Origin of the sequence: Nitrosovibrio sp. Nv17, assembly GCF_900119085.1 — a bacterium.
In the GTDB taxonomy this organism is placed as follows: Bacteria; Pseudomonadota; Gammaproteobacteria; order Burkholderiales; family Nitrosomonadaceae; genus Nitrosospira.
In genome coordinates this window covers 1-45,202 of record NZ_FPIQ01000024.1, presented here as the reverse complement: position 1 = coordinate 45,202, position 45,202 = coordinate 1, and the positions used below count along the sequence as shown (strand labels likewise).

47 protein-coding genes and 1 tRNA gene are annotated in these 45,202 nt (G+C 62.2%); 30 read left to right on the top strand and 18 right to left on the bottom strand.

Features of this window, described 5'->3' with window-relative positions; translation table 11 throughout:
* Positions 1–414 (top strand): response regulator transcription factor (locus BT108_RS11895; RefSeq protein WP_143142448.1); only part of this gene is annotated, 414 nt, incomplete at its 5' end.
* Positions 415–600: 186 nt separating this feature from the next.
* Here the strand turns inward: BT108_RS11895 and BT108_RS11890 are convergent.
* Complete coding sequence (locus BT108_RS11890; RefSeq protein WP_072294789.1) at positions 601–1,299, bottom strand: pirin family protein; 699 nt, start codon at positions 1,297–1,299, stop codon at positions 601–603.
* A 361-nt stretch (positions 1,300–1,660) separates the two neighbouring features.
* Here BT108_RS11890 and BT108_RS11885 point away from each other — a divergent pair, with 361 nt between their 5' ends.
* A complete protein-coding gene (locus BT108_RS11885) occupies positions 1,661–2,935 on the top strand; it encodes a lamin tail domain-containing protein (protein ID WP_072294788.1) in 1,275 nt (424 codons plus the stop codon).
* A 485-nt stretch (positions 2,936–3,420) separates the two neighbouring features.
* Here BT108_RS11885 and BT108_RS11880 read toward each other — a convergent pair whose 3' ends face one another.
* From BT108_RS11880 to BT108_RS11870, 3 genes are all read right to left on the bottom strand, one after another.
* Entirely contained in the window at positions 3,421–5,031 is a 1,611-nt protein-coding gene (locus tag BT108_RS11880; RefSeq protein WP_072294787.1) for an MFS transporter, read from the bottom strand.
* Positions 5,032–5,033: 2 nt separating this feature from the next.
* On the bottom strand, positions 5,034–5,450 hold the full coding sequence (locus BT108_RS11875; protein ID WP_072294786.1) for a hypothetical protein: 417 nt from the start codon (positions 5,448–5,450) through the stop codon (positions 5,034–5,036).
* A 123-nt stretch (positions 5,451–5,573) separates the two neighbouring features.
* Entirely contained in the window at positions 5,574–6,302 is a 729-nt protein-coding gene (locus tag BT108_RS11870; protein WP_083566420.1) for an amidohydrolase family protein, read from the bottom strand.
* A 428-nt stretch (positions 6,303–6,730) separates the two neighbouring features.
* Here BT108_RS11870 and BT108_RS11860 point away from each other — a divergent pair, with 428 nt between their 5' ends.
* Both BT108_RS11860 and BT108_RS11855 read left to right on the top strand, forming a co-directional pair.
* Positions 6,731–7,018 (top strand): type II toxin-antitoxin system Phd/YefM family antitoxin, encoded by a 288-nt coding sequence (locus BT108_RS11860; protein WP_072294784.1) that lies wholly within the window; start codon positions 6,731–6,733, stop codon positions 7,016–7,018.
* Positions 7,015–7,446, top strand: a complete 432-nt coding sequence (locus BT108_RS11855; protein WP_072294783.1) for a type II toxin-antitoxin system VapC family toxin — start codon at positions 7,015–7,017, stop codon at positions 7,444–7,446. The genes BT108_RS11860 and BT108_RS11855 overlap by 4 nt, the downstream gene beginning before the upstream one ends.
* 451 nt (positions 7,447–7,897) lie before the next feature.
* Here the strand turns inward: BT108_RS11855 and BT108_RS14005 are convergent, their stop codons facing one another.
* Entirely contained in the window at positions 7,898–8,272 is a 375-nt protein-coding gene (locus BT108_RS14005) for a hypothetical protein (protein WP_218184863.1), read from the bottom strand.
* Between the two features lie 65 nt (positions 8,273–8,337).
* Between BT108_RS14005 and BT108_RS14000 the strand changes: the two genes are divergently transcribed.
* The 6 genes from BT108_RS14000 to BT108_RS11825 all read left to right on the top strand — a co-directional run bounded on the left by BT108_RS14000 (position 8,338) and on the right by BT108_RS11825 (position 10,559).
* The gene (locus BT108_RS14000) at positions 8,338–8,940 is read left to right on the top strand and encodes a hypothetical protein (protein ID WP_218184862.1); all 603 of its coding nucleotides are present in this window, start codon (positions 8,338–8,340) and stop codon (positions 8,938–8,940) included.
* A gap of 137 nt (positions 8,941–9,077) precedes the next feature.
* Complete coding sequence (locus BT108_RS11845) at positions 9,078–9,305, top strand: helix-turn-helix transcriptional regulator (protein ID WP_072294782.1); 228 nt, start codon at positions 9,078–9,080, stop codon at positions 9,303–9,305.
* A complete protein-coding gene (locus BT108_RS11840) occupies positions 9,295–9,612 on the top strand; it encodes a hypothetical protein (RefSeq protein ID WP_072294781.1) in 318 nt (105 codons plus the stop codon). The genes BT108_RS11845 and BT108_RS11840 overlap by 11 nt, the downstream gene beginning before the upstream one ends.
* A gap of 13 nt (positions 9,613–9,625) precedes the next feature.
* Positions 9,626–9,880 carry a type II toxin-antitoxin system HicA family toxin gene (locus BT108_RS11835; RefSeq protein ID WP_072294780.1) on the top strand — a complete coding sequence of 85 codons (255 nt, stop codon included), beginning with the start codon at positions 9,626–9,628 and terminating at the stop codon, positions 9,878–9,880.
* Positions 9,850–10,209 (top strand): type II toxin-antitoxin system HicB family antitoxin, encoded by a 360-nt coding sequence (locus BT108_RS11830; RefSeq protein WP_255369713.1) that lies wholly within the window; start codon positions 9,850–9,852, stop codon positions 10,207–10,209. Before BT108_RS11835 ends, BT108_RS11830 begins: the two co-directional genes overlap by 31 nt.
* A gap of 41 nt (positions 10,210–10,250) precedes the next feature.
* Positions 10,251–10,559 carry a hypothetical protein gene (locus BT108_RS11825; protein WP_072294779.1) on the top strand — a complete coding sequence of 103 codons (309 nt, stop codon included), beginning with the start codon at positions 10,251–10,253 and terminating at the stop codon, positions 10,557–10,559.
* A 280-nt stretch (positions 10,560–10,839) separates the two neighbouring features.
* Here the strand turns inward: BT108_RS11825 and BT108_RS11820 are convergent.
* Positions 10,840–10,932 (bottom strand) — tRNA-Ser (locus tag BT108_RS11820).
* Between the two features lie 102 nt (positions 10,933–11,034).
* On the opposite strand from BT108_RS11820, the gene mltF reads away from it, so the two are divergent.
* Both mltF and BT108_RS11810 read left to right on the top strand, forming a co-directional pair.
* Complete coding sequence (mltF, locus tag BT108_RS11815) at positions 11,035–12,441, top strand: membrane-bound lytic murein transglycosylase MltF (RefSeq protein ID WP_072294778.1); 1,407 nt, start codon at positions 11,035–11,037, stop codon at positions 12,439–12,441.
* Positions 12,442–12,567: 126 nt separating this feature from the next.
* Positions 12,568–13,206, top strand: coding sequence for a peroxiredoxin (locus BT108_RS11810; RefSeq protein ID WP_072294777.1), 639 nt, complete (start codon positions 12,568–12,570; stop codon positions 13,204–13,206).
* Between the two features lie 35 nt (positions 13,207–13,241).
* Here BT108_RS11810 and cysG read toward each other — a convergent pair whose 3' ends face one another.
* Positions 13,242–14,666 carry a siroheme synthase CysG gene (gene cysG, locus BT108_RS11805; protein WP_072294776.1) on the bottom strand — a complete coding sequence of 475 codons (1,425 nt, stop codon included), beginning with the start codon at positions 14,664–14,666 and terminating at the stop codon, positions 13,242–13,244.
* Between the two features lie 263 nt (positions 14,667–14,929).
* On the opposite strand from cysG, the gene BT108_RS11800 reads away from it, so the two are divergent.
* The 7 genes from BT108_RS11800 to BT108_RS11770 all read left to right on the top strand — a co-directional run bounded on the left by BT108_RS11800 (position 14,930) and on the right by BT108_RS11770 (position 20,554).
* Positions 14,930–15,775, top strand: a complete 846-nt coding sequence (locus BT108_RS11800) for a 3',5'-nucleoside bisphosphate phosphatase (RefSeq protein WP_072294775.1) — start codon at positions 14,930–14,932, stop codon at positions 15,773–15,775.
* Positions 15,776–15,828: 53 nt separating this feature from the next.
* A complete protein-coding gene (locus tag BT108_RS11795; RefSeq protein ID WP_072294774.1) occupies positions 15,829–16,461 on the top strand; it encodes an L-threonylcarbamoyladenylate synthase in 633 nt (210 codons plus the stop codon).
* Positions 16,454–17,101: a site-2 protease family protein gene (locus BT108_RS11790; protein WP_072294773.1), complete on the top strand. Its 648-nt coding sequence runs from the start codon at positions 16,454–16,456 to the stop codon at positions 17,099–17,101. Before BT108_RS11795 ends, BT108_RS11790 begins: the two co-directional genes overlap by 8 nt.
* A gap of 41 nt (positions 17,102–17,142) precedes the next feature.
* Positions 17,143–18,345 carry a tryptophan--tRNA ligase gene (locus tag BT108_RS11785; protein ID WP_072294772.1) on the top strand — a complete coding sequence of 401 codons (1,203 nt, stop codon included), beginning with the start codon at positions 17,143–17,145 and terminating at the stop codon, positions 18,343–18,345.
* Positions 18,346–18,402: 57 nt separating this feature from the next.
* Positions 18,403–19,215 carry a segregation and condensation protein A gene (locus BT108_RS11780; RefSeq protein WP_072294771.1) on the top strand — a complete coding sequence of 271 codons (813 nt, stop codon included), beginning with the start codon at positions 18,403–18,405 and terminating at the stop codon, positions 19,213–19,215.
* Positions 19,181–19,798, top strand: coding sequence for an SMC-Scp complex subunit ScpB (gene scpB / locus BT108_RS11775; RefSeq protein ID WP_072294770.1), 618 nt, complete (start codon positions 19,181–19,183; stop codon positions 19,796–19,798). The genes BT108_RS11780 and scpB overlap by 35 nt, the downstream gene beginning before the upstream one ends.
* A 129-nt stretch (positions 19,799–19,927) precedes the next feature.
* Complete coding sequence (locus BT108_RS11770) at positions 19,928–20,554, top strand: ParA family protein (protein ID WP_072294769.1); 627 nt, start codon at positions 19,928–19,930, stop codon at positions 20,552–20,554.
* Positions 20,555–20,651: 97 nt separating this feature from the next.
* Here the strand turns inward: BT108_RS11770 and BT108_RS11765 are convergent, their stop codons facing one another.
* The 4 genes from BT108_RS11765 to BT108_RS11750 all read right to left on the bottom strand — a co-directional run bounded on the left by BT108_RS11765 (position 20,652) and on the right by BT108_RS11750 (position 25,842).
* Positions 20,652–21,479 (bottom strand): methane monooxygenase/ammonia monooxygenase subunit C, encoded by an 828-nt coding sequence (locus BT108_RS11765; RefSeq protein ID WP_072294768.1) that lies wholly within the window; start codon positions 21,477–21,479, stop codon positions 20,652–20,654.
* Between the two features lie 557 nt (positions 21,480–22,036).
* A complete protein-coding gene (rho, locus tag BT108_RS11760; protein WP_072294767.1) occupies positions 22,037–23,296 on the bottom strand; it encodes a transcription termination factor Rho in 1,260 nt (419 codons plus the stop codon).
* Between the two features lie 171 nt (positions 23,297–23,467).
* Positions 23,468–23,794 (bottom strand): thioredoxin TrxA, encoded by a 327-nt coding sequence (gene trxA / locus BT108_RS11755; RefSeq protein ID WP_072294766.1) that lies wholly within the window; start codon positions 23,792–23,794, stop codon positions 23,468–23,470.
* 338 nt (positions 23,795–24,132) lie between these two features.
* Positions 24,133–25,842: a glutamine--tRNA ligase/YqeY domain fusion protein gene (locus BT108_RS11750; RefSeq protein ID WP_218184861.1), complete on the bottom strand. Its 1,710-nt coding sequence runs from the start codon at positions 25,840–25,842 to the stop codon at positions 24,133–24,135.
* Positions 25,843–26,077: 235 nt separating this feature from the next.
* Here BT108_RS11750 and BT108_RS11745 point away from each other — a divergent pair, with 235 nt between their 5' ends.
* The 4 genes from BT108_RS11745 (at position 26,078) to hemB (ending at position 29,705) form a co-directional block, all read left to right on the top strand.
* The gene (locus BT108_RS11745; protein ID WP_177257314.1) at positions 26,078–27,067 is read left to right on the top strand and encodes a biotin--[acetyl-CoA-carboxylase] ligase; all 990 of its coding nucleotides are present in this window, start codon (positions 26,078–26,080) and stop codon (positions 27,065–27,067) included.
* Positions 27,064–27,855 (top strand): type III pantothenate kinase, encoded by a 792-nt coding sequence (locus BT108_RS13860; RefSeq protein ID WP_072294764.1) that lies wholly within the window; start codon positions 27,064–27,066, stop codon positions 27,853–27,855. The genes BT108_RS11745 and BT108_RS13860 overlap by 4 nt, the downstream gene beginning before the upstream one ends.
* Positions 27,856–27,858: 3 nt before the next feature.
* Positions 27,859–28,554: a ribosome biogenesis GTP-binding protein YihA/YsxC gene (yihA, locus tag BT108_RS13855; RefSeq protein WP_072294763.1), complete on the top strand. Its 696-nt coding sequence runs from the start codon at positions 27,859–27,861 to the stop codon at positions 28,552–28,554.
* Positions 28,555–28,688: 134 nt separating this feature from the next.
* Entirely contained in the window at positions 28,689–29,705 is a 1,017-nt protein-coding gene (gene hemB, locus BT108_RS11730) for a porphobilinogen synthase (RefSeq protein ID WP_072294762.1), read from the top strand.
* Between the two features lie 37 nt (positions 29,706–29,742).
* Here the strand turns inward: hemB and BT108_RS11725 are convergent, their stop codons facing one another.
* From BT108_RS11725 to cysK, 7 genes are all read right to left on the bottom strand, one after another.
* A complete protein-coding gene (locus BT108_RS11725) occupies positions 29,743–32,076 on the bottom strand; it encodes a penicillin-binding protein 1A (RefSeq protein ID WP_072294761.1) in 2,334 nt (777 codons plus the stop codon).
* A 235-nt stretch (positions 32,077–32,311) separates the two neighbouring features.
* Entirely contained in the window at positions 32,312–32,692 is a 381-nt protein-coding gene (locus BT108_RS11720) for a SirB2 family protein (RefSeq protein WP_072294760.1), read from the bottom strand.
* A 46-nt stretch (positions 32,693–32,738) separates the two neighbouring features.
* On the bottom strand, positions 32,739–33,212 hold the full coding sequence (locus tag BT108_RS11715; protein WP_072294759.1) for a DUF2269 family protein: 474 nt from the start codon (positions 33,210–33,212) through the stop codon (positions 32,739–32,741).
* Between the two features lie 81 nt (positions 33,213–33,293).
* Positions 33,294–34,709, bottom strand: a complete 1,416-nt coding sequence (locus BT108_RS11710; protein WP_072294758.1) for a dihydrolipoyl dehydrogenase — start codon at positions 34,707–34,709, stop codon at positions 33,294–33,296.
* A gap of 17 nt (positions 34,710–34,726) precedes the next feature.
* The gene (locus BT108_RS11705) at positions 34,727–35,527 is read right to left on the bottom strand and encodes a tetratricopeptide repeat protein (RefSeq protein ID WP_072294757.1); all 801 of its coding nucleotides are present in this window, start codon (positions 35,525–35,527) and stop codon (positions 34,727–34,729) included.
* A 223-nt stretch (positions 35,528–35,750) separates the two neighbouring features.
* Positions 35,751–36,701: a serine O-acetyltransferase EpsC gene (gene epsC, locus BT108_RS11700; protein WP_072294756.1), complete on the bottom strand. Its 951-nt coding sequence runs from the start codon at positions 36,699–36,701 to the stop codon at positions 35,751–35,753.
* A gap of 5 nt (positions 36,702–36,706) precedes the next feature.
* Positions 36,707–37,675 carry a cysteine synthase A gene (cysK, locus tag BT108_RS11695; protein ID WP_072294755.1) on the bottom strand — a complete coding sequence of 323 codons (969 nt, stop codon included), beginning with the start codon at positions 37,673–37,675 and terminating at the stop codon, positions 36,707–36,709.
* Between the two features lie 415 nt (positions 37,676–38,090).
* Between cysK and aroA the strand changes: the two genes are divergently transcribed.
* From aroA to BT108_RS11660, 7 genes are all read left to right on the top strand, one after another.
* Entirely contained in the window at positions 38,091–39,404 is a 1,314-nt protein-coding gene (aroA, locus tag BT108_RS13850; RefSeq protein WP_072294791.1) for a 3-phosphoshikimate 1-carboxyvinyltransferase, read from the top strand.
* A 40-nt stretch (positions 39,405–39,444) separates the two neighbouring features.
* On the top strand, positions 39,445–40,137 hold the full coding sequence (cmk, locus tag BT108_RS13845; protein WP_072294754.1) for a (d)CMP kinase: 693 nt from the start codon (positions 39,445–39,447) through the stop codon (positions 40,135–40,137).
* Between the two features lie 246 nt (positions 40,138–40,383).
* The gene (gene rpsA, locus BT108_RS11680; protein WP_072294753.1) at positions 40,384–42,099 is read left to right on the top strand and encodes a 30S ribosomal protein S1; all 1,716 of its coding nucleotides are present in this window, start codon (positions 40,384–40,386) and stop codon (positions 42,097–42,099) included.
* A gap of 7 nt (positions 42,100–42,106) precedes the next feature.
* On the top strand, positions 42,107–42,391 hold the full coding sequence (locus tag BT108_RS11675; RefSeq protein WP_072294752.1) for an integration host factor subunit beta: 285 nt from the start codon (positions 42,107–42,109) through the stop codon (positions 42,389–42,391).
* Between the two features lie 240 nt (positions 42,392–42,631).
* A complete protein-coding gene (gene pyrF, locus BT108_RS11670; RefSeq protein ID WP_177257312.1) occupies positions 42,632–43,369 on the top strand; it encodes an orotidine-5'-phosphate decarboxylase in 738 nt (245 codons plus the stop codon).
* Positions 43,370–43,878: 509 nt separating this feature from the next.
* Positions 43,879–44,697, top strand: a complete 819-nt coding sequence (locus BT108_RS11665) for a methane monooxygenase/ammonia monooxygenase subunit C (protein ID WP_072294750.1) — start codon at positions 43,879–43,881, stop codon at positions 44,695–44,697.
* Positions 44,698–44,885: 188 nt separating this feature from the next.
* Positions 44,886–45,202 (top strand): methane monooxygenase/ammonia monooxygenase subunit A (locus BT108_RS11660; RefSeq protein ID WP_304528469.1); only part of this gene is annotated, 317 nt, incomplete at its 3' end.

Sequence of the window (45,202 nt, the reverse complement as noted above, 5' to 3'; positions counted from 1 at the left end):
GTCTTCCATGGGGCGCGGGGCGTGGTGTACAAGGAGCAGCCGACAGCGACCATTCTCAAGGCGATCCAGAAGGTTCACGAGGGCGAGCTGTGGCTGCCGCGCAAGACGATGGGACGCGTCGTGACCAGCTTCGTGCAGGCGGAGCCGGCGTTTGCCGATCCCGTCACCGAGCGGATCGTTGCGCTGACGCGCAAGGAAGGCGCGATCGTGGCGGCGTTCGCGAGCGAGGCGGGCGCCTCGAACAAGAGGATTGCGCACACGCTGGGGATCAGCGAGCAGACGCTGCGCAACCACCTGACCTCGATTTTCGGCAAGCTTGGCATCCGCAACCGCTTCGACCTCTTCATGTTCGCCCAGCTCCACCATCACCGGCTCGACATCGCGCCTGCCCGTTCCCGCCCCGTCCATCCGTAACAGCCGATCCGGGGTTGAGGGGCAGGATTCCGGCCCGGTAAGGCATCTCTTTACCCTTTCGCTCACGCTGTGCCGGGACGCCGTCGGCGGAGGCTTGTCGCCGTGCTGGCCTTCCGCTCGAGGGGGTTGCTTCCCGAGCATTTCACCCCGCCGTTGCGCATCCCCGATGGCCTGGCCTTCTCGGGCTCACCACAGCTCGAACACGAGCACCTCGGCCTTGCGGCCCCGTTCGAGCACCAGGCGGTCCTCATCGATCAGCTTCGCCGCGTCTCCCGTCACGAGATCGCGGCCGTTGACCGAGAGGCCGCCCTGCGCCACGTGCACGTAGACGAAGCGATCGCTCGCCACCGCCTGTTCGATGCGCTCCTCTCCGTCCAGCAGCGCGGCGAACATGCGCGCGTCCGCCTGTATCCTCACCGAGCCGTCGGCGCCGTCGGGCGAAGCGACCAGGCGCAGCTTCCCGCGCTTTTCGGCTTCGTCGAAGTGCTTTTCCTCATAGCCCGGCGGGGTGCCGGTCCTGTTGGGCAGGAACCAGATTTGGAGGAAATGAACCCTTTCACTCTGGGAAGCGTTGAATTCGCTGTGCCGCACGCCCGTGCCCGCGCTCATGCGCTGCACGCTGCCAGGACGGATCACCGAGCCGCCGCCCGAACTGTCCTGGTGAGCCAGGGCGCCTTCGAGGACGTAGCTGACGATCTCCATGTCGCTGTGGCCGTGCGTGCCGAAGCCCTGTCCCGGCTGGACGGTATCGTCGTTGATGACCCGCAGCGCGCGAAACTGCGTATGCTCGGGGTCGCGGTAGTCCGCGAAGGAAAAGCTGTGCCAGGAATCCAGCCAGCCGTGGTCGGCATGGCCACGCTCATGGGCTCGACGCAGTTCGATCATGGGGGCTCTCCTTTCAGGGTAGTGGGAAAAGGCGTGCCGACACCGTGCTGTCATCGCTGCCGCGCTTCTTCCCATTTTACCGGATATATACTGGGTAACAGTCGGGAGGTGCCCGTGGCAACTCACTCAACCCGTTGCGCAGGATGGATTGATGCAGGGGCCGGCCAGGAAGTACCCGGGAGCAGGGTGGCCGCACGCCACATGGAGTGGGCGCTATCCGAAATCTCGTCGCGGAAGATTTTATTCTCGTCATCGGCGCTTGCATTCGCTATTTTTGCCGCATCCGCCCAATTGACATATTTCTGACACGAAATCCGGCTACCTTTCAAAAAATCGTCATTTGTCATGCGAGGGAACGGAAATGGCCAATCGCTATACACTCATCAGAGGCATCTTTCCGATCCTGGGCACCGAGCCGGACGGGGATACCATCCGCTTTCAGCCCGACAATCCATCTTTCGTGGAGCAGTTGGGCCCGGAAGGTCAGCGGCCGGCTTGGACACGCGGCGGCACCCAGATCAACGTCCGCTTCGAGGCAATCGATGCGCTGGAAACACATTTCCAGGGCACCCGCCAGCAGGTGGCACTGGGCGATCTTGCTGCCCGGCACATGCTGTCGGCCATGGGGTTCGATTCGTTCGACACCAGCGGCACCAAGGTCACCGCCGCCGAGCCGGAAAGCGTTCGTGGCTACGTACTCGCCAATTCACTCGATTCCTACGGGCGGATGATCGCCTTCGTCTATGCTGGCGAAACCGCGGGCGGCGACGGCTCGCCATTCTTCCTGGACGCGCCGACCCTGGGCCAGAGCGTGAACGCCCAGTTGCTGGTTGCGGGCATGGCCTACCCCGCCTTCTACACGACGCTGCCGGTCGACCTGAAGGATCACTTGGCCGCGCAAGCCCGGGTCGTGCGCGAACAGGCGCTCGGCCTGTGGCCCGAGGATGCGCCCAGCGTCGACGAGTCAGCCGAGATTGCCGATCTGACCGCTGCTCAGGCATTGATCATGTGGCCCAAGTTGTTCCGCCGGCTGGTCAGTTATTTTCAGGGCGGCAACACCGGTCTTGCGAAGTTCGACGCCTGGCTGCGGGAGGATAGGTACAGCCGCGACGACTATCTGCAACTGTCGAATGGAGAGCTCGGTAATATGCACGATCTCGTGGAGATCACGGGTAATGCGATGCGGCTACGCTACCGGCCGGAAGATCTGGTTGTTCTGCCCGATACCTTTGTCTTGCCGCCGCAGACCCCTTCACCGGTCCCGCCCGCGCCACCCGTCACCGTTCCTGCCGCCGCGCTGCGCATCATCGCCGCCCTGCCGAACCCGGCTGGCGAGGATGTCGATCACGAGACGGTGACCTTGATCAACACCGCAGCCACTACCGTCGATCTGGCCGGCTGGCAGTTGCGTGACCGTCAGCTTCAAGCCGCGGGCCATGCCGGTTTGGCGCTTGCGGGTACCATCGGCCCCGGTGAAGCCTTGCGTGTGCCACTCAAGGCACCGGTGCAACTTGGTAATGCCGGCGACGACGTCGTGCTTGTCGATCCGCAGGGTCAAGTCGCCGATCAGGTAAGTTACTCCCGGGATCAGGCGCGCTCGGGCATTACGATCGTTTTCTATAGATCCGGCCCATAAATATCAGGGACTATCCATGCCTGTTTGATGTCCAGTGGCAGATGGACAAAGGAGATGCACGGCGGCCCAGTTCCGCCGAACGACACGAACGCCGCCGACAGGTGATCCGCGCCTGGAAGCGAGCCGTCAACAAACGTCGTATCGCCAGGACGTGGGCCTGAGCTACTGGGCGGTCTGCAACATCGTGGCCCTGTCTTGCAGTGTCGCCAAGCCTCAGCCGAGAAAAAGAGCAAAGGAGTGAAAAGCAGGCGCCGAGGCATGGCTCCTGACAATTGGCAGACCGTTTCCGCCGTTTCCCACGCTATGCCATTTCCGTCGCATGCTGCTGATCAGTGCATACTGACGCCGCTACGCAAGCATTTGCATGAATATTCAAGAGCTGGCTTGAGATCAATGAATGGCGGGACGTGCGGGATATCGATGAGCACTACGTTTACTCCATGGCCCTCCAACCGGTTTCCGGGGAAACGTCAGGGGATGGATGATCATTTCCGCGGTGGCGCGACCAGGTGCGAAACGGCGGGTGGCGCGCTGCCCGCATGGAAATTCCGGATGCGTTCCTGTGTTGCGCGATCCGCTTCGGTGACGCGCTCGTGCTGGCGGAGGTGTTCCACCCAGGTGTCAAGCTCGAAGAATTCGATCCAGCGGCCGGGCCTGGCGGTATCCTCGAACAGCCGCCACAGGGTCGCGCCATCGCGGTGCCTGATGCGGCGCATCTCATCCATGGCGGCAATGAACGCAGTGGCGTGCTCGGCGGGAACCAGATATTCGACGGTAACCAGCACCGGCCCCCGCTCCAGTTCCGGATCGGATGCGGTGGCGGGCACCGGCCAGTGCAGGGAGGGTTCGAGGTTCGGAAGCTGGGTCGGCAGCCGTCTGCGGCGGACGAGGAGCAGGGCGAGCAGTTGTCCGCCGGCGGCGAGCGTGAGCGCGGCGGGGATGTCCCACCGCGTGGCGACGGCTCCCCAAAGCGCGCTGCCGCCCGCCATGGATCCATTGAATACGACGAGGTAGACGGCCAGCGTGCGCGCCTTCACCCAGTTGGGCAGCGCCATTTGCGCGGCGATGTTGAGGGTGGAGAGTGCCGCGATCCAGCCGGCGCCGGCAAGAAACGCCGTGCCGCACGCTGCCGGGAAGCTGTGCAGGCATGCGAAGCCGATGGCCGCCAGGGCGAGGAGGGAGGTGGCTGCCGCGATCACGGCGTCGGCGGATGCGCGTCTTCGGAATCGGGGCAGCACGAGTGCGCCGAACACGGCGCCACTGCCCACGCAGCCCAGCAGGATGCCGTAGCCCCCGGCCCCCAGTCCGAGTTCCTGCCGGGCGATCAAGGGCAGCAGGGCCCATGTGGCGCTGGCGAATACGAATACCGCGCCGGCGCGAAGGAGGACGGTATGCAGGTCGGGGGAGCGCCGGGCATACCGGAATCCGGCCTGGAGCGCTCCGATGAAGCGTTCCGGGGGAAGCGCCCCGCTGCGAGGCCCCCGACGCCATCGTGCCAGCACCACGAGCACCCCGAGTACCGAAAGGCCGTTGAGCACGAAGACGGCGCCTGGTCCGGCCACCGCAACGATGGCGCCGCCGAGGGCCGGCCCGATCGCGCGCGCAATGTTGACGCCCAGACTGTTCAGCGCCACCGCGGGCGAGAGATCCTCCCTGGAGACGAGCTCGGGGACGATCGCCTGGAAGGGCGGCGCGTTCAGCGCGGCGCCAAGGCCGAGCACGAAGGTCGCGAGCAGCAGGACCGCGGGAGTGACCAGTCCCAGGAACTGCAGCAGGCCGAGCGTCGTCGCGGCGATGAGCATCAGGCACTGGGCGAGGATCAGGAGTCGCCGCCGGTCGACGATATCGGCCAGCGCTCCCGCCGGCAGGGCGAACAGGAACATCGGAAGCGTCGTGGCGGCCTGGACCAGAGAGACCATGATCGGGGTCGGCGCGAGCGTGGTCATGAGCCAGGCGGCACCCACGTCGTGCATCCAAGTGCCGATGTTCGAAACGAGCGTGGCGATCCAGATCGTCCGGAACAGCGGTTGCGCCAGGGGTGCCCAGGGAGAGGTGTCGCGCTGGGCGCCGTGCAGGGTTGCGGGGCTTTTTTCCATGCTCAATCCCGGCCCAATGACGAGGCGTCCGCCGGATGTGCGTTTACCACCGGAATGCCAGGCTGGTCATGAGAAGGGTCACATCCCTGCTGTAGTTCAGGGCTGCTTCGATCCGTGCCGATCGGCCCGCCGGCGCGCCCGGCCTCGCCATGCACCCCGAACTGCACGAATGCCTGCACGGCCCTGCCGATCCTCAGGTCGCCATGCGCGAGGCTCCGGAACAGGACGTGGCCGTCGTCACCGGCACCGATGCCGAAATCATTGGGCCCGTAATATTGGGCGCGCATGCGTGCGTCGGCGCCCAGCGTCAGCGTGGCGGTCTCGCCGATACGCCGGCACTTGGGCCCGACCCGATCGCAGATCTGCTTCCAGTCTTCCTCGAACCGCAGGGATTGGTACCCTGCGGCAGCGGCGGGCATCCCCGCGGCCAGTACCGCGAGGGCAATGCCTCGGCATATGTACCTCGCCGTCCGCTCCCGGGATGGAAGGAAGCCTGCACGGACGCCAGAATGCTTGCCAGGCGGGTGGAAGGTGGAAAACACTCATACGGCCCAGCACGAGCAGCCGAGGGCACCCCAGAAACCGTGTTGCCCATCGATCTCCACGGCGTCCTGGTACGCCTGTCCATGGGCATGGCCATGTACGGCGCAGCCATTTCCGCAGCCGCAGGCTGCGCGGGCCTGCCGTTGCGTGGCGGCGGCCACTGCCGCCGTCACGGGCTTGAAGTAGCCGCCGAAGTAGTTCACCGGTGACCAGTCCGGCATGGCGGGCGGCAGAGGCGGCGCGAGTGCGCCAAACTCGCCGTAGCCGTGGACGATGCGTCCGCCGACGATCGTCAGGACGGAAACAAGGTTTCGAATCTCGTCCTCGGGCACCTGAAAATAGTCGGCGGACAGCACGGCGAGATCGGCGTACCGGCCCAGACTGATCTGGCCCTTGACGCCTTCCTCGTTGGAGAACCAGGTGTTCGCCTCGGTATAGAGCCGCAACGCCGTCTCGCGATCGATCCGGTTGCTTGCGGGGTACAGGGTCAGGCCCCCCAAGGTGTTGCCGGTGACGAGCCAGTAGAGTGCATTCCAGGGATCATGGCTGGCCACGCGCGTGGCGTCCGTGCCTGCGCCGACCTTCACGCCCATTTCCAGCATGCGCCGGTAGGGCGGCGTCCGTTCCGCTGCCCTGCGCCTTGCGGCATGATAAAAGGAACCCCGCCGAGGCAGCCGTCTTTCGATTCCCTTTCCGTCCTTTGCCGTTTCGTGAGCGTTCAACAGCATGAAAATTACCACGGCTTCGGATCGGATTCAATGGGATGCTGTGAGTGGATAGAAGGTATCGATGGGAAACTCACCAAGGCGTGCGATCCAGAATTGCCGGTCTCGATCGAGTGAAACGGGATTGGCGCGCCTCGAAGTGCTTGAGAGCGATACGGATCGCGATCTCACCCGTACCATGGCGCGTCGGCTCGTTGAAGACAGCGCCGATGCATCCAGATTATGCATGACCGTCGGTCGGGTACTCTTCCAAATCGATCGTCGGACTATGCCTTCCCCGTCATATTTTCGTATTATCTTGTTGTGGGCAGAACAACAAAAAAGACCGCCTCCTGAAGTGCCTGGGTTTGCTGAGGCGTTGCAAGTCGTTACTTGAAGGTGGGGATGGATTCTGCTAATCTGGTCAGACTAACCAGATTATGGAATGCCGTATGGACAAAACCAAAGTGGCGACGTCTGCGCTACCGGGCCACTGGATGCTACAGGACGCGAAAGCGCGTTTTAGCGAACTGGTGCGCCGCGTACATAGTGAAGGGCCACAGCATGTGACCGTCCATGGCCGGGATGAAGTGGTCATCATTACCGCGGAGGATTTCCGTCGCCTTCAAGGCGAACGGATGGGAAGTGCCCTGATCGAGGCCATTCAGGCATCCCCTTATCGCAATATGGAGCTTGAAGTGCCGCGTGCGTCCATGCCGGTCAGGGATGTGGTGTTGTGATTGGCTACCTGCTGGACACCAACGTCATTTCCGAGTTGCGCCGTCATCGCCCTGATCAACGCGTGACCGCCTTCGTCGCTGCGCAGCCACTCGAGGCGCTTCATGTCAGCGCGGTAACACTGGCAGAGATTCGCTCTGGCATTGAACTGGTCGCCGATGCCGGCCGCCGTGCGGAACTGGCCAACTGGCTGATGCACAAGGTGCGGCCCATGTTCGAGCATCGCATTTTGCCCATTTCCGAAGATGTGATGCTCACATGGCGCCTGCTCGTTGAAGAAGGCCGCAGGTCCGGGCACACCTTCTCTCAGCCTGATCTCATCATCGCGGCAACCGCTGCCCAATATGGGCTGACGATCGTTTCACGCGATGTCTCGGAATTCGAACGTGCCAGGGTTCCGTTCCTGAACCCTTGGGACGCTACTCGGTAGCTGCTGGTTTTTCAGATGGGATGCCGTATTGCGCCAAGTGCCTCATCATGATGAAATGGTTGATGGCGCGGTAATGCCCACGGCAAGTCGAGAATTAGCCTACGCTTTCCGCTCCTGCGCCTCGTGGCCGATTGCGCTCGTTGGCGCAGTTGCGTCCGGATTGCGTCCAATGATGGCCACGATGGCCACGATGGCTGGAATCGTGCCGCAGGCCGACCAGAAGCCGGCCCGTGCTTGCATCATTGCCGCAATCGAGGGCCTTGACGTTCGAAAAGGCGCGGCATGATTGCTCATCTGGTTTGATGACGAGGATCGGTTCGTGGTCGCAACCGGTTCTTCAACAGCCTGTTAGCGTGAAGAACGACACGCTCGGCACCATCGAACAGGTCAGTACCCAAAGCATGAGCGTTCGCACCGATGACGGGCGCGACATCGCATTTGACCTGAAAGACTATGACCGATCGACCACGGCTATGCCGCCACGATCCACAAGGCGCAGGGCATGACGGTGGACCGCACCCATGTGCTGGCAACGCCCGGCATGGACGCTCACGGCAGCTATGTCGCCCTGTCGCGCCACCGGGACGGCACGGACCTGCATTATGGCCGCGACGACTTCGCCAGTCAGGACAAACTCATCAACACCCTTTCGCGCGACCGCGCGAAGGACATGGCGACGGATTACGAGCGGATCGACCCGGCGCAGGACTATGCCGAACGGCGCGGCATCACTTTCCGCGCCCGTGTCGCCCAGATCATGCGCAGGCTGATGCCGGAGCGCGTGCGCGATGCCGTCGATGACATGCTTGACCGTCTGCACCAGCATGACAACGCCGCGCCTGGCCGCGAGGCCGTGCAGCCCCGGGACGGGAAAGATCGGTTGCAGACAGCGTGCAGCGCGAGGCCCCGGCACCGGCAGGCGGTGCGGCCGAGGAACAGGAGAATGCCTTGCGCCGCGCCCGCAGGCAGGCACTTGTCCGCCATGCCCGTGCATCCGATGCGATCCTTGAGGCCAAGCATCAGGGCCTTGCGCCGTCCGATGACCAGCGGCGCGAGCTTGGCGCGGCAAGGCGGGCATTCAACGAGGTCCGGCCCCATGGCTGGCAGGATGCCGAAGCCGCCTACAGCAAGGACAACAGCCTCGCCCGCGAGGCGGCGACGGGCGATCCCGCGCGCGCGATCCGCGCCCTTCAGCGCGAAACCGGAAACCGCCTCGACATGCAACGGGCGGACGAATTCGTGGACCGCTGGAAGAAACTCGGCAAGGTCAGCGAGCAGCGATATGCGGCGGGCAACTATTCCGGCTACAAGGCCGCGCGGGCGGAGATGGGCAACATGACGATGAGCCTCGAACGCGATCCGCAGATGGAATCCTTGCTCGAAGGTCGCAAGAAGCAACTCGGCATCGGCATGGATTTCGACTCAGGGATGAGGCTGGGGCGGCAACTTTCCCTGAGTCATGGCCTTGGCAGGGGGCGGGGCATCGGATTGTAGAGCGCAGAATTTTCCTATTTGCCGCCGTTTCTACGCCATAGCCCTACGCTGCCTAAATATCAGTTGCACAACGATATTTCGTTGCTCTGTCTGGTCGTTGCAATCGTCAGAAACACCCAGCAGGAGGCAGCGCAGCCATGCGTCAACCAGACCGTATCGTCCGTCTCAAGACCGTTCTCGCCCGCACCGGGCTGTCCCGGTCCACCATCTACCGCAAGATCGCCGAAGGCACCTTTCCGCCCCAGATCAAGATCAGTACCAATGGCGCAGGATGGAAGGAATCCGAAATCAATCACTGGGTCGCCAACCCTGCCGGATGGCGGCGGCATTCGTTCAACGAATTCGACTTCCTCGATGACTTCTGACCGCAGCGACGACCACAAGCCGGTGACGGCATCCCGTTCCCGGCGCACCAAACGACCGCCTACGGCGTCGGAGCAGCTTGAGGAATTTCTGGGCTATCCGTGGCCATTCCACGGCAGGCCGCCCAAACACGACCTCAGTACATGGACCGTGACCGACGACTGGCCCGATCCCGTTCCGGTCACGGAAGCCGAGATCGAGGTGTTCGAGCGATGGTTCGGCGACCTCTTCGATGAACTCTTTGGCTCCGACAACGGATCGCCCGACACCGGGGCTGAGATTGATCTTGAAAACGGTACTATAAAATGATACTGTAAACTCCGTGAAAAAGCGTCACAGAGCCACGCTGGAACTGATCTTCGCCCGCCCGGTCAATGGTTCGATCCGCTGGGCCGACATAGAGGCACTGTTTGTAGCCCTCGGGGCGGAAGTCAGCGAGCGGGAAGGTTCGCGCGTCGGCGTGTTCCTGTTCGGCGAAGTGCGCGTCTTTCATCGCCCGCATCCTTCACCGGATACGGACAAAGGTGCGGTTGCCAGCATCCGTAAATGGCTGGACGAACACGGAGTAAAGCCATGAACAATGTCGTTGAAATCAATGGCGAGAAGGCGGTGATCGCTTTCGATCCCGAGATTCAGATGCTGCGCGGCGAGTTTGTCGGCCTGAATGGTGGGGCCGACTTCTATGCCGAAAGCGTTCACGATCTGATCGAGGAAGGCCGTAAGTCGTTGGCCGTCTATCTGGAAATGTGCCGGGAGAAGGGTATCGAGCCACGCCGGAAGTTCTCCGGCAAGTTCAATGTCCGCCTCACTCCTGACGACCATGCCGCCGCAGTCATTGCCGCCGCAGCGTCGGGCAAGAGCCTGAATGAATGGATCGTCGGGACGATCAGGGAGGCCGCTGAATAGCGGCCTCGTTCGTTTGACCGGGTTTGAAAGGAGACATCACCATGACCGCTTCCACCGTGCCGCTACGCGCCACCCTTTATCTGCGTGTTTTGGCAGTACGGCAGGCCGAGCATGATGTTTCCATTCCCGATCAAAAGCGAAAAGGTTTCCCTCAGCTTCCTGGTTTCTATCCGTCTATCAATAAGGCAGTGCAGTTGAGGGCTATGAGGTTCAAGTACATCCTCGTGCGCATGGACCAGAGTGCCTATGTCTCGCAGGATGCGCTCGGAAAGGAGTTCACGCCAGAAAAGCTGGCTGAGCACCTGCTTTCGCAACTGATGGACATCGTGGAGCGTACATCGCGAGATTGATCATAGCACCTTGGCCATCTTCGTCCGCTACTTGGAGATTAGTGCGGCTTGTGTTCAGTGAGGTGGTGTTGATCTGAATGCTTGTTCTTCGGAACCTACGGCCGATAGCTGCCTTTCTGCTTCCAGTCTCAGTCTACGCCTACAATCGATTGCTGAACGGACGGCAGGTTTTGGAGCGGGACCGCTGAGTGGATCGGCGACAATGAGGTCGTAGACTCCCCCGTTGCATCTGTAACCCCGACCAAGCAATATTGCGCTATAGATGGTTATCGACAGTAAATGGCGGAGAGGGTGGGATTCGAACCCACGTGCCAGGTTACCCTGACCATCTGATTTCGAGTCAGCGCCGTTATGGCCACTTCGGTACCTCTCCGGTGAGCGCTGGTACGATTTTACCAGTTTATCCCGCGCTTATCCCGGTTCCTTGCGCATCAAACCGTGGCAGAATGCTTCAGTTTCTGTCCGATTCCCTTCGATGCCCAGCCTCCCTTGCCGCTCCATCCTTGCCGGCGCCGCCTGCTGTCTGGCACTCGTGGCCTGCGACACGCACGAGTACCCGGTAGTGCGTCCGTTCGTCGAATCGGACGACCTGGTCGTGATCACCGTCAACAGCCCGGATACCTACTACGAGAACGCCGATGGGCGCATTGCGGGACTGGAGTTCGATCTGGTTTCGGAATTCGCGCGGGATCTTGGAATGCAGGTGAAGTTCAGGACGGTGCCCGGCCTGGACCAGATGCTGGCGACGCTGCAGCGGCAGGGCGGGCACCTGGCGGCGGGGCTGGTGGTGGGGGCCAGGCACGCGGTCCATGCACGACTGGGGCCGGAGTACCAGCGCGTGCAGCCGCAGGTGGCCTACAATACCGATCGCGGCAGGGTAACGGATGCACTTCAGCTCGTGGGGCGCAGCGTCGTGATCGCGAGCGGGACGCCCTATGCCGAGCCACTCGCGAAGGTGCTGCAGCAGGCACCCGGCCTGAAGTGGGCGGAAGTCGACATCCCCGGCGAGGACCTCCTGGCGAAGCTGGCGAAAGGGGAGGAGGGGGTCGACTACGTAGTGGCCGATTCCGTGCAGATCGCCCGTGCGCGGAGCTTCTATCCCAACCTGGACGTTGCCTTCGACCTGGGCGCACCGGCCGGCAAGGCGTGGCTGTTTCCGCTGTACGCGGAGCGGGCCCTGCTGGAGAAGGCGCAGGCGTTCTTCGAGCGGATCGAGCGGGATGGCACCCTGGGGCACCTGCTGGATCGCCACTACGGCCACATCGGGCGCCTCGAGCGAACCGACGTGAGCGGCATTCTGGCCCGGCGGCGTACGCAGCTGCCCGATTTGCGCGCGCATTTTCACGAGGCGGAGGAGGTGGCGGGGATCGACTGGCGCCTGATCGCGGCGCTGGCCTACCAGGAGTCGGCCTGGGACCATCTGGCGACTTCGCCCGCCAACGTGCGGGGAATCATGATGCTGACGGAGGCGACCGCCGACCGGATGAAGGTGGCCGATCGGCTGGATGCGAGAGAGAGTATACTGGCGGGGGCACGCTACCTGCGGCTGCTCATGGACAGGCTACCCACCCGTATCCTCGAGCCTGACCGCACCTGGATCGCGCTGGCGGCCTACAACCAGGGTCCCAGCCATATCGAGGATGCGCGCATCCTGGCGCAGCGTCTCGGGTTGAATCCGGATTCGTGGGCAGACGTGAAGAAGGTATTGCCGCTCCTGAGCCTGAGCGGATATTTCCAGACCTTGCGGCATGGCTACGCCCGCGGCGGCGAGGCGGTGGTCCTGACGGAGTCCGTGCGCACCTACTACAGCATACTGCTGAAGTACGAGCGTCCCTATTCCTGGGGATTCCCGGTCGTGAAGGAAGTCGCGCCAGCGGCCTGATGCGCCGGATGCGGGCGCATTCATGCCCGGCCCCGGGGGTTCCGGGTGGATGGTTGTCGCATTGCGGCAGTCGGGCTATATTGAGCATACGTTCCGTTTTCGTCAATTTCAATCAAGGAGGATGCCATGACATTGCGTTTGGGCGATACTGCACCGGATTTCGAGCAGGACTCTTCGGCCGGCAGGATCAGGTTCCACGAATGGATCGGGGATTCCTGGGCAGTGCTGTTTTCACATCCGGCCGATTTCACGCCGGTTTGCACCACGGAACTGGGAAAGACCGCGAAACTCAAGTCGGAGTTCGACCGGCGCAACGTCAAGGCGATCGGGCTGTCGGTCGATCCGCTGGACAAGCATGCCGGGTGGATCGAGGACATCGAGGCGACGCAGGATTGCAGCGTCGAGTTCCCGATTATCGCGGACGTGGACAGGAAGGTGGCCCAGCTTTACGACATGATCCATCCGAACCAGTCCGAGACCGTGACGGTGCGTTCGCTGTTCATCATCGATCCGAAGAAGAAGGTGCGTCTCATCATCACCTATCCGCTGACCACGGGACGTAACTTCGACGAGGTGCTGCGCGTGATCGATGCGCTGCAGCTGACCGACGGATCCTCGGTGGCGACGCCGGCCAACTGGAAGGATGGGGATGATGTGATCATTCCGCTGTCGTTCCAGGACGAGGCCGTCATCAAGGAGAAATTTCCCAAGGGTTACCGCGCGCCACGTCCCTACCTGCGCATCACACCCCAGCCGGACAAGTAGCCCTGCTTCCGTCCGGCGGGCTGCGTAGGCGTTGCTCAGCCCTCTCCGGGGTCGACGGCGGCATCCGGCCCGGGGTTGAACCATGCGAGCCTGCGGTGCAGGCTGACGACGCCGCCGACGATGATGAGGGTCGGCGGCACGAGATGCGCCGCCGCGGCCAGTTCCGGCAGGGTGGCGAGCGTCCCGGCGAGCACCCGCTGCTTGCGGGTGCTCGCCTGCTGGATGATGGCCGCCGGGGTGGCGGCATTCAGGCCGTGCGTGATCAGTTGCGCGCACAGCACCGGCAATCCGACCAGCCCCATGTAAATGACGATGGTCTGGTTCGCCTGTGTCAGCAGTGGCCAGTCCAGGTCGACGCTGCCGTCCTTGAGGTGGCCGGTGACGAAGATGCACGACTGCGCATGATCGCGATGGGTCAGGGGAATGCCGGCATAGGCGGCCGCCCCCGATGCCGCGGTGATGCCCGGCACCACCTGGAAGGGGATGCCGTGGTCGATGAGGGTTTCGATTTCCTCCCCGCCGCGTCCGAAGATGAAGGGGTCGCCTCCCTTGAGCCGCAGGACGCGCCTGCCTTCCTGCGCCAGTCGCACGAGCAGCTGGTTGATGGACCCCTGGGGCATGACGTGCCGGTTGCGTTCCTTGCCGGCGTAGATGCGCGGTGCGTCGCGACGCGTCAGGTCGAGGATTTCCTGCGAGACCAGGCGATCGTGCACCACGACGTCGGCCTGCTGCATCAGCCGCAGCGCCCGCAAGGTGAGCAGCTCCGGATCGCCCGGCCCGGCCCCGACGAGATAGACCTCCCCTTGCGGAGGCGTATCGGCTTCGTTCGCCAACGCGTGTTCCAGGTGTCTCCTGGCCGCGCCGTCGCGACCGGCGAGCACATGGTCCGCGAAGGTGCCTTGCAGCATCTTTTCCCAGAAGATGCGGCGATTTTCGGGATGTGAGAAGCGGGTTTTCACGCGTTCACGGAATTCCGCGGCATGGGTCGCCAAGCGTCCGTACGCAGCCGGGATCAAGGTCTCGATACGCGCCCGCAGCAGTCTCGACAGCACCGGCGAGCTGCCGCTGCTCGACACGGCGATCAGCACGGGCGAGCGATCCACGATGGCGGGCATGATGAAGGAGCACAGCGCCGGGTGGTCCACGACGTTGACGGGAACGTGCAACCGCCGGGCAGCCTCGGAAACCGCCTGGTCGACTGCCGCGTCGCCGGTGGCAGCGATCGCCAGGGAGGCATCTTCCAGATGCTCCGGGCGGAAGGCTTCCGCACGGTGGATGAGCCTCTCCGGTGCCGAGTCCGATAGCCGTCCCGCGAGTTCCGCGCACAGCGCAGGGGCGACCACGACGACACGCGCGCTCGCGCGCAACAGCACGGCGATCTTGCGCGCGGCGTGTTCGCCGCCGCCCACCACCACGCAAGTGCTGTGCCTGAGATCGATGAAGATGGGCAGAAAATCCATGGATATCTTCCGAGCGGAAAGAGACCGCACGTCTATGCGGTTACGGATGGGTGGCCGGAACGACAGTATTTCGTCCCCCCGGCCTTTCCATACTTTACCCGAAAATGCCGGGGAATGAGGAGAGGCCCGGTATTGCAGCGCTGTTCCACGCACCGGGGGCAGAATCGCTTGCCTGCCTGTTTTTTCGGCAGCCCGTTTTTCATGGGACTGCTTATTTGTTATGATGCAGCACTCGTTCGACGAGAAGCGAAGCAGCATCTTCCATGCCCAATATCGATTTGCACTGTCACTCGACGATTTCTGATGGCCTCCTGACCCCCACGCTATTGGTGGAGCATGCCGCGGCGAAGGGCGTGGATGTACTGGCGCTGACCGACCATGATGACGTCGCCGGACTGGAGGAGGCGCGCCGGGCTGCCATCGTGCGGCGCATCATGCTGGTCAATGGTGTGGAAATCTCCGTCGACTGGCGCGGACAGACCCTGCACATCGTTGGTCTCGGCATCGATCCCACCCATCGGGAACTGACGGAGGGCCTCCGGTCGATACGGGACGGACGGACGATGCGTGCCCGCGGGATTGCCGCACAGCTGGACAAGTTCGGCATCCATGGCAGTTTCGAGGGTGCCTCGGCGTACGCTGGGAACAAGCAGCTGATCGGGCGCACGCACTTTGCGCGTTTCCTGGTGCAGGAAGGCCATGCGCGGGACGTCAGGTCCGTGTTCAAGAAGTATCTGGTCAAAGGGAAACCCGGATATGTGCCGCATCGGTGGGCGCCGCTGAGCGACGCCGTCGGCTGGATCCGCGGCAGCGGGGGCAGGGCCGTCCTCGCGCATCCGGCCCGCTACCGGTTGTCCGCCGCCGCCCTGGACGAACTGATGCAGGAGTTCCGCACCCTGGGAGGCGAGGGGATCGAGGTCATCACCGCCAGCCACACGCCCGAGCAGGCGCTGCTGTTCGCGGACCACAGCCGGCGCATGGGCCTGCTGGCTTCGCGCGGCTCCGATTTCCACGGACCGGGCGAGAGCTATTTCGATCTGGGGCAGATGCCGCAGCTTCCGGCCGGCTGCGTCCCCGTCTGGCATGACTGGAAGCAGGTGCCCTCGTGAGGGCGGCGCGCTCCATCGCCTGCCGGGACCGTTCGCGAGGGTAGATTTCCGGCGTGGCCCAGTTCTTTTCGATTCATCCGACCCAGCCTCAACTACGCCTGATCAAGCAGGCCGCGGCCATCGTGCGCGCTGGCGGTGTCCTGGCCTATCCGACCGATTCCTGTTACGCATTGGGCGGACACCTGGGCGACAAGGCGGTGATGGCGCGCATCCGTGCCATCCGGCAGGTGGATGACCATCATCTCATGACGCTGATGTGCCGCAACCTGGCCGAGATTTCCCACTACGCAAAGGTCGACAACCGCCAGTACCGGCTGCTCAAGGCCAGTACGCCCGGCAGCTATACCTTCATCCTCCAGGCAACGCGCGAGGTGCCTCGCCGCCTGCAGCATCCGAAGCGCAGCACCATCGGTCTGCGGATACCGGATCATCCGGTGGTGCAGGCCCTGCTGGCGGAGCTGGATGAGCCCCTGCTGAGCTCGACGCTGATACTGCCGGGGGACGAGCTCCCGCTGAGCGATGCGGAGGAGATCCGCGACCGCCTCGAGCATCACGTGGAGCTGGTGCTGGATGGGGGTGCCTGCAGCCTGGACATGAGCACGGTGATCGATCTGACCGGAGACGAACCCGTACTCGTGCGCCAGGGCAAGGGCAGTCTCGCCCCGTTTGGTATCGTGCATGGATAGCATTGTCCAGAGTATCGCCATCCATGCGTTGCCCATCGTTCTTGCCATCACCCTGCACGAGGCCGCGCATGGGTACGTGGCCAAACATTTCGGGGATTCCACCGCCTATGTGCAGGGGCGCGTCAGCCTGAACCCGGTGCGGCACATCGATCCCGTGGGAACGGTACTGTTGCCGCTGCTGACGCTGGTGCTGGGAGGCATCCTGTTCGGTTGGGCCAAGCCGGTGCCGGTCGATTACTCGGCGCTGCGGCATCCCAAGCAGGACATGCTCTGGGTGGCGCTGGCCGGTCCAGGGGCGAATCTCTGCATGGCGTTCTTCTGGGCGTGCGTGATCAGGCTGGGGATGGGGTTGCCGGAGAGCGACCTGGCACGCCCGATGATCCTGATGGGAGAGGCGGGGATCCGGATCAACGTGATCCTGATGGTGCTGAACCTGTTGCCGCTGCCGCCGCTGGATGGCGGCCGCGTCGCGGTGAGCCTGCTGCCCCCCCGCATGGCGCACCGGTTCGCGCAGATCGAGCCCTATGGTTTCATGATCCTGCTGCTGCTGCTGGTGACAGGGATGCTGGGCGCCATCATCGGTCCTTTCATCGAGGCTGCGATCTATCTGGTGGTGTGGTTCTTTGATCTTGGAATCTAGTCCGGCGGAGCGACTGCCGGGATTGGCGAAGGGCGGGCAACATGTTCACTGATCGTGTCTTGTCGGGAATGCGTCCCACGGGTGGCCTGCACCTGGGGCATTATCACGGCGTGCTGAAAAACTGGGTTGAACTCCAGCACCAGTTCGAATGCCTGTTCTTCGTCGCCGACTGGCATGCGCTCACCACGCACTACGACACCCCGGAGGTCATCGAGCAGCACGTCTGGGAAATGGTGATAGACTGGCTTGCCGCGGGAGTGGATCCGGCGCAGGCCACGCTGTTCATCCAGTCCCGGGTGCCGGCCCATGCCGAACTGCATCTCCTGCTCTCCATGATCACCCCGCTGGGCTGGCTGGAACGGGTACCCACCTACAAGGACCAGCAGGAAAAGCTGTCGGAGAAGGATCTGGACACCTACGGTTTCCTCGGCTATCCCCTGCTGCAGAGCGCCGATATCGTGATCTACCGCGCCAATCGCGTGCCGGTGGGAGAAGATCAGGCGCCGCACATCGAATTCACCCGCGAGATCGTGCGCCGTTTCAATCATATCTTCGGCAAGGAAGCCGGGTTTCGCGAGAAGGCCGAACTGGCGATCAGAAAGCTCGGTTCGCGCAAGTCCAGGGTCTACCGGGAGCTGCGCAACCGCTACCAGGAGCATGGCGACGAGGAGGCCCTGGCCACGGCGAAGTCGCTGCTCGACGAGCAGCAGAATCTGAGCATGGGTGATCGCGAGCGACTGTTCGGCTACCTCGAGGGAGGTGGCAAGGTGATCCTTTCCGAGCCCGAGGCCATGCTCACGCCCGCATCGAGGATGCCGGGGCTGGATGGGCAGAAGATGTCCAAGTCCTACAACAATACCATCAACCTGCGCGAGGACGAGGCCAGCGTGGTCAGGAAGATTCGCACCATGCCGACGGATCCGGCGCGCATCCGGCGCACCGATCCGGGCGATCCGGCGCGCTGTCCGCTGTGGCAGTTTCATTTGATATACTCGGATGCCGGGACGAGGGAGTGGGTGCAGCAGGGCTGCACCACCGCCGGTATCGGCTGCCTGGAGTGCAAGCAGCCCGTCATCGACGCGATTCTGGCGGAACAAAGGCCCATGCATGAGCGAGCCCGGATGTACGAGGAGGATCCCACACTGGTGCGCAACATCATCGCCGACGGCTGCGAGCGGGCGGACAAGCTGGCGCAGGAAACGATGCGTGACGTTCGCGAGGCGATGGGGTTGAGCTACTTCTAGGAGTGCCATGAAGCCCGGGCAACCCGAAAGAGCGACGTCGAACCATGGCATGCGGGGATGAATGAACCCGCCCAGGGCGTCGCTGCCGCCGAGCCGGTCGCCCGAATCCATGGCGAGCCGCTGAAGGATCTGCCTCAGGACTTGTACATCCCGCCCGATGCGCTGGAGGTATTCCTCGATGCCTTCCAGGGACCGCTCGATCTGCTGCTGTACCTGATACGCAAGCACAATCTCGACGTGCTCGACATTCCCATGGCGGAGCTGACGCGGCAGTACATGGGGTATATCGGCATGATGCGGCGGCATCAATGGGAACTGGCGGCGGAGTATCTGCTGATGGCCGCGGTATTGATCGAGATCAAGTCGCGCATGCTGCTGCCGCGCCCGCCGGAGCGGGTGGACGAGGAAGGCGATCCGCGCGCGGAACTGGTGCGTCGCCTGCTCGATTACGAGCAGATGAAGCTTGCGGCCCAGCGCTTGGACGAACTTCCCCAGGCCGGCCGGGATTTTTCACCGGCCAGGGTATGGATCGACCAGACGGGAGTCAGGCGTCTGCCGGACGTCAGCGTGGACGACCTCCGCAATACCTGGTTGGCTCTGCTGGCCCGCTCCCGGATGAACCGCCGGCATCGCATCACGCGCGAGGAGCTGTCGGTGCGTGCACACATGAGCCGCATCCTGCGCCATCTGCAGGGCCACCCGTTTGTCGAATTCGCTCAGCTGTTCAGTCCGGATGCCGGGGTGGCGGAAGTCGTGGTAACCTTTCTTGCCCTGCTGGAGCTGGTCAGGGAGAACCAGATCATGGTGACCCAACCCCAGCCGTTTGGAGTGATCTATGTCAAACCTGCCGGCTTCCCTGTCGTCGCCTGACGTCGCCGACGTGTCCCGCCCCGACGAGATCGGACGGATCCTGGAGGCAGCCCTGCTTACCAGCCAGGAGCCGTTGCCGATATCGGAGCTGAGAAAGTTGTTCGATGAGGATCTGGGCGCCGAGGTGTTGCGCCGGCTGTTGGAAGAACTGCGCCAGCAATGGCAGGGAAGAGGCGTGGAACTGGTGAAGGTCGCGGGCGGCTGGCGTTTCCAGGCGAGAGCCGAGATGCAGATATTCCTGGATCGTCTCAATCCTCAGAAGCCTCCACGCTATTCGCATGCGGTGCTGGAGACGCTGGCCATCGTTGCCTACCGCCAGCCTGTGACCCGCGGCGACATCGAGGAGATCCGCGGGGTCTCGGTTTCGGGCTCGATCCTCAAGGCGCTGGAATCGCGCGGATGGATCAGCGCCGTGGGACATCGCGACGTTCCAGGCAGACCGATCCTCTATGCGACGACCGCGACCTTTCTCAACGACCTCAACCTGCGCGCGCTGCAAGAACTGCCGCCCCTGGAGGAACTGGGCACGTTGCTCAAGTCGGGAGAGAACCTGGGGAGCATGGAGCTGTTACCGCCCCCCTGATCAGTTGAGATACACTTTACCCTGCGGCCTGCCGGACGCGGTGGCACGGCCACACGATGGCGCATGGAAGGAATCGCTGCGCCGGAAACCGACCGGATGATTGCCGGAATCGAGATCGAGGAGTAAAGAATGCGGACTATTCTGGTGGCAAACCCGAAGGGGGGATCCGGCAAAACGACGCTGGCGACCAATCTGGCCGCCTATCTGGCGGGCCAGAGTCACAGGGTCGCCCTGTGGGACCTGGATCGCCAGAAATCCTCCCTGAACTGGCTGGCGTTGCGTCCCCCGGAACTGCCAGCCATCACGGCGCTGGATGCGGGTCGCCACGAGGCCTACCCGGACATTCCGGAAAATACCGGTTGGCTCGTCCTGGATGCGCCGGCCGGCATCCACGGCAAGCACCTGGACCATGCATTGAAGCGGGCCGACAAGATCGTGGTGCCGGTGCAGCCCTCCGTGTTTGACATGGCGGCGACACGCGATTTCCTGGACCAATTGATGGAAGAGAAACCTCTGCGTAGGTCCAGGGCATTCATCGGCATCATCGGCATGCGCGTGGACCCGCGTACGCGTGCTGCCGCAACGCTGGAGCAATTCCTCGGGCAATATGACCTTCCGGTCCTCACCTACCTGCGCGACACGATGGTTTACGTCAACGCCGCCTTCAACGGGAAGGGAATCTTCGATCTGCCGCGCCACCAGACCGGGCGCGACCTGCTGCAGTGGCAACCCATCCTGGAGTGGATAGGGCAGTGACCGGAGATGAAGTGGGGAGGAGGAGGTCAGGAGAGCCGGAAAGCCGTTTCCCCGGCATCGCCGGGGAAACCCATACAGCCGTCCTTCGCCTATGGATCTAGGGTTTGATGACGTTGTCCAGAATGGCCCTGCTCTGCTTGTTCCACTCCACGTCCATGAGATTGGAGAAGCGCGTGATCACCTGCACCGCGAAACCTCCCTGGAACAATCCGGCCCAGGCCAGCACCACGAAGCCCCAGTGCAGCGGTGCGCTGAACAGTTCCTCCATGAACCAGAAGGCATGACCCCATTCGTTCAGGCCCACGTTCGGAAGGCTCATGATCGGACCGGCGATGACCATCACCAGGGGGAACGAGGTTGCCTTGTTGAAGATCGGCAGCCGTGTGCTGGCGTAGATGTACATCGATACACCCATGATGATGTACATCGGGAACGAGCCATAGAAGAGCGGGATATGGCTGGGCGTGAAGCTGGTGTCACGAATGATCACCTGATGCCAGGAAGCATCCTGCTCGGTGAAGAAGCTCGATCCCCAGTAGACCCCGAACAGGTACACCCCCAGCCACATGAGGTAGTAGAAGTACCGCTTGATCTCCTGCTTGACCGTCAGGTTGGCCAGTTCCTCCTTGGTGCTGCGGGTCTTCCACAGCCAGCCCCAGTACAGGGCCGCCATCGTGGGCCAAAGCATCATCTGGAAGCGCCATAGCCCCATCCATATCTGCTCGAACTCCGGTTCCATCGAGTCCATGCCGTGGGAATAGGCGTAGGTGCGCTGAAACCAGACCCAGAAGATCGCCATTGCCAGGATGGGCATCAGGCCCAGCTTATAGTACTTCGAATCGTACCACTCCGACATGTCGTAGGTGGCACTGTCGTGCTTCTCGGCCGTCTGACGCGCGGCGTTGTTCTCTAGTGTTGTAGACATGAGTAGCTCCTATTCATGCGAATCATCATGAATTCCCCGGAATCTTCCTGGGGAGTCATCTTCAACGACAAAAACTACCAGTCTGGTTTTTGGACTAGACTGGTTCGTCATGGTTCCGGGACCCTGAGAAATTTTTTCATTAGGCATATTAACCCTTCACAAGTCCCGGTTTTTAAAGCTTTCATGGCGATGGGCCCTCCTATTCAGAATGATTAAAATAAATTGTTTTTTTACAGACACTTATTTGACACTTTTACTTCATGAAAGTTTCAGATCCCTTGTTTTCGGGAATGTTCTGGTTTTTAATGCCGGGAACGCCCGGGCGGGGGCCACGCGGACGCCTGCGGGAACATGTCCCAGCAAGGGGCTGGAAGGCGGAAGGGGGGTGGAAGAGGGGATCTCGGTCGTCGTGACCGGCTTCAGGCTGAATCCATGGGCGCAGGCGCTGACCCATCCGGCGCATCCCTGCCGTGTTTCATCGGGCAGCGGTTCCGGCGGAGGGATGGATCATCCAATCGAGCGATTAACCCTGACCCAGGCGACAAGGACCGCGCCGCTCACACTCGCCGCATCGAATCGAAGAAGTCGGCGTTGTTCTTGGTGGCCTTGATCTTGTCGAGCAGGAATTCCATTGCGTCCATGTCGTCCATGGGATACAGCAGCTTGCGCAGTATCCAGATCTTTTGCAGGATATCGGGTTTGATGAGAAGCTCTTCCTTTCTGGTACCGGAGCGATTGACGTTGATGGCGGGGTAGATGCGCTTCTCCGCCATGCGCCGGTCAAGGTGAATTTCCATATTGCCGGTACCCTTGAATTCCTCGTAGATGACATCGTCCATGCGCGAGCCGGTATCGACCAAGGCAGTGGCGATGATGGTCAGGGAACCTCCTTCCTCGATGTTACGGGCTGCTCCGAAGAAACGCTTGGGGCGCTGAAGCGCATTGGCGTCGACGCCGCCGGTCAGCACCTTCCCCGAGGCTGGCACCACGGTATTGTACGCGCGTGCGAGGCGGGTGATCGAGTCCAGCAGTATCACCACGTCTTTCTTGTGCTCGACCAGGCGCTTGGCTTTCTCGATCACCATGTCGGCCACCTGGACATGGCGTACGGCGGGTTCGTCGAAGGTGGAAGAGACCACCTCTCCGCGGACGGAGCGTATCATCTCGGTCACTTCTTCCGGCCGCTCGTCGATCAGCAGCACCATCAGGATGACATCAGGGTAGTTGGCGGCGATCGCGTGGGCGATGTGTTGCAACATGACCGTCTTGCCCGACTTCGGGCTGGCCACAAGCAGGCCGCGCTGTCCCTTGCCGATGGGAGCGATCAGATCGATGATGCGACTGGTGACGTTCTCCTCGGCCTTGATGTCGCGTTCGAGCAGGAGTCGCTGCGTGGGGAAGAGCGGAGTGAGGTTCTCGAACAGGATCTTGTGCTTGGAGTTTTCCGGGGACTCGCCGTTGACCTTGTCGACCTTGACCAGCGCAAAGTAGCGCTCGCCATCTTTCGGGGTTCGTATTTCGCCTTCTATGGAATCCCCGGTGTGCAGGTTGAAGCGGCGGATCTGGCTGGGAGAGACGTAGATGTCGTCAGGGCCGGCCAGGTAGGATGTATCCGGCGAGCGCAGGAAGCCGAACCCATCCTGCAGAACCTCCAGCGTACCTTCGCCGAAGATGCTTTCTCCCTTGCGCGCCTGGTTTTTCAGCAGTGCGAAAATCAAATCCTGTTTTCGCAGACGGTTGGCTCCGTCTATCTCGTTGGCAATGGCCATTTCCACCAGTTCGGTGACGTGGAAATTCTTGAGGTCGGATAGGTGCATGGACGAAGTTCGTGAATGGGAAGCAGCAGGTACGAAACGTCAGAAGACGCCAGAAAGCGTTGGGGAGGCAATACAGCAGTGGAGCAGGAATATGAGGCGGAGATCCAATTTGGATGCCTGGAACGCCTTGCTGACTACACTGGGAAGGTAATGTTCAAAAGAGTAGCGGGTTTAGATATGGCTGTCAATAAAAGCGGTCAGCTGCGACTTGGACAGCGCCCCCACTTTGGTTGCCTCGATATTGCCGTTCTTGAACAGCATCAAGGTGGGGATCCCCCGGATGCCGTATTTTGGCGGCGTGGCTTGATTTTCGTCGATATTGAGTTTCGCGACCTTGAGTCGCTCCCCATATTCAGCGGCGATTTCGTCGAGTATGGGAGCGATCATCTTGCACGGGCTACACCATTCGGCCCAATAGTCGACCAGGACGGGTACGGCTGATTGCAGGACTTCGGTTTCAAACGTTGCATCGGAAACGTGGCGGATGTGCTGGCTCATGAAATTCTCATCTAAAGATAGGTAGGGAACAATCCGGATCGCCTTGCCTGCACTGCAGAACACCCTCGCGCCGATTCCATGTGTCGCTTCGGATGGGGTGTTTTCCGGTTTCGATCTTTTTTCTTTTCTTTCTTCTTTCCCGAATCAGGTTTGCCGGGTCGCTGGAAATATTCGGTCTGTGCGAAGGCATGCATGGCGCCAATGGCTGACGACGGCATCGCCTCACTGCACGACCCCCATATGCTAGCGAAAAAATATCCGGAAGGGAAGCGTCATGTACACTATCTCATGCAACCGGTAGCGAATTGGATTGCTGGCGTTGCCGATCGGTGGGACGGTCATGGAGATCCGGGCGTCTTTCCCCAGGAATCCCTCAGCGAGACCGCTCGGTTGAATACGGGGCCGCCCGGCGTCGTGCTGACGCGATCGGCGATGAAGTAGCCATGACGTTCGAACTGGAAGCGATCTTCCGGTTGGGCCTGGGCGAGCGCTGGCTCGACATAGGCAGCGATCGTCCTGCTGGAGCCTGGATTCAGGAACGCGAGATGGTCGCGCCCGCCCGCATCGGGATGGGCGTTCAGGAAAAGACGGTCGTAGAGCCGCACTTCGGCGGGTCGCGCATGCTTTGCCGACAGCCAGTGAATGTTTCCCTTGACCTTGCGTTTCTCCGCTCCCGGTGTCCCGCTTCGGGTATCGGGATCATAGGTGCAGTGAATCTGCACGATGTTTCCTTCTGCATCCTTCACCACGTCCGTGCATCGGACGATATAGGCATAGCGCAGCCGCACCTCTGCGCCGGGAGAGAGCCGGAAGTAGCCCTTGGGGGGGGTTTCCTTGAAATCGTCCGCTTCGATATAGAGCTCCCGGGTGAGTGGTATGGCACGCTTCCCCCATTCGGGCTTCTGCGGATGGTTGGGGACAAGGCACGTTTCCTCCCCCTGTTCCGGATAGTTGTCGAGTATGAGCTTCAGCGGTTCCAGTACTGCGATGCGTCTGGGGGCATGCGTGTTCAGGTCCTCGCGCAGGCAGTCTTCCAGAATTCCTGCGTCTATCCACGAATCGGCCTTGCTGACACCGATCCGGTCAGCGAACAGGCGGATGGCGGTGGGCGTATACCCGCGCCTCCGCAGGCCGGCCAGGGTCGGCATGCGAGGATCGTCCCAGCCTTCGACGTATCCGCCGTCGACCAGCGCCATCAGCTTGCGCTTGCTCATCACCGTATAGGTGAGATTCAACCGTGCGAACTCGATCTGCTGCGGATGGCAGGGCACGGCACCCTTCAGCCGGTCCAGTATCCAGTCGTAAAGGGGACGGTGATCCTCGAATTCCAGGGTGCAGAGAGAGTGGGTGATGGTTTCCAGCGCATCGGAAATGCAATGCGTATAGTCGTACATCGGATAGATGCACCAGTTGCCGCCGGTGCGATGATGATGGGCGCGGCGGATGCGATAGAGCACGGGGTCGCGCAGGTTGATGTTGGGGGATCCCATGTCGATCCGGGCACGCAGGACATGGGTGCCGTCGGCGAACTCGCCCGCTTTCATGCGACGGAAGAGATCGAGGTTTTCTGCGGGGCTGCGGGTGCGGTAGGGGCTGTCCTTCCCGGGTTCGGTCAGGGTGCCGCGGTAGGCCCGTATCTCTTCTGCAGTGAGGCTGTCGACGTAGGCGTCGCCCTGGTCGATGAGCCGTTCCGCGAATTCATACAGCCTGTCGAAGTAATCGGAGGCGTGGTAGAGATGCCGTCCCCAGTCGAATCCCAGCCACTGCACCGATTCGATGATCGATTCGACGTACTGCCGTTCCTCCTTCTCGGGGTTGGTGTCGTCGAATCGAAGATGGCACGCGCCGCCGTAGTCTCGCGCCAGGCCGAAATTGAGGCATATGCTTTTGGCATGGCCGATGTGGAGATATCCGTTCGGTTCGGGAGGAAAGCGTGTTTCCACTCGCCCCTGCCATTTCCCCGTGCGGATATCCTCTTCGATGATGGCACGGATGAAATGGGGGGCGGAAGGTTGCGGGGGGATGGCTGCGGGATTGTCGTGGTTCAAGTCGGTCTCTCTGAAGATAGTGCTATGATCTTACGGTACGCGGCGGGCGGGCTGCGGCAGTAGCGGCGGGATCGCCTGCCGGGATGGGGGTTATAGTGGGTATTCATGGAAAAAATCTGCGGAGGGTTCGCCGGCCTGCCGCTTCGTACCGCGGAGGGGGGCATGTACCCGGTTGCCGGCGTCCGGTGGATGCCGGCCGCGGCGTTCCGCCTCATGCGGCATGCAGGTGTCTTGCGTGAAACCGCTGACCTTCTCGATTCTGCGCCTGCTGGGCGACGGCGACTTCCATTCCGGTGTGGCGCTCGCCCGGGAACTGGGCGTTTCGAGGGCGAGCGTGTCGAACGCGCTACGCCGCCTGGATACGGCGGGTCTGGCGGTGCATGCCGTGCATGGCCGGGGTTATCGCCTGGCCGAGCCGGTATTGTGGCTGGAACGGGATGCCATACTCGGGCATCTGGGCCCGGAGGCGCAGGGTATCGACCTGGAAGTACTGGACAGTGTCGCATCCACCAACGATCTGTTGCTGAAGGAAGCGGGAACGAATGCGCCGGGGAAAGGAAATGGCATCCGCGTGGTCGTGGCGGAGTTCCAGACGCAGGGGCGCGGCCGGCGCGGACGATCCTGGCACTCCGGACTGGGTGGAAGTCTAACGTTTTCCCTCGCCTGGCGATTCCAGCAGGGCGCGGGATTCCTGTCCGGACTGAGCCTTGTGGTCGGCGTGGCCATTCTGCGGGTACTGAAGTCGGCGGGGATTGGAGACGTGGCGCTCAAGTGGCCGAATGATGTGATGGTCAGCTATTGTAAACTGGCGGGAACGCTGATCGAACTGCAGGGCGACATGCTGGGCCCCACCCTGGCGGTGATCGGCGTCGGCATCAACCTGAAGCTGTCCGGCAGCATCCGGGCACGGATCGACCAGGGTGCGATCGACGTGTACTCGATCACCGGGGAGACTCCGGATCGAAACAGGCTGCTGGCCATGCTGCTGCTCGAGATCGTCGCGGTGCTCAGGGAATTCGAGCAGCAGGGGTTTGCCGCCTTCCAGGACGAATGGGTGGATCATCACCTGTGCGAAGGCAGGTCCGTCGTTCTCGGTCTGCATGACGGCTCGACCCGGCAGGGAGTGGTGCAGGGTGTCGCCCTCGATGGTTCGCTGGGCCTGCGCACGACGGAGGGTATCCGGCAGTACAGCAGTGGCGAAATCACGTTATGCAGGATGACATGACAGACTCTTCTCCGCCGATCCTGAGGCTGATGGTCGATTCAGGCAATACCCGAGTCAAGTGGGGGCTGCATGACGGCAACGGCTGGATCGAGCGAGGATCGGCAGCGCAGGCCGATGGCGCCTTGCTGGGGCGTCAGTGGCGGGAGATGGAGGCTCCCGATCATATTCTGATATGCCACGTGGCAGGGGTCGCCGCGAAAAATGGCCTGGTCGAGGCCCTTTCCCATTGGGAAATCGAGCCGCAGTGGATCTCCGCCGCCACGTACCAGTGCGGCGTGCGTAACTATTACGCCGATCCCGCCCAGCTCGGCAGCGATCGCTGGGCAGCGCTGGTCGCCGCGTGGGATCTGCAGCGCCAGGGATGCCTGGTGGTGGATGCCGGAACCGCCCTGACCGTCGATGCGCTGTCGGACACCGGCGAATTCCTCGGCGGTATCATCATTCCCGGCATGGACATGATGCGCGCGGCCCTGGCGGCGCACCTCGTCCCCTTGACGGCTGCCGAACTGTCTGGAGGAGCGTTCCGCGACTATCCCGACAGTACCGCCGATGCGGTGGCGAGCGGGGGAGTGCATGCGCTTGCCGGCGCGGTGGAGCGCATGGCAGGATTGCTTGCCGCGACCCTGGGTCATGTGCCGGATTGTCTGCTGTGCGGCGGAGCCGCGCAGCAGCTGCAGCCGCGCCTCGAACTGAATGCCACGGTGGTGGAGAATCTGGTTCTGGAAGGTCTGCTGCTGATCGCGCGGGAAGGCGGGCAGGATAGCAGGGCAACCGCCCGAATCCGGTAGGCCATGCTCCAGCACACCACCTTTCATACGACGGTCGGTCAGTTGCATCAGCTTCCCCCTCCGGATGGCGTGGAGGTCGCCTTTGCGGGGCGTTCCAACGCGGGCAAGTCGAGCGCCATCAATTCCCTCACCCGACGTACCCGCCTGGCTTTCGTCAGCAAGACGCCGGGGCGCACCCAGCACATCAATTTCTTCAAGCTGGGACCGGCCTCGTTTCTGGTCGACCTTCCCGGCTACGGTTATGCTAAAGTACCCCTCGGGGTTCGGCACAAGTGGGAGCACCTGCTGGGCACCTACCTCCAAACGCGCGAGTCGCTTCATGGCATGGTTCTGGTCATGGACGTGCGTCATCCTTTGACCTCGCTCGACTTGCGCATGCTGGGCTGGTTCGGGCCCACGGGGAAGCCGGTTCATGTACTGCTTGCAAAGTCCGACAAGCTGAGCCGGCGCCAGGCGGTGAGGACGCTTGCGCAGGTGTCGTCGTACCTGCGTGAAGCCTACCCCCAGTGCAGTACGCAGCTTTTTTCCAGCCTGACCAAGGAGGGCGTGAAGGAAGCAATGGCGGTGCTGGAGGAGTGGTTCGGAGAAGAGGGGAGCCAGGCTTCGTCGCGGGAATCTCCGGATTCCGGCGAGGCTGGAAAAACAGGAATAAAAAGCCCCCGGTTAAAGGGGATTAAAACCGGGGGCAAGCTACCTTAATAGAATTAAGGTACCCGCTCAGGGAGGGAAAGCGGGAGACAATCAAACACCGTCTGTTGATAAGATCGGGAAATTTCCTACAAGTTCCCGATATTTGTTTTTTTATCCAATCTGATTTTTATATGTCTCTGGATATGCCTGATACGCCTCATGGCAACGCGTTCCCGCACGGCAGGATGCGCCGTATGCGCCGCAATGAATTTTCGCGGCGCATGGTGCGGGAGCATCGCCTGGGTACGGAGGATCTGATCTACCCGGTATTCGTGCTGGATGGGGAGAAGCGCGAGGAAGCAGTGGCTTCCATGCCCGGTGTCGTTCGGGAAAGCCTGGACCGGCTTTTCCATCGCGCGGAGGCATGCCTGACGGCGGGGATTCCAGCAATGGCTATTTTTCCGGTCGTCGGCGCCGATTCGAAGAGCCTCGACGCCGCCGAGGCCGTCAATCCGGAAGGGCTTGTTCCTCGTGTCGTCCGGGAGCTCAAGGGACGCTTCCCCGAGCTGGGCATCATGACGGACGTGGCGCTCGATCCCTATACCAGCCATGGGCAGGACGGCTTGATCGACGCCACCGGCTACGTGATGAACGATGAAACGGTGGAGGTGTTGACGCAGCAGGCACTGGTGCACGCCCAGGCCGGGGCCGACATCGTGGCGCCGTCCGACATGATGGACGGCCGTATCGGTGCGATCCGCCGTACTCTTGAAAGCCGCCGTTTTGTCCACACCCGCATCCTCGCCTATTCGGCAAAGTATGCCTCCAGCTTCTACGGACCGTTTCGCGACGCAGTGGGCTCGGCCGCCAGCCTGGGTACGGGGGACAAGCGTACCTACCAGATGGATCCGGCCAATTCGGACGAGGCGCTGCGGGAGGTCGGCCTGGATCTGGCCGAGGGTGCCGATATGGTGATGGTGAAGCCTGGTCTGCCTTATCTCGATATCGTGCGGCGGGTAAAGGATCGATACGGCGTACCCACTTTCGTCTATCAGGTCAGCGGAGAATACGCCATGCTGAAGGCTGCCTCCGGCAACGGCTGGCTGGACGAGAAGGCTTGTGTGCTGGAGTCGCTGCTGGCCTGCAAGCGGGCGGGTGCGGACGGCATCCTGACCTACTTTGCGCTCGACGTGGCGGCGTGGTTGAAGCAGGACGGTTGATCCGGCCCGGGCCGATCCGCCCGCGACCAGCTGAGGCTCAATGGGACAGGAATTCGCGTATGACATCCTCGGCCGATTTCAGGATATCGTCCACCGTGACACTCTTGTCCGCTTCCGGGGGCAGCTGTTCCTCCAGGAAGTATTCCGTGATCGAACCTTCCGGATCCCTCAGCCCTGTCGCGGGATCGATCCTGGCGGCCATGACGCCGGGTGGCGGTGCATGGCTGGCCGCCGGAACGCCCTTGAGCGCCTTGCCCATATAGTTCATCCAGATTGGCAGGGCGGCATGGCTTCCGGTTTCCCTGTTGCCCAACGATCGAGGGGTGTCGAAGCCGATCCAGGCGATCGCCACCAGATCCGCCTGATAGCCGCAGAACCAGGCGTCGACGTGATTGTTGGTGGTCCCGGTCTTTCCGGCCAGGTCGCTGCGGCCCAGTTGCTTTGCCTTGGTGGCGGTGCCGCGCTGGATGACATCCTGCATCATGCTGGTCATGAGGAAGGCGTTGCGTGGATCGATGATCTGCTTTGCATCGACGCCTGCCAGGACCGGCTGGGACTGCTCCAATACATTGCCGGAAATGTCTTCGACGCGCTTGATGAAATAGGGCGAGACACGGAAGCCACCATTGGCGAAGGCCGCATAGCCCACCGCCATCTGCAGCGGCGTGACCGACCCGGCGCCCAGCGCCATGGGCAGGTAGGGCGGATGCTGCCTGGGATCGAAGCCGAAGCGCGTGATGTAGTCTTGCGCGTATTGTACGCCGATCGCCTGGAGTATGCGTATCGACATCAGATTCTTGGATTTCGCCAGGCCTTCGCGCATGCGCAGGGGGCCATCGAAATTGTTGTCGAAATTCTTGGGTTCCCAGTCTTCGCTGCCCGTCTCCTCGGCGGTGAAGAAAAGCGGTGCATCGTTGATGACGGTGGCAGGGGTGAATCCCTTCTCGAGCGAGGCGGAGTATACGAAAGGCTTGAAGCTGGAGCCGGGCTGGCGCCAGGCCTGAGTGACGTGGTTGAATTGGTTCCGGCTGAAATCGAATCCTCCCACCATGGCGTGGATCGCGCCGTCGCGGGGGCTGATCGACACCAGCGCGGCTTCGACCTGCGGAAGCTGCACGATCTGCCATTCGTTTTTCTCGTTCTTGCGGATACGGATCAGGGAACCCCGGCGGATGAGCTGCTGAGACTTGACGTCGGGCTTTCCTGTCAGGAACCGTTGCGCGAATCTGAGCCCGTTGCCGGATATCTCGACGATTTCCCCACCTCTGCGGTATGCCTTGACGGATTGCGGACTCGCGCTCAGTACCGCCGCTGCATGGATATCGTCGCTGCCGGGAATATCCTGCAGTGCATCCTCCAGGATCTCCTCCGGATCGGTACGATCTCCGATGAGATCGATCACGGCTTCCGGCCCCCGGTAGCCGTGGCGGCTGTCGTAGTCCATGACACCCTGGCGCACCGATCGATAGGCTGCCTCCTGCTCCGATTTGCGGATCGTGGTATAGACCCTGTAGCCCTTGGTGTATGCATCTTCCCGGTAACGTTCATATATGGCCTGGCGCGCCATCTCCGCGACGTGCTCCGCGTGTAGCGCGAATTCCTGGGATTCGCGCCTGACGGTTATCCGTTGCTTTTCCGCTTCCTCGAATTCCCCATCCGGAATGTAGCCCAGATCGCGCATGCGCCGGAGCACATACAACTGGCGTGCCTTGGCGCGCTTGATGTTGACGACCGGATTGAAGCGCGAGGGAGCCTTGGGGAGTCCTGCGAGCATGGCGGCTTCGGCGAGGTTGATCGCATCCAGCGGCTTGCCGAAATAGACCTGAGCCGCCGCGGCGAAGCCATAGGCACGCTGGCCGAGGTAGATCTGATTGAAATAGAGTTCGAGAATCTCGTCCTTGCTCAAGCTGTGTTCGATCTTGAATGCGAGCAATGCTTCGCTGAATTTCCGGGTCAGTGTTTTTTCCTTGGTCAGGAAGAAATTCCGGGCCACCTGCATGGTGATGGTACTGGCGCCCTGACGCACGCCGCCGGAAGCAAAATTGGAGTACGCAGCGCGCAGTATGCCGATGTAGTCGACGCCGCCGTGCTGGTAGAAGCGATCGTCCTCCGCGGCCAGGATGGCCTGCTTCAGACGTTGCGGGGCCGTTTCGATCTTGACCACCTGACGGCGTTCCTCGCCGAATTCCCCGATCAGCAGACCTTCGTCGCTGTAGATGCGCAGCGGAATTTTAGGGCGATAATCCGTCAGTGCTTCCAGGGAAGGAAGCGTGGGAATGGTGATCAGTGCCGCGAATCCGACCAGCAGGATGCCCAGCAGGCCCAGGGCGAGCAATGCGACGATCGAGTATCCCCACCAGCGGGTCAGCATGCGGATGGCGCGGCCTGGGCATATTCCGGGAGAGGTGGCTGCATGAGAGCGTCGACGTCACCTTCGGGAACGCCGCGTCCAGACGCCGGAATGGAAAGAGAGCAGTGGAGATGCGTTGTTTTCATTGTGCGCCAGATATTGTGCCCGATTATAAAGCAATCTTCGGGGATCATCGTCGATCGAGATCCGGATGCTGACGATCCGGATCTGCGGCACTCGCCACCATTCAGGATATTTATGACAATACCATGGGATTCTTGGTCAGGGCAACCAGGACGATATATAGGAAAACGCATTGGGCGGAAATCCAGTATGCGATTCTCGCCCTGCGGGTTCCGCCGAATCGCAGTGCCATCATGCCGAGGCCGATGTAGAACAGAAGCCCCGTGACCTTGGCGCCGAGCCAGGCGCTGTGGATCGGATCCTGGCCCAGAGTGACGGCCAGTGCGATGGCACTGGTCAGCAGCACCGTGTCGACGACGTGGGGCGTGATCCTCGTCCAGCGCCGCCGGAGCATGGCCGATCCCTGCGCCATCCATATCCCGCGCAGAAAAAACAGCAGATAGCTGAGGGCAACACTGAAGACGTGGATCATTTTCAGCGCGGCGTAGCTCATGCTGCGTCTCCCGCGCCGGACGCGCGCCGTTGCCGGGTGGGCATGCTCACGGCATCCAGCCGTGACTGCCTGCCACTGCACCGGCGACGGTGATCAGACTGAGGGCCAGCATGATCCGGTGCATGCGCCGCATGCGCACGAATCGTTCTTCCGCATCCTGTACTGCCGTATCGGTGACTTGTCGGCGCAGTACGCGTGGCTCGATCACGAACAGCATCACGCTGAACAGGAGCCATATCAGTACCATGGCGTGCATCCACCAGTAGCTGGGCTGCGTGAATCGATCCCATGCTCCGAGAATGTGCACCATGTAGAAGCCGCTTACACCCACGAGCAGCGTGGTAAGACGCGCCTGCGGCGCGAAGCGGCTTTCGACACGCTGGAAGAATTCGCGCCGTTCGGCGGGCGACCGCATTTGCGCCATGGCCGGAATCAATACCGTGGTGACCATGGCCACGCCCCCGATCCACAGCACCACGCCCAGCACGTGGAGCACCCTGGCCAGCACGAATTCGTTCATGGTGAATAGACCGTCGGTGCCGCACGGTGGTTCATGAACTTCCCGCGGAGGTCGTTTTCCCGTCCCTGCGGAATATGCGGGTCAGTCCAGCGCTTCGGCATCGAATGCGTCGCAGGCGGCGAGATCGGACTCGCCGCAGGGAGGAAGCTGTGCCGCCAGGTCACGCACGGCGGTGCGTAGCCCTTCCTCCAGTACCGGATGGTAGAAAGGCAGCCGCAACAGGTCGCGCACGGTCAGTGCGCGATCGATCGCCAGTGCCAGCAGGTGGGCCATGTGCTCGCCCGCCGGCGCGCACAGTTCGGCGCCGAGCAGCCGGCCGGTGTCCGGTTCCGCATAGAGGCGCATGATGCCCGTGTTGCGCTGCGCAGCTCGGGCCCGGCCCTGCTTCTCGAAACGCACCTCCCCCGATAGTATCTTCCTGCCGCTGAGCATTCTCAGGCTGCTGCCTACCACCGCGATGCCCGGCTCGGTGAAAACGATCGCGAGCGGCGTGCGACGCTTGAAGCGGACCGGGACGGGGCGGGTGGCGTTGATGCCGGCGATGTGGCCGCCATCGGCTGCCTCGTGCAACAGTGGACGCTCCCGGTTGGCATCTCCCGCCAGGAAAACCGGCAGGTCGGCGATCTGCATGGTGTGCGGATCCACCGGCGGCAGGCCATCTTCGTCGAGTTCGACATCCAGGGCTTCCAGACCGATGTCGTCGACGTTCGGGCGCCTTCCCAGGGCGACAAGCACACGGTCCACCATGACGCTCGCGGTCGCAGAGTGTACGCGTACGCCATCCCCGGCTGCTTCCAGATCGGCCTTTGCGCCGAGGTGAAGGGGGAATTCGCGTGCCAGCAGGAGCCGGGCAACCCTGTCGGTCTCGGGGTCGCTCAGTCCGGCTACGTTGGCGGCTCTGCCGAAGGCAGCGATGACCACGCCGAAGCGGGAGAGCGCCTGTGCCATTTCGGCGCCGATGGGTCCCATGCCGATCACGGCCATGCGGGCGGGAAGGGACTCCTGTTCGAATAAGGTGTCCGTGGTCAGCAGCAAGTGTCGCAGGGGGTGCCAGGAAGCTGGCATGATCGGACGGGATCCTGTGGCGAGGATAATGGCGCGCGCCCGAAGCGTGCGCTTGCCAACCGCCAGCCTGTCAGTACCCAGCAGGCGCGCGCGCCCGGAGATGGCGCGATCGCCCAGTGCCTGTGTGGTCTGGAGCGTGCTTGCGACGAAGTCGTCGCGTAGCCGGCGCAGACGCTGCAGTGCGGCGACCTGGTCGAGAGCGAGGCCTGCCGCGCCCCGGATGCCGAAGGCCTCGAAGGCATGACGGCGATGAAAGGCGTTCGCCGCTTCGATCAGCAGTTTGGAGGGCATGCAGCCCACGCGCGCGCATACCGTTCCCCATGGTCCGTCATTGACGATGGCGAAGCGGGGAGTACGCTTCCTGACTTCCCGCAAGGCCGCGAGACCCGCGGTACCGCCCCCCACAATGATCACGTCGTATGTTTCTTCCATGGCGCCTTCCTCTTTCTCTACGGGATTCCTGCGGATCCGGCGGCGCCCGCCGGGGAGTCCTGTGCATGCCCCTCGGGTACGGCGGCATCGGTCGCGGAAATCGCGTTCCCCGATTCGGGCCTGGGCTGGGTGCGCGCGGCCAGCCACTCCCGGGAAGTCTTCTGGGCTTCAGCGAGCTGCCTGGGGTTCAGGGACTTCATAACCTCATCCCGGGCCGCGATGGCCTGCTGGATGCCGGCGGCAGCGGCAAGATTCAGCCACATGTAGCTCTTGACCAGATCGATGGGGAAACCGTGACCGGTGCGATAGACCATGCCCAGTTCATACTGGGCCAGCACGTAGCCTTGCTCGGCCGACATTTCCAGCCAGCGGGCGGCTTCCGCGAAATCCTGCAGCGCGCCATTGCCCGTCAGGTAGAGCAGCCCCAGCTTGTACTGCGCATCGCTGTCCCCCTTCTTCGCGTTGTCAAGGTAGAATCTTACCCGGTACTGATGGTCGTTCGCCAGGGTCTGCGTGGCTGTCCGGTCGGCGGATAGTTTCGCATCCGTGGTTGATGGGGCGTCGCGGCTGGCCGGATTCCCGCTCACGGCAGCGTCACGCCGGGGTGTTGCAGCTTCGGGCGTCGGCGATGGCGGCGCCGATACGGTTTCGGGCGCAATGTATTCGTCGCCCAGGTTGGTCGACACGAGCAGCCATATCATGCCCATGAAGAGCCCGCCCACGGTCAGCGCCATGCCGGCTGTCAGATAGGCGCCGGGGTTCGTTACCCAGAAGCGTTCATTGCAGTCGCGGCAGCGTATGGGTTTGTGAAACAGCATGCCCGCCGTCCGTTCCCCGCTCCGGACACGGGACCGGTGCGTGTTTTCACTGCCGCACCTAGGACATCTTGCGGACATGACGCTTCCCGTATGCTTCATGCCATGCACGAAGGCCGCGAGTCATGGTGTCATACCAGGACGCCGGCAGCGCAGGGTGCCCGATGGGGGCCACGCCTCCGGCCACGGCGTTCCGCTGCCGGTTTCGATGACCCCTTGGCTGTGATCAGATTCCCGCACCACCATCGAACACTTCGTTGCGGATCTGGGCCTGGGAGATATTGCTGCCTGGCGCGACGCTGCGCGTGAGCCAGACATTGCCGCCAATGGTGGAACCGCGACCGATGGTGATACGACCCAGTATGGTGGCGCCCGCGTAGATGATCACGTCATCCTCGACAATGGGGTGGCGCAGGTTGCCTTTTACCAGAGCGCCGTGCTCGTCCACCGGGAAGCGTTTGGCGCCCAGCGTTACCGCTTGGTAGAGCCGCACATGCTCACCGATGACGGCGGTTTCGCCGATGACGACGCCCGTGCCGTGGTCGATGAAGAAAAAGCCGCCTATCTGGGCACCCGGGTGGATTTCGATGCCTGTGGCCGCGTGGGCGATCTCCGAGATCATGCGGGCGATCAGCGGCGCACCCAGGCGATGCAGTTCATGGGCAAGGCGATAGTGGGTAATGGCGGTGAATCCAGGATAGCACACCAGTATTTCGTCGATGCTGCGGGCCGCCGGATCACCTTCATAGGCGGCCTGGATATCGCTGTCCAGCAGGCTGCGGATATGCGGCAGCCGCCTCGCGAATGCCTGGACGAGGGCGGTGGCCTGCTCCCGTTCCACATTGCCGGCGATATCCTGGCCGGATGAGAAGCGCAGTTCCCGGCGTACCTGGACCAGCAAGTCCCGAAGCGTCACATCCAGGGTATGTCCCACGTAGTAGTCGACGCTCTGGTTGTTGAGTTCCGGCAGGCCCAGGCGATGGGGGAACAGCGCGGTGCTCAGGCCGTCCGCGATCGTGACGAGCGCCTTGCGCGAAGGCAGCTTGGGGGGCCTGTCCTGCCTCTGCCGGTTTTCCAGGGACGCCAGGCGCAGCACGCGCAATTGGGCAACCACCGGGTCGATTTCCAGGTTCGTTCCTTTTGCTGCCGGGGTATCGGCTTTCACGGGGTCTGTCATGGCAGCTATCGTTGCGTGTCGAATACGTCTTCGAAAAGAATGGTGCTCAGGTAGCGTTCACCGGAATCCGGCAGGATGACGACGATGGTCTTGCCCGCATGCGCCGGGTGCCGGGCGTAGCGTACCGCCGCCGCGACTGCGGCGCCGCATGAAACCCCGGAGATGATGCCTTCCTCGCGTGCGAGGCGGCGAGCGTAGCGGATGGCCTCCTCGTTGTCGACCTGCTCGATCGCATCTACCAGCGAAAGGTCCACGTTCTTCGGGATGAAACCGGCGCCGATCCCGGGTATCCTGTGCGGTCCGGGTCTGAGGGGCTCGCCCGCGCGCTGTTGGGTGAGGACCGGACTGGCGGAAGGCTCCACCGCCACCGAAAGGACCAGTTTCCCCCGGGTCCGCTTGAGGTAGCGCGAAACGCCGGTGATGGTGCCGCCCGTACCGACGCCCGCGACGAAGATGTCGACGGCGCCGTCCGTGTCATGCCAGATCTCGGGGCCCGTGCTGTGCTCATGAATAAGGGGATTGGCGGGGTTGTCGAACTGCTGGAGCAGCACGAACCGGTCGGGATCGGAGGCCACGATGTCCTCTGCCTTCGTGACCGCCCCCTTCATGCCCTGCGAGCCTTCCGTCAGAATCAGCCGGGCACCGTAGGCGGCGAGCAGCTTGCGGCGCTCGAGACTCATGGTTTCCGGCATGGTCAGGGTCAATGGCAGGCCCCGGGCGGCGGCGACGAACGCCAGCGCGATGCCGGTGTTGCCGCTGGTGGCCTCCACCAGTTCCTTCCCAGGACCCAGCAGTCCGCGGGCTTCCGCGTCCTCGATCATGGCTGCGCCGATGCGGCATTTCACGGAATAGGCGGGATTGCGCCCCTCGATCTTGGCCAGTATCGTAGCTGGGGCACCGTCGAGGACATGGTTGAGCCGCACCAGCGGCGTGCGCCCGATGGACTGAGAGTTATCCTTGAACCAATGCGGCATGTCGAGATTCCCTTGAATGCGGATTGTCGCCCGGTCATCCCTCCCGGATACCCGGGAGGATGGCGGCTGCATCATCCGGCGACGGTGCCGCATTTCCGGAAAATGACGATGCGTGCTGAATCGGTCGAAGACGGAAAATCCCCGCGCGAAAGCGATACCCGGACAGGCGAGGCCGGAGGCAAACCGTAGTGATCGGCAGGTTCTTTGTCCAGGATCGGTGGTGATGACTGTACGTCTATTTTGCCCGTGCCCGATAGAACGGTCAATATTGAAGGCATCCTGTTCGGTTATAATGCCTTCCTTTTCAGCAGCCTTGTCGCTGGGCGGGAGGATGCGCGGCATGGCAGGGAAGGGAGGCATCGAGTAGATGCCCGAGCCGGATATCGTGCCGGATACTTTTTTCACGGAGCAGGATGTGCAGTTTCTTGATCTGCCCGCGGCGGAATCTGCAGCAGGGGTGGTATGCCTGCCAGGATCCAAGAGTATCTCCAATCGCGCGCTGCTGCTTGCGGCGTTGGCGGAGGGAACCACCCAGCTGCACAATGTGCTGGTTTCCGACGACACCGCGCGCATGGTGGATGCGCTTCGGACCCTGGGTGTCGTCGTCGTGCAGGCCGGTGCGACGGACTACCGCGTCGATGGCATCTGCGCACCGGGGCTTCTGAATTTTCCGGTCGGCGAGGCCAGCCTCTTCTTGGGGAATGCCGGTACGGTTTTCCGTCCCTTGACCGCAGTCCTGGCGATGGCGCAGGGGCACTACCGGCTGTCGGGCGTGCCGCGCATGCATGAGCGCCCCATCGGGGATCTGGTGGATGCGTTGCGCCAGATGGGTGCGCAGATCGACTATCTCGGCAACGAGGGCTATCCGCCGCTGGAGATCCGGCCTGCGCGCATCCGGGGCGGCGAGATCCCCATCAGGGGCAGCGTATCCAGCCAGTTTCTGAGCGGATTGCTGATGGCGCTGCCCTTGTCGGTGCGGCCATCGCATGCCGTGCCGGCGATCAGGGTAGCCGGGGAGCTGGTTTCACAGCCTTACATCGGGCTCACTCTTGCGCTCATGGAGCGTTTCGGCGTACGCGTCGAGCATGAGGCGTGGCGCCGCTTCACCCTGCCTGGGGGGCAGCGTTATCGCAGCCCGGGCGAATTCCATGTCGAGGGTGACGCGTCCTCCGCTTCTTATTTCCTGGCGGCAGGGGCCATCGGTGGAGGGCCGGTCAGGGTGGAGGGCATCGGGCGCGACAGCCTCCAGGGAGACATCCGCTTCGCCGATGCGCTGGAGCAAATGGGTGCGCGCATCGGATGGGGCGCCGGCTGGATCGAGGCGCGCGCCCCGGAATCCGGCCGCCTGCGGGCCGTCGATCTCGACTGCAATCATATACCCGATGCCGCCATGACGCTTGCCGTGACGGCATTGTTCGCCGAGGACACCACCGTACTGCGGAACATCGCGAGCTGGCGGGTGAAGGAAACCGATCGCCTGGCGGCCATGAGTCGGGAATTGCGCAAATTCGGCGCCATCGTGGAAGAGGGGGAGGATTATTTGCGCATCACGCCGCCTGACGGAGGGCTGGTGGGGAACGTGGCCGTGGATACGTACGATGACCATCGCATGGCCATGAGTTTTTCGCTGATCGCGCTGGCACGCCCGCTGCGGATCAACGAGCCGGAATGCGTGGGCAAGACATTTCCAGACTACTTCGAGAGATTCGCGGCGATCACCTGCACCTGATCCGGACGGACGGACATTGATGAACATGATGGATATCTAGATGGATACTTGCAACGTTCCGGTGATTGCGATCGACGGCCCCTCCGCGTCCGGCAAGGGTACGGTTGCCCAGCGTGTGGCCGAGAAGCTCGGATTCCACTATCTGGACAGCGGCGCACTCTATCGATTGGTGGCATGGGCGGCGATGCGATCCGGCGCCGATCTCGCGGACGAATCCATCCTGGGCGGAATGGCCGCCCGGCTCGACGTGATCTTCAGGGATGGAAAGATCCAGCTCGGGGAGGAGGACGTCACCGATGCCATCCGCACGGAGTCGTGCGGCAGGGTTGCCTCCCGGATCGCGGCTTATCCCGGGGTCAGGGCCATGCTGCTGGAGCGGCAGCGTGCATTTTGCCAGTCTCCGGGATTGGTGGCGGATGGGCGCGACATGGGTTCGGTCGTGTTTCCTTGCGCCGTGCTCAAGATATTCCTGACCGCAAGCGTCGAGATTCGTGCACGGAGGCGGCATAAACAGTTGATGGAGAAAGGGATCGATGCTAATATCTCCAACCTTTTGCAGGATCTGCGGGAACGGGATATGCGGGATAGCGGCCGCAGCGTCGCGCCCTTGCGGCAGGGCGAGGACGCGCATCTGCTGGACACGACCACACTCGATATCGAGCAGGCGGTGAAGGGCGTGCTCGAATGCTACGCCAGGATCGGTGAAACCGGTCGTCCGGGTTCGAATCGATGAAGATTCCCGCAGTCCTGGTGGTGATGGACTGTTGCATGAAATGTTCGGGCCGGTTGGCCACGCTATGAAGCAAGCAGGAAGTGGTTCTCGGTTTAATAGTACTCTGTTTACCAGCATGACCATTCAGCGCTGCTGCGGCACCTGCTCTCCCATCCTTCGGGGAGCATGTACTGCGGTGGCTTCGATCAACCCACTCACCCCTCAAGCCTTCTTTTTGACGGGATCCCTAATCAGGTATTTTCTAAGATGACCAGTGCTTCCCCCGTTACAGATTCCCCCGAAAGTTTTGCAGCGCTATTCGAAGAAAGTCTTTCACGCCAGGAGATGCGGGTCGGCGAAGTCATCACCGCCGAGGTCGTCCGGGTCGATTACAACATCGTTGTCGTGAACGCCGGGCTGAAGTCCGAAAGCTTCATTCCCGTGGAAGAATTCAAGAACGACAGGGGGGAGATCGAGGTCAAGCCCGGTGATTTCGTCAGTGTCGCGATCGAGGCGCTCGAGGATGGATACGGCGAGACCCGCCTGTCCCGCGACAAGGCCAAGCGCCTGACGGCCTGGCATGACCTGGAGGCGGCGATGGCAAGCGGCGCCATCGTATGCGGGCTGGTCAGCGGCAAGGTCAAAGGCGGGCTGACGGCCATGATCAACGGCATCCGCGCGTTCCTGCCCGGTTCGCTGGTGGACATACGGCCGGTCAAGGACACCACGCCGTACGAGAACAAGGAAATGGAATTCAAGGTCATCAAGCTCGACCGCAAGCGCAACAATGTGGTGGTGTCACGCCGCGCGGTGCTGGAAGAGAGCCAGGGTGCCGATCGCCAGTCGCTGCTTGCCAGCCTGGTGGAGGGCGCGGTGGTCAAGGGTATCGTCAAGAACATCACCGACTACGGTGCATTCGTGGACCTGGGTGGAATCGACGGCCTGCTGCATATCACGGATCTGGCGTGGCGGCGCGTCAAGCATCCCTCCGAGGTGATCAGCGTCGGCGACGAGGTGACCGCGAAGGTGCTCAAGTTCGATCAGGAGAAGAGCCGCGTTTCCCTGGGCATGAAGCAGCTGAGCGAGGATCCCTGGGTGGGGCTTTCCCGGCGCTACCCGCAGCATACCCGTCTGTTCGGCAAGGTCAGCAACCTGACGGACTACGGTGCATTCGTGGAAATCGAGCAGGGCATCGAAGGCCTGGTGCATGTCTCCGAAATGGATTGGACCAACAAGAATGTGTACCCTTCCAAGGTGGTGCAGCTGGGCGACGAGGTCGAGGTGATGATCCTCGAGATCGACGAGGAGCGCCGGCGCATCTCGCTGGGCATGAAGCAGTGCAAGGTCAATCCCTGGGAGGATTTCGCCCTGAATCACCAGAAGGGCGACAAGGTGCGCGGACAGATCAAGTCCATCACCGATTTCGGCGTGTTCATCGGGCTGCAGGGCGGCATAGACGGGCTGGTGCACCTGTCGGATCTGTCATGGAATCAGGCGGGCGAGGAGGCGGTGCGCAACTACAAGAAGGGTGACGAGGTCGAGGCGATGGTGCTGTCCATCGACGTGGAACGCGAGCGCATCTCGCTGGGCATCAAGCAACTGGAAGGCGATCCCTTCAGCGGCTTCGTTTCCGTGCACGACAAGAACAGCGTCGTCAGGGGTACGGTCAAGTCCATCGATGCCAAGGGGGCGGTAATCGCCCTCGAAAACGACGTCGAGGGCTACCTCCGGGCTTCGGAGGTCTCGCGGGACCGGGTCGAGGACATTCGTACCCATCTCAAGGAAGGCGACGCCGTCGAGGCGATGATCATCAATATTGACCGCAAGAACCGCAGCATCAATCTATCCATCAAGGCCAAGGATCTGCACGAGGAATCGGACGCGATCCAGAAAGTGGCCAGCGACAATGCCGGCAATGCCGGAACCACCAGCCTGGGTGCATTGCTCAAGGCCAAGATGGATGTCAAGAATACCGAGCAGTGAGGCGGTCATGACGAAGTCTGAGCTCATTTCGAGATTGGCGGCCCGTTACCCCCAATTGGTGGCGAAAGACGCGGAACTCGTGGTCAAGGTGATACTCGACGCCATGGCCAGGAGCCTGTCCCAGGGGCAGCGGATAGAGATTCGCGGTTTCGGCAGTTTCGACCTGAACTATCGGCCTTCGCGCATCGGGCGCAATCCGAAATCCGGGGAAAAGGTGCGCGTGCCGGAAAAGTATGTACCCCATTTCAAGGCGGGAAAGGAAATGCGCGAGCGTGTCGATCACAAGGATTGACGCATTGTCCTGTGCGCGATGTCATGACGGCAGATCGGAGATCGGCCGTTTTTTTTGTCGCCGGTGCGGTGATGGCCATGTGTCGTTTGCCGGGTATTACGCATAGCGTTCCATTTCCGCCATCCTTTGCACGCGCGGTGGGCATTCCCTCCCGTGCCGGCAGGATGTCCAGGCAGGGACGAAAGCCTGCCGCATCCTGGAAGAATGGCCGGAGGCGGGAGAGGTATGGATAGGCGGGAGATGAATGCGGGGGATCTGCCGGCCATTCGGAGCAGTCATGCGGATGGGTCCCGTATCATCGTGGCGCTGGATTTTGCCGATGCCGCCCGCGCACTGGCGTTCGTGGACCGGATCGAGCCGGGATCGTGCAGGATGAAGATCGGCAAGGAGTTGTTCACCGCGGCCGGCCCGCGCGTGGTGGCCGAGGTCAGGAAACGTGGGTTCGACGTTTTTCTGGATCTGAAATTCCACGATATTCCCAGTACCGTGGCCAATGCGTGCAGTGCCGCGATGCAACTCGGTGTGTGGATGGTCAACGTCCATGCCCTGGGTGGCCGAGAAATGCTGTCTGCGGCGCGGCGGGCCGTGCCGCCGGGGACGGTCAGACTTATTGCGGTGACGTTGCTGACCAGCCTGGGGCGTGATGACCTGACGGAGGTCGGGCTGGACGGCGATCCTCAGGGTGTCGTGGAGCGACTGGCGCGGATGGTGAAGGATTGCGGGTTGGATGGGGTGGTATGCTCGGCCCGGGAAGCTCCAGGGCTCAGGCGGGCATTGGCGCGTGATTTCTGCCTGGTGACCCCGGGGGTGCGTCCCGCCGGAACCGCTCCGGACGAGCAGAAGCGTGTCGTGACCCCACGCGAGGCGATCGCGAACGGTGCGGACTATCTGGTCATCGGCAGGCCAATTACGCAGGCGGCGGATCCGGGATCCGTCCTGCAACAGATAAACGACGACATCGCGGGTGTGGTCGGATAGCTGCATCAGGGAACATTCCCTGACATCCTTGCATTTTCCCCTTCTCTTGTTTTTCCCGAACGCAGCCGATCCAGCGGCGGCAATGGCTGATTGCTGGTGGCGGCCTGACGTCACAGGCCGCTCGACGATGACGAAGCGCAGTCCTGCGAATCCTGAGGCCCCTCGCCGACGTGCAAATAACGCTTGCATTTTGAAATTAATTTAATATACTTTCATTATGCAATCTTTCTGGTGTCGAAGTCATGCCTTGGATGGTTGCACAAGATGGTGGGCAGATTCTGAAATATGCCGAGAGGAGCACGAGGATGGGTATCGATTCAACCGGCCTTGCAGGGAAGCGTCGTCAGATGCATGCCGCTTCCTTGCGGCATGTGGAGTCCTGGTTTGCTGGGCCTGTTCGGGATTGCATCGTTCTGGGCGGCCTGGCAGGCAATATGGTTCTGCCTATAAGGATGAGTATATCGGGTTTTACGGATGTAATGCCCGAAAATTGATCGAAAGGAGAGAAAATGGCAACAACACTAGGAACGACGGGCAGTCGAGCGGGGTCGAGCGACCGCGACTACGACATGTCCCTGTGGTACGACTCGCGGTGGTACAAGTTTGGTTTGATCACCATGCTGCTGGTGGCGATCTTCTGGATTTGGTACCAGCGCACCTTTGCCTACTCGCACGGGATGGACTCGATGGAACCCGAGTTCGAGAAGGTATGGATGGGGCTGTGGCGGGTGCACATGATCGTGATGCCGCTGTTTGCCCTGATCACGTGGGGCTGGATCTGGAAGACCCGCGACACCCGGGAGCAGCTGGACAACCTCGATCCCAAGCTGGAAGTAAAGCGGTATTTTTATTATCTCATGTGGTTGGGGGTCTATCTCTTCGGCGTATACTGGGGCGGGAGCTTCTTCACCGAACAGGACGCCTCGTGGCACCAGGTCATCATTCGTGACACCAGCTTCACGCCGAGCCACGTCGTCGTGTTCTACGGCTCGTTCCCGATGTACATCGTGTGTGGGGTGGCTAGTTACCTGTACGCCATGACACGGCTGCCGCTGTACTCGCGGGGTACCTCGTTCCCGCTGGTGATGGCGATCGCGGGCCCGCTCATGATCCTGCCGAACGTAGGCCTGAACGAATGGGGCCACGCCTTCTGGTTCATGGAAGAACTGTTCAGCGCGCCGCTGCACTGGGGCTTCGTGATCCTGGGCTGGTCGGGGCTGTTTGCAGGCGGGATCGCAGCGCAGATCATCACGCGCTACTCCAACCTGACCGACGTCGTCTGGAACGGCCAGAGCAAGGTCATCCTCAACAACCAGATCGTACCGTAACGATCGGCCGCAGCCCCCTGCGGGGGGCGTGCGGCAGCCCTTGACCGCCCCCGCGACGACCGGAGACGCACAACAGCAACGAGGCGATCCGTGGCGGCCGGCAAAGGCGACAGCGACGACACACTGGACAGACCGGATTGCGCGCGGACAGCGCGCGATCCACGACACACACATCGAGGGGAGGGCACATGAGCAGGACAGACGAAATACTCAAGGCGGCGAAGATGCCGCCGGAAGCGATCAAGATGTCGCGGATGATAGACGCGGTCTACTTCCCGATATTGTGCATACTCCTGGTTGGGACCTACCACATGCACTTCATGCTGCTGGCGGGAGACTGGGACTTTTGGCTGGACTGGAAAGACCGGCAATGGTGGCCGGTGGTGACGCCGATCGTAGGGATCACCTACTGTGCGGCGATCATGTACTACCTGTGGGTGAACTACCGGCTGCCGTTTGGGGCGACGCTTTGCATCGTCTGCCTGCTGGTGGGGGAATGGCTGAC

What these genes read in the sequence shown, in the direction of transcription:
- BT108_RS11890 (WP_072294789.1), bottom strand. Translation starts at nt 1,299, where the DNA reads ATGATCGAACTGCGTCGAGCCCATGAGCGTGGCCATGCCGACCACGGC.
- BT108_RS11885 (WP_072294788.1), top strand. Translation starts at nt 1,661, where the DNA reads ATGGCCAATCGCTATACACTCATCAGAGGCATCTTTCCGATCCTGGGC.
- BT108_RS11880 (WP_072294787.1), bottom strand. Translation starts at nt 5,031, where the DNA reads ATGGAAAAAAGCCCCGCAACCCTGCACGGCGCCCAGCGCGACACCTCT.
- BT108_RS11875 (WP_072294786.1), bottom strand. Translation starts at nt 5,450, where the DNA reads ATGCCCGCCGCTGCCGCAGGGTACCAATCCCTGCGGTTCGAGGAAGAC.
- BT108_RS11870 (WP_083566420.1), bottom strand. Translation starts at nt 6,302, where the DNA reads ATGCTGTTGAACGCTCACGAAACGGCAAAGGACGGAAAGGGAATCGAA.
- BT108_RS11860 (WP_072294784.1), top strand. Translation starts at nt 6,731, where the DNA reads ATGGACAAAACCAAAGTGGCGACGTCTGCGCTACCGGGCCACTGGATG.
- BT108_RS14005 (WP_218184863.1), bottom strand. Translation starts at nt 8,272, where the DNA reads ATGCTGGTGCAGACGGTCAAGCATGTCATCGACGGCATCGCGCACGCG.
- BT108_RS11845 (WP_072294782.1), top strand. Translation starts at nt 9,078, where the DNA reads ATGCGTCAACCAGACCGTATCGTCCGTCTCAAGACCGTTCTCGCCCGC.
- BT108_RS11840 (WP_072294781.1), top strand. Translation starts at nt 9,295, where the DNA reads ATGACTTCTGACCGCAGCGACGACCACAAGCCGGTGACGGCATCCCGT.
- BT108_RS11830 (WP_255369713.1), top strand. Translation starts at nt 9,850, where the DNA reads ATGGCTGGACGAACACGGAGTAAAGCCATGAACAATGTCGTTGAAATC.
- BT108_RS11825 (WP_072294779.1), top strand. Translation starts at nt 10,251, where the DNA reads ATGACCGCTTCCACCGTGCCGCTACGCGCCACCCTTTATCTGCGTGTT.
- mltF (WP_072294778.1), top strand. Translation starts at nt 11,035, where the DNA reads ATGCCCAGCCTCCCTTGCCGCTCCATCCTTGCCGGCGCCGCCTGCTGT.
- BT108_RS11810 (WP_072294777.1), top strand. Translation starts at nt 12,568, where the DNA reads ATGACATTGCGTTTGGGCGATACTGCACCGGATTTCGAGCAGGACTCT.
- cysG (WP_072294776.1), bottom strand. Translation starts at nt 14,666, where the DNA reads ATGGATTTTCTGCCCATCTTCATCGATCTCAGGCACAGCACTTGCGTG.
- BT108_RS11800 (WP_072294775.1), top strand. Translation starts at nt 14,930, where the DNA reads ATGCCCAATATCGATTTGCACTGTCACTCGACGATTTCTGATGGCCTC.
- BT108_RS11790 (WP_072294773.1), top strand. Translation starts at nt 16,454, where the DNA reads ATGGATAGCATTGTCCAGAGTATCGCCATCCATGCGTTGCCCATCGTT.
- BT108_RS11785 (WP_072294772.1), top strand. Translation starts at nt 17,143, where the DNA reads ATGTTCACTGATCGTGTCTTGTCGGGAATGCGTCCCACGGGTGGCCTG.
- BT108_RS11780 (WP_072294771.1), top strand. Translation starts at nt 18,403, where the DNA reads ATGAATGAACCCGCCCAGGGCGTCGCTGCCGCCGAGCCGGTCGCCCGA.
- scpB (WP_072294770.1), top strand. Translation starts at nt 19,181, where the DNA reads ATGTCAAACCTGCCGGCTTCCCTGTCGTCGCCTGACGTCGCCGACGTG.
- BT108_RS11770 (WP_072294769.1), top strand. Translation starts at nt 19,928, where the DNA reads ATGCGGACTATTCTGGTGGCAAACCCGAAGGGGGGATCCGGCAAAACG.
- BT108_RS11765 (WP_072294768.1), bottom strand. Translation starts at nt 21,479, where the DNA reads ATGTCTACAACACTAGAGAACAACGCCGCGCGTCAGACGGCCGAGAAG.
- rho (WP_072294767.1), bottom strand. Translation starts at nt 23,296, where the DNA reads ATGCACCTATCCGACCTCAAGAATTTCCACGTCACCGAACTGGTGGAA.
- trxA (WP_072294766.1), bottom strand. Translation starts at nt 23,794, where the DNA reads ATGAGCCAGCACATCCGCCACGTTTCCGATGCAACGTTTGAAACCGAA.
- BT108_RS13860 (WP_072294764.1), top strand. Translation starts at nt 27,064, where the DNA reads ATGACAGACTCTTCTCCGCCGATCCTGAGGCTGATGGTCGATTCAGGC.
- yihA (WP_072294763.1), top strand. Translation starts at nt 27,859, where the DNA reads ATGCTCCAGCACACCACCTTTCATACGACGGTCGGTCAGTTGCATCAG.
- hemB (WP_072294762.1), top strand. Translation starts at nt 28,689, where the DNA reads ATGCCTGATACGCCTCATGGCAACGCGTTCCCGCACGGCAGGATGCGC.
- BT108_RS11725 (WP_072294761.1), bottom strand. Translation starts at nt 32,076, where the DNA reads ATGCTGACCCGCTGGTGGGGATACTCGATCGTCGCATTGCTCGCCCTG.
- BT108_RS11720 (WP_072294760.1), bottom strand. Translation starts at nt 32,692, where the DNA reads ATGAGCTACGCCGCGCTGAAAATGATCCACGTCTTCAGTGTTGCCCTC.
- BT108_RS11715 (WP_072294759.1), bottom strand. Translation starts at nt 33,212, where the DNA reads ATGAACGAATTCGTGCTGGCCAGGGTGCTCCACGTGCTGGGCGTGGTG.
- BT108_RS11710 (WP_072294758.1), bottom strand. Translation starts at nt 34,709, where the DNA reads ATGGAAGAAACATACGACGTGATCATTGTGGGGGGCGGTACCGCGGGT.
- BT108_RS11705 (WP_072294757.1), bottom strand. Translation starts at nt 35,527, where the DNA reads ATGCTGTTTCACAAACCCATACGCTGCCGCGACTGCAATGAACGCTTC.
- epsC (WP_072294756.1), bottom strand. Translation starts at nt 36,701, where the DNA reads ATGACAGACCCCGTGAAAGCCGATACCCCGGCAGCAAAAGGAACGAAC.
- cysK (WP_072294755.1), bottom strand. Translation starts at nt 37,675, where the DNA reads ATGCCGCATTGGTTCAAGGATAACTCTCAGTCCATCGGGCGCACGCCG.
- cmk (WP_072294754.1), top strand. Translation starts at nt 39,445, where the DNA reads ATGGATACTTGCAACGTTCCGGTGATTGCGATCGACGGCCCCTCCGCG.
- rpsA (WP_072294753.1), top strand. Translation starts at nt 40,384, where the DNA reads ATGACCAGTGCTTCCCCCGTTACAGATTCCCCCGAAAGTTTTGCAGCG.
- BT108_RS11675 (WP_072294752.1), top strand. Translation starts at nt 42,107, where the DNA reads ATGACGAAGTCTGAGCTCATTTCGAGATTGGCGGCCCGTTACCCCCAA.
- pyrF (WP_177257312.1), top strand. Translation starts at nt 42,632, where the DNA reads ATGAATGCGGGGGATCTGCCGGCCATTCGGAGCAGTCATGCGGATGGG.
- BT108_RS11665 (WP_072294750.1), top strand. Translation starts at nt 43,879, where the DNA reads ATGGCAACAACACTAGGAACGACGGGCAGTCGAGCGGGGTCGAGCGAC.